We start from the raw sequence: 46,593 nt of genomic DNA on the forward strand, positions 1-46,593 counted from the left end.
CCTCAATTATTTGTTCCGCATTCGAATTATCCAGGTTAACAATGGGCATATAAATCACTTTGTCTAAGTATTTTCCAAACTGCTTCTTGACCGTAGCTACATCCTTGTTACCTTTCATTATAATATGATCCGTAGTTTGTGTTTTTTCTAGAAGTTCATATATTTTATCAAACATTTCATATGCTTTATCTAGATTTAACATTACTTTTCCTTTAGAGAATAATAATGCTTCCTCCAATGTTGGAATAGTATGTTTTGTACGTATACCTGCGCCATTTTTTAGTTTTAGGTTACGTAAGGAGTCTAATGTCCAATCTGTTACTTTTCCTTTGCCGGTTGTTGTTCTTTCTAAAGTCTTATCATGCATAAGTATGATTTGTCCATCTTTTGTTTTAGCCACATCAATCTCTACAATATTTGCGCCTGCTTGGATGGCTAATTCAATGGCTTTAATAGAGTTTTCAGGCGCCTGTCTCCAATCTCCTCTATGTGCTACAATAAGTACATTTCTATCATCCCTATTTAATAACGCTTCGCGAATAGGAGTTATTTGTGCGTATAAAGTTTCGCTCGCAAATAGTAGCAATAGACTGAATAACAGCTTTATCATAATGGTAGATTTAAGTTTGAATCTTGGTTAAAGTACAATAATAGGAAAAAATTGAATTGTTTATTATTTTGAATTGAAAAATATTTTATATACTGAGTGTGATATCTGAATATTATTATTTAATCAGTGAAAGGGATAAGATAAATAATGATAAACCTCATCCCTTTGCATTAATATCCATTAATGTTATTTTAATCTTCTCGAGAGCCATCATCTGCCATACGAACAATTTTTGGATGAAAAGTCGCGACAACATCTACTAAATTCTCTTGTGCCGCCATTACGGTATGGATGTCTTTGTATGCCATTGGTGATTCATCCATACCAGCTCCCAACAAGGTAATGCCATTTTCTGCTAGGAGATTTTTCAAATCTCCTTTGTGTAAGGTTTTGATAGCTTGGGTACGGCTCATTAGTCGTCCTGCGCCATGTGAAGCCGAATTGATAGCTTGTGCATAGCCTTTACCACTCACGAGGAAACCTGGAGTCGCCATGGAACCTGGGATTATCCCCATGACATCCTTAGAAGCAGGGGTGGCACCTTTGCGATGTACGATGACTTCTTTACCGTTCCATGTTTCTTTCCACGCAAAATTGTGGTGGTTTTCTACTTTAGCTAACAATTCAGCACCTAATGCAGTTTTAATTTTGGTATGAATAACCTCGTGGCAAGCAGAAGCATAATCACCTGCAAGGTTCATCGCTATCCAATATTCTTGCCCTTCTTGAGTGTCCAAATCCAAGTAAGCAAGGTTTTGCGCTTGGTAAGGTAACTTACAGATTTCTTTGGCTAACTTGGTGTAATGCCCAGCAATAGTCGCACCTAATCCACGAGAGCCTGAGTGTGTCAATAAGGCTAGATATTTTCCAGCTTCAATATCTAGTGCTTCATCCTTTTCAGTGAATTCTATAATACCAAATTCGACAAAGTGATTACCTCCACCTGAAGATCCCAATTGTGCCCAAGCTTTGTCTTTCAGTTCGCGGAGAAATGCGTTTTCTTCAAAAGCTTTACCGTCCAGTATTTCGTGTTTAGCACGTTCATGTTTCAAGAATCCATGCCCTGCACCAAACTTGGTTTCGCTTAATAACACAGTCTTGAGTTTGTCATGTTGTAATGCTAAGTAGGAGTCGGGTAAATCGAAAATTGACAAAGCCATGCGGCAACCAATATCTACACCTACACCATAAGGAATTACGGCATTATTGGTAGCTAAGACACCACCAATCGGAAGTCCGTATCCTTGATGTGCATCGGGCATCAAAGCACCAGCCACAGTTACGGGTAGCTTCATTGCAATATTCATTTGCTCTTTGGCACCCAGCTCAATATTTTCTTCACCAAATACAGCATATCCTTCAGGATTCTCGTTTAATGCTATCAAATCCTCTTGAATAGTTTCAATGTGTAACAATGTTTCGGCTAATGGTTTAAAAATCTCGTGAGCTATGAAATCTTCAGGTTTTTCCAATACCTCCTTGAAGTAGTTAAGCATCTGTTCTTTGGAAAAGCCTAGGCGTTTCTTGTTGATTTTAAGGGCTACTCCCATTGCATGATTTTCTTTATATCCAAGGGCAATCAAGTCCTTGCCATTTATGCGTTTATTTTCCATTTTGAATCTCTTTTTAAGCAAGAGACAACCCCTCTTTATCGTTGCCTCTTGCGCCTCTTTAATTTATTTAACAAACAATTGTTTCAATTGGTCTACGATTTGGCTATTTCCAGAAACGGAGATGCTATTAATCTTTTCTGCGATTTTCTCCACATATTCCATTTCTTTTAATTTAAGCAACATCGTATTCTCTTCCATCAATTTTGCTGTATTTAACAAGCTACGTGTCGAAGCTGTTTCTTCGCGGCGCATGATGATATTGGCTTGTGCCTTTTTCTCAGCGACCAACACTTGATTCATGATGTCTCGAATATCACCTGGTAAGATGACATCTTTGATACCCGCATTGAATACTTTGATACCTAAGTTGTCAATTTGTTCCATCGAATTTGATAAAACGTGAGTGCTGATTTCAGCTTTATTCTCCATCAACTCATCCAATGTCATCGTACCAATATAAGTACGTAACGCCAATTGCATCAACATATAAAGTTGTTTTTCAAAGTCCTTATTGTATAATATTGCTTTGATGATATCGACAATTTGGTATTGGATGGAAAAATTAATCCGGATTTGTGCTTTGTCTTTTGTTAAAATTTCTTGCCCTACAATTTCCATTGTTGTTTGACGCATATCCGCTTTGGCAATAGCAATTGTCGTTGCATTCTTCCACCATTGGTAGTTTCCTGGTTCTAATATCTGTGTAAATACTCCGTCGATAAACAACAAACCTTTTTCCGAAATATCAATTTTATATTGTCGAACATAGAACGCAAGTGCTTGTTTCTCCAATAATTGTTTATTGATAGTTGCTGGTATTTCAATTGTCGAGATATCGTATTTGTCAAAACGGTACTCCTCTAAGTTTTTCCAAAAGATATGTCGTCCTGCTGCTAATACTTGCTTGAAGTTATTGTTTACAAAAACCAAGCATATTTCATTATCCATCACATCCACAATATGTACACATTCCGTAAAGCCATCTATTTGTAATAGTATATTGTTGTCAAAGCGCGACTGAAATGTATTGGATAAATTATAGACTTCGCATTGCTCACGGAAGCCTATCCAGTATTTTCCTGTTGTCAATACGCGCTTAGGGGCATTGTTTTTAATCAATAAACCGATTTCATTTTTATTAATAGTTACCATTTTCATAATCTATATTTTTTATGTTATCATACTCTGTTAAATAAAGCCCTCTGGTTCTTGTTCATTGCTCTATATCGGAATACAAAAGGAACGTTCCGTTATATTTCCTCAGCGTAGTGCCCAGGATTGAATCGCGATGATTAGGATTCTTTCGAGCTCACTGGCAGATGAAATAAGCGGTTCGGCTTGTTTTGTATTGCAAAGACTTGGTTCAATTGTTTGATGACAGCGGTAATATTACCTCAATCTTCAAACGGAACAAGAAGCAAAAGGCTTCGAAAATAGACTTTTTAATGAAGTCATACATTTGAAACTTTCGTTTCTCCAACCAAAGACACATTCCCTAGATGTGCGCGGGACTCGAACCCGCCTATTGTGCTATGCTCTACCATCTGAGCTATCTTAACAAGTAAGAGCAGGATTCGAACCTGCGACCGTAGCAGTGTACTTCTAAGTCAATAACTCATCAGCATATTGCAATCTATTGAAGGCAACACTACCCTGTTATACAGAAACAGGCGACAAGGATGTTATATGCAACTTAAAAGTTTCTTTATGCTTCTGTCGAAGCAAATATTTTCAAAAAGCTTTCGCTTATTTTTCTCAAAGAACAATTGTCATTGCTGACAATACAAAGATGCATAGGGGTGTACGCAGTGCTTTTGCGTAGTAGTGTGTTGCTGTAAAATTTCTTTTAAAATATATTTAAAAGACTGATATTCAATTTGATTAATTTTTTTTTATTTTTTATTTGATGATGATATATTCTTGTTGCGCAATTGTATTGCGTAGATATGTAGTCTTTTATTTATATTTAAATCACTTAAACGAGGGTCAAATGATATGTCTGTAAATAAACTAGCGCTTATTCGGTACAAAACCATTGATTCATGTCTGTGTCAGCGACATCGCAAATGGACTTTGGAGGACTTGATTCATAAAGTTTCGGAGATGATTTACGAATTGGAGGGAATTCATACAGGAATCAGTAAAAGAACTATCCAAGGAGATATTCAGCTGATGCGTAGTAATAAGTTGGGGTATAATGCGCCAATCGTCGTGTTGAATCGAAAGTTTTATGCATATTCTGACCCTCATTATAGCATCAGTAACTCGCCAATTTCTGAGGTAGATATGGAGAATATGCGTAGTGCTGTAGATGTGTTGAAGCATCTAAATGGCTTTAATTATTTCGACGAAATGAGCGATTTGATAGCTCGGTTGGAAAGTAATCTAAACAAAGGCGAAGGCAATCAAAAATCTGTTATTCAAATGGAGGGCAATAAATTGCTCAAAGGCTTACAATGGATAACACCTATTTATAAGGCTATTCGTGAAGAAATTCCACTGCTTATTGATTATAAATCTTTCAAATCTAAAGAAGCTATTGAAACAGTCTACTATCCTTATCTACTCAAGGAATACAGAAATCGCTGGTTTGCGATTGTAAAGCCTAAAAATGGCAGTGTGATACTGACCTTGGCGTTGGATAGGATTAAGAATATTCAGGAAATGGCTAAGTCTGGCTTTGTAAGGTATGAAGGAGTGGACTTTGACCGTTATTTTGAAGATACAATAGGTGTCACAAAGTCTCATAATGACCGTGGTCAGCGTGTTCTGTTATCAGTAGATGCAAAGAATGCGCCTTATGTCGAAACAAAGCCTATACATGCTTCTCAAAAAATAATAGAAAGGCACGAGGATGGAAGTATTATTATTCGTATCGATGTGGTTTTGAATTACGAGTTAGAGCGCGAGATATTAGGTTTTGGCGAGGCTATTAAAGTTCTTAGTCCACTACGTTTGAAAGAGCGTATTATTAATCGAGTAAGAAGAAGTTTGCTACAATATGAAGGGGTGAAGAAATAGGACTATTATTTTTATTTTACATCAGACTAATAAATGGAAATTATCTTAACCTTAACTTTAACTTTGCATAAATTAGATCCAATGCCTACACTCTATATAAAAAATATGGTTTGCAACCGCTGTATCATGGTGGTTGAAAATGAGTTGGAGAAAGCTGGAATTCAAGCTTCTCAAGTCAAGCTTGGTGAAGTCATTTTAAACGAACAGCCTAGTGACGCACTAATACAACAATTTACTGCGGCCATTGAAGCATTGGGTTTTGAGCGAATTGATGATAAGAAAAGTCGTGTAATCGAACAGATAAAAAATCAAATTATTCAATTAGTACATCACGATAATAATGACGCGAAGGTAAATCTCTCAGACTATTTGAGTGAAGCATTACTTCACGATTACAGTTATTTATCGAATCTATTTTCTGAAGTTGAAGGTACAACTATAGAAAAATATTATATCGCACAAAAAATTGAAAAAGTCAAAGAATTGTTGGTTTATGATGAATTGTCACTTAGCGAAATCGCGGATAAACTCAATTATTCGAGTGTAGCTTATTTGAGTAATCAGTTCAAAAAAGTAACAGGTCTTTCACCAAGTCATTTCAAGCAAATTCGTTCGGATAAAAGAAAACCTTTGGATGAGATTTAGCTAAATCTTACAAATTCTATCCAAAAAACTACAACCATTACTATCTTTTAATTTGCCAACTTTGTATCATAGTTTACGAACTCACTTATTATGGCAAATAAAACTCTAGATATACAAAAGCAAACTATTCCCGTCTTAGGCATGTCGTGTGCGTCATGCGCAAGTAGCGCACAAAATATCGTGCAACAACAAGAAGGAGTATTAGAAGCTGAGGTTAACTACGGAACAGGTAATCTACAAGTCACTTACGAGACTAGTAAAACTTCTGCCGAAAAATTACAACAAGCGCTCCAGTCGGGAGGATATGATTTATTGTTGGAGGATGAAAGCAAGCAACAAGAAACTTTAGAAGCTATTCATGAGGCTTATTATGCGAAGCTTAAATCCAAAACAATTTGGGCTATTTTATTGGCACTTCCAGTTGTGGTGATTGGTATGTTTTTCATGAATATGCCGTATGTAAATGAAATTATGTTTGCATTTACGACACCGATTATTCTTTGGTTAGGTCAAGATTTTTTTATTGGCGCGTGGAAACAAGCAAAACACCGAAACGCCAACATGGATACTCTTGTGGCACTGAGCACGGGCATTGCATTCATTTTTAGTGTTTTCAATATGTTGTTTCAAGAATTCTGGTTACAAAAGGGCGTTCATGCACATGTTTATTTTGAGGCAGCCGCTGTCATCATTGCTTTTATATTATTAGGCAAATTGTTGGAAGAAAAAGCCAAAGGGAATACCTCATCTGCGATAAAGAAATTGATGGGTTTACAGCCCAAGCACGTCACAGTAATCGATGAAAGAGGAAATGAACAAATTATATCCATTGGACAAATCAATTTGGGTAACCGATTATTAGTAAAGCCTGGAGAGAAAATAGCTGTGGATGGCATTGTAGTGGAAGGTAATTCTTATGTTGATGAAAGTATGTTGACCGGTGAGCCAATTCCTATTGCTAAGTCAAAAGGAGAAAAGGTTTATGCGGGAACTATCAACCAAAAAGGAAGTTTTCAATTTGAAGCAACCAAAGTTGGAAAGGATACGTTTCTTGCGCAAATCATCAAAATGGTGCAAGATGCACAAGGAAGCAAAGCCCCCGTTCAGAAGTTGGTGGATAAAATTGCAAGTATTTTTGTTCCGATTGTGATAGGTATAGCGGTTTTGACTTTTGTTATTTGGTTGTTATTTGGTGGAGAAAATGCGTGGGTGCAAGCATTGATGGCTGCTGTTACGGTTTTGGTTATAGCGTGTCCATGTGCTTTGGGCTTGGCGACACCTACAGCAATTATGGTTGGTGTAGGCAAAGGTGCTGAACAAGGGATCTTGATAAAAGATGCAGAAAGTTTGGAATTAGCACAAAAAATTGATGCGATTATTTTAGATAAAACAGGTACAATCACGATTGGACGACCAGAGGTGGTTGATAGTTATTGGTTAAAGGAAGATGAAACGTCTAAAGAAATTTTAAAAAGTATCGAGAAGCATTCAGAACATCCATTGGCTGATGCGATAGTAAAATATTTAGATGCTGTGGAAGTTGTTGCGATGGGTTCTTTTGAAAGTATCACGGGCAAAGGTGCGAAAGCTAACCATCAAGGACAAACGTATTTTGTGGGGAATAATAAACTTCTGGTAGAAAATAATATTTTTATTTCAGATGATTTAATGAATGCTGCAATGCATTGGCTTACTCAAAGTAACACTGTTATTTGGTTTGCAAATGAGCGAGAAGCATTAGCTGTTTTGTCCATTTCAGACCAAATCAAACCTACTTCCGTTCAAGCTATTCGAGAGCTACAAGCTTTGGGTGTAGAATTATATATGCTGACGGGCGACAACGAGGCTACCGCAAAGGCAATAGCAGACCAAATAGGAATTAAACATTATAAAGCGGAAGTATTACCACAAGTAAAGTCAGATTTTGTCAAAGAACTTCAACAGCATGGAAAAGTAGTAGCGATGGTTGGAGATGGTATCAATGACAGTACAGCATTAGCAACCGCCGATGTGAGCATTGCGATGGGCAAAGGTTCGGATATTGCGATGGATGTGGCAAAAATGACAATTATTTCTTCGGATTTGACCAAAATTCCTCAAGCGATTCGATTGTCAAAACAGACTGTTGCGACCATTAAGCAAAATCTATTTTGGGCATTTGTATACAATGTAATTGGCATCCCAATTGCAGCGGGTATATTGTATCCTATCAACGGATTTTTATTGAATCCCATGATTGCTGGAGCAGCGATGGCGTTGAGTAGTGTATCGGTAGTCACAAACAGTCTTCGATTAAAGTGGAAGAAATAAGTAATTAATATTATATAAATTTTTAAAAGTATAATAATGAAAAATAAAGAATTCAAATTCAAAACGAATATCAATTGCGGCGGCTGTATAGCCAAAGTCAAACCGGCATTAGACGGCGAGGTTGGAATCAAAAATTGGCATGTCGACACCGATAATACAGATAAAATCTTAACTGTAGAATTAGATAGCATAGAAGAAGATATAGTCGTTGAAATTATAAAGGCGAAGGGATTTAGTATTGAGAATTTATAAAAGAACCACATATCATATAAAGGGCTTAGCAGATGCTAAGCCCTTTATATGATATGTTTTCTAATCTTTATTGTATTCATTATTAAATTTTAAAATACATTAAAAATTAGTTATTTAGTATTTTGTAATTCTAATATTATATAACTATTACCTAAAAAATATGCTTCGAAGTATCTATAAGTTTTTTAATCTACATGATGGTGAGGAAACAAAGGACAAAGTTTTAGAAAACGTTGTATCCAATATATCCTTTCGAGGAGCCAATTTATGGATTCTAGCGTGTGCTATCGTGGTGGCTTCTGTAGGTTTGAATGTGAATTCTACAGCTGTAATTATTGGTGCCATGTTGATAAGTCCATTGATGGGACCTATTGTAGGGGCGGGGTTTGCATTGGGGATATATGATTTTGAATTGTTGAAGAAGTCTGCTAAAAATTTATTGATAGCAACTTTGGTCAGTTTATTGGTTTCTTTTCTGTATTTTTTGTTAAGTCCTTTTAAAGAAGCGCAATCCGAATTATTAGCGCGTACTTCTCCTAATATTTATGATGTCCTAATTGCATTCTTTGGAGGTTTAGTGGGAGTGATTGCTATTACACGTGTTGAAAAAGGGAATCCAATTCCTGGTGTAGCTATCGCAACTGCTTTGATGCCCCCTTTATGTACAGCTGGATATGGATTAGCAATAGGTAATATCTCGTATTTTTTTGGCGCATTATATCTTTATACGATTAACTGTTTTTTCATTTGTATATCTACATTTTTGATAGTTAAATTTCTACGTTATCCTAAGATTAAATTTGTGGACCCCCTACGTGAGTCTAGAATAACAAAAACTATTACTTTTCTTATTTTGGTGATGTTGGTGCCAAGTTCTTATTTAGCATATGCATTGTTGCAGGAGAGAAAATTTACGCAAAATGTTAATTCATTTATTGAAAATGAATTGACAAGAAAAGGTTATACATTGATATATGAAAAAACACAGTTCAATAGTAGACCTCGAAAAATTGAATTGGCATTTTTGGACAAAAGATTTTCTAATGAAGAGTTGAAAGACCTCAACGACAAAATGGATGTGTACAAATTGAATAATACAGATTTGATTATAAGACAAGATAGTACAGATTTGAAGGCTGATATTTTGGCAGAACTTAGTAAAAATAGCGCACATATTGACGAGAGGGATGTAACTATTCAAAATCTAAGAAAAGAATTATCTACGTATAAAGTTGATAATGAGGGATTGCTGAAAGAGATAGATTTGTTGTTCCCTGAATTAAAACCTTATTCGCTGGGTAAACAAAGTGTTTATGTCGATAAAGATAGTGCTAGGTTTGATTATTATTTGATTCATTCTGCAACGTTAGAAGCAAAACGTAAAGAAGCTTTAGAAAGTTGGTTGAAACAAAAGCTAAATACTGAATCTATTAATTTCCTAAAGAGTGAATAAGAATAGGGGCTTAATAATATTATTTAGCCCCTATTTTTAATTATTTTTTTATTCTTAAAACAATATATCCTAATATACCAGCGGCTAATGAGGTAAGTAGAATACTTAATTTCGCTTCTGACACATATAGCGGATTAGCAAACGATAAAATAGCAATAAATATAGACATCGTGAAGCCAATTCCAGCGAGTAGCGCTACGCCTAATATATGTAACCAATTTGCGCCTTCAGGAAGAGAACTTATTTTTAAGCTTTTACATATAAAGGAAGTTAAAAGAATACCTATTGGTTTTCCTAGAAGTAGACCTAAAGTAATTCCCAATCCAAGACTAGAGGTAAGACCTGCGATCATTTCACTTTCCAATGTGATATTGGTATTTGCAAATGCAAATAATGGAATGATAAAGAAGTTAACTGGCTTTACTAATGCATGTTCTAATCTTTCTAAAGGAGACTCGATATCTGTATCGTTAGTAGGAATAGTCATCGCTACTAAAACACCTGCGATAGTCGCATGAATCCCTGAATGATGGACGAAATACCATATAAATACTCCTGGAATTAAATACAAGTAAGGGTTTTGAACATTCATTCTGTTCATGATAATCAGAATAGTCAATGCTGCTACTGCATACCCTAAATAGGTAACATCGATTCCTGAGGAATAAAATAGCGCAATAACTAATATGGCGATTAAATCATCAACAATAGCTAATGCTGCTAAAAATATTTTTAAGCTAGCAGGGATTCTGTTACCTAATAGATTGATTACAGCTAAAGCAAAAGCAATGTCTGTTGCCATAGGAATACCCCAACCAGAACTTGTTTCTTGACCAGCATTTAAGCTTAAATAAATAATTGCGGGTACTACCGCACCACCTACAGCACATAAAATTGGTAACGAAGCTTTCTTTGGTGAAGATAATTCACCTTCGACAATTTCTCTTTTGATTTCTAATCCTACTAAAAGAAAGAAAATAGCCATTAGACCATCATTAATCCATAGCAGAATGGAGTAGTTGAGGTGAATGCTTTCATTTTCAAATCCAATTTTGAAGTCTAAAAGATTTTGTAATGCAAGAGCGGCAGGGGTATTCGCAATAATCATTGAGATGATTACACAAATAAATAATAAAATTCCTCCGGCGTTACTCGATTTAAAGAAATTTTTGAAAACATTTAAATTAATTAAATTAGACATGATTATTTGTTTTTTTATCCCAAAAATCCATATTTGGGATGTTATAAATTGAATTATCGTATGTTGGATCTTTTTTGTTTTTAGTTTGATTTGTATAGTCCTTGTAGAGCAACAATACCTTTTTGTGCAATAATATAATAGCTATTAAATTTAGCCATGCCATAAGACCTACTCCAATATCACCGAGCTCCCATGCACTTTTAGCTGTAGTGACACAACCTACAAAAACAGAACCTAGTATCAATATGCGAAGCCCATATAACAATACTTTCGCGGTTTTTTTGTTTTGGATAAAACTCACATTTGTCTCCGCAATATAATAATAGGCCATAATCGTAGTGAAAGCAAATAATGTCAATGATATAGCTACAAACGCACTACCAATTGTCGGAAAATGAGAAGCGATGGCAAATTGGGTATATGCTGGTCCCATTTCCACATCTTTAAGATTATTAACGATAAATCCGCCCTCAGGATGTACAACATTATATTGGCTTGTGAATAATATCATTAAAGCTGTGGCTGTACATACGAAAAGTGTATCCACGTATACAGAAAAACCTTGTACTAATCCTTGTTTGATAGGGTGAGACACTTCTGCGGCCGCTGCAGCGTGTGGCGCAGTACCTTGTCCAGCTTCATTGCTATATATGCCGCGTTTTACTCCCCAAGCGATTGCTGTACCTGCTACTGCGCCAAAGGATGACTCTAGATTAAGAGCGGATTTGACAATAAGTGATATTACTGCAGGTACTTGCTGTATATTTATTCCAATTATGATTAATGCCATTAAAATGTATAAGCCAGCCATAATTGGCACGATGTATTCAGCAACTTTACCGATTCTTTTTACTCCGCCTAAGATTATTAAAGCTAAGAAGATAACTAATCCTATTCCCACAGTATAAGGCGGAATGTTGAAAGCCTCTTCAACCGAAGTTGCGATACTGTTTGATTGAACACTTGGTAATAAGAAACCTGTAGATGTAATTGTGACTATTGCGAAAATCCATGCGAAGACTTTATTATTGAGTCCTTTTTGAATATAAAATGCTGGTCCACCCCGATATTGCCCATCCTTTTCCTCCTTATACATTTGACCTAGTGTTGCTTCAACAATTGCGGAGGCTGAACCTAATAACGCTATTACCCACATCCAAAACACTGCCCCAGGACCACCCATCGCTATTGCTGTTGCAACACCAGCTATGTTTCCGGTACCTACTCTTCCCGAGACAGCTAATGAAAAAGCCTGAAAAGATGAAATTCCACTTTCGGATTTCTTACCAGCAAATAATAGCTTAATCATCTCTTTTATTCGAGTGAATTGAGGGAATCTAAATCTGATAGTAAAGTATATACCTGTCAATAGACAAAGGTAAATTAGCGCATCAGACCAAATTATATTATAAATAAACTCTATTGAAGACTGCATCCATTATTTGTTAAAGATATATTCTACTAAAATATGGCTTTATGTAATAAAGGCTATGAATTATTGCATAGATTTTGTCTATACTATATCTGAAATCAAATAGGCTAGTACTCCTCGCGAACAATATTGTAATATTATGTAGTTTAAGACTTGTCTCTTAAATTTACTCTTTAAAAATCGTTATTTAACGTGAGTTCGGTTTAAGCAGCAAGGAATAATTGATTTTGTTGCTGTTCAAACTGAATGTTTTTACCCATAGTTACTTTGTTTGTTTTGCAACCTCAAAGTTAGCTAAAGGGTTGGTGCTTGCACCAGCCTTTTTTAATCTTTACCGGACACTAGTGAATAGCATTATAAAAAATAAATGATTTCATAAGAGGAGTTCAAAACAACAATTTCATAATCACTATCTTTTAAATAATTTTTTTTGCTATCATCATCTTCCAAGTTAAGTTCAATAACTGCTGTTGGAATGCTATTCTTAGTATATTAGCCTTTACTGTAAACTAGCATTAATGCTGGATAAGATGGTATTTTATCTTTTGGAATACGGAACTCCTTTCGCTCTAATTCTTCCTACAGATTAAAATGATATAATCTCTTTTAAAAGCAAATCGGTGGCTGCTAACTGAAAGGCAAAAGCATTTTGTTTTTTATCTATTTCAGCAATGATGTCTTTTGACAATTTATAAGGAATTTCCTGAGCATTTGCATGACTCAAAATTATCAAAATGAAGTGTAACACTATCTGTCAGGTCATATCAATTTTAGTTTTCAATAGCTCCCCAACCGCTCATCATAATGGCTAAGGCTTTAAAACCCCAATTCATATCATCGGCAGAATAGATGGGCGTAGCTGTTTTACTTGTTAGTTCTTGATGATTTATAACTTGTTCTCTGATTGCTTTTGGTTTCATTATTAACGTTGGTTCTTCATTATTTAGGTAATAAATATCCAAACGCAAAATTCCGGCATTTTCTTCTAAGTAGAACGGATGTGTAAAATTGATGGTATTGCTAAATAACGGCGAAGTGTACACTGTGATTTTTTGTAATTGCATAGGCACATTTTCATCTACTGTTTTTGGCGTATAAAGAATCACATCACATACATAACCTAAAATATTTTGTTTTTTAGATTGAACCTGACGATTAAACTCGCTAAAATCAATCGTATTTGTGGCATTTGCCCCTGCATTCTCTGAAGGCTTGAACTCGGAATATATTTTTCTGTCTTGTTCGGCAATTTTATCCAATTGGGTAACTGTTTCTAAATAGATACTGCCTTTGTCTTCAGCTGTATTATGATAATTATGCATATTCCAACCAAAACCACGAACGTTTCCCAAAACTATCTTGTCTTTTATAAAATAAGTACATTCTGAAATATTCATTGACATCGCCCAAGCGACTAACGGATTTTGATTACTTGTATTTTTAATTACCTCAAAAATGGTTTTGGCATCGGTATCATTTGCGACTAAAGCCTCGTATTGTTGCTTAATATCGTCTCTTGAAAAATCTATTTTATCAATGATTTTTCCTAAATCAACATCATTGCTGAAAATTCCCATTTCAACAATACCTTCAGTAAAAGGTTTGTTGATGACGGTATTATTGTCTTCTGTTGGTTTGCTTTCATCAGACAAGTTACAACTAAACAGAAAGAATACAGATAATAAGCTAGTTGTAATATTTTTTTTCATAGATACAGTATTTAATACAGGCTGTTTCTTTTTTTTGAGAAACAGCCTGTGTTTATAGATTAATTAAGTGAATAATTGGTTAATTGGTATTCTTCAATCTCTTTATTTTCACCATAATTATAGATCGTTTTTCTATAAACAGGACCTATACCTTTGGCAAGCCAATCTTCATATTTTATGGTAAAACTACTTCCATTAATACTATTTTTAATGTTTTTTATAAGTTCTATTTTCAAAATATTTTGATAGCTTTTTCCATTTAAAGTTAGACTTGCAACTTTTTCTATTATTTTACCTTTGTTTGTATGTTTAATAGTTCCACTAGCATTACCTGATATGGTTAGAGTTACGTGATCAGTCCATTCTTCACCAACACTTAAATTTGTGTTGATACTCATTATCGTTCCAGCCGAGATATTTACTCCCATTTGAGAACTAGCTCCGTGAAGTTCGTAGAATACACCATTGTCTTCTCTTACGCCATCTGTAGTCTCAGTGTTTTCTGGTGCATTTAAAAATTCTACTTGAAAATAGGTCTTTCCTTCGTAGTTTATGGTTTTATATAAGTGATGAACAAATGAATCTTTTGGATCATTTATATTTTTAAAATTCCATTTATTTCCTATAGCGTAAGGCCAATAAGAAGTGCTTGTTGGGTGTCCATTTTCCTCGTCATTTAAATTTATATCATCTGATGTACTGCACGAAGCGAAAATGGTAAAAAAAGTAATTAGGTAACAGGAGATTGTTTTTTTCATAATAAATTGATTTATAAGCTTTTGTATTTTTAGTTTGTTCGAACCAGTTCCACACGTCTGTTTCTAGCTTTATTTTCTTCGGAATCGTTTGCTACCAAAGGTTTTTCAGCACCGAAACCTTTTGCGGTTACTCGAGATTTGTCAATTCCGTTGGCGATAAGATCATTCATTACAGCATTTGCACGTTCATTCGATAATTTTTTATTGTATGACGCATCGCCTGTATTGTCGGTATGCCCTTCAATAGCAATTTTCAGAATTTTATCGTTTTGCAATGCTTCTGCAATTTGCGTTACCACTTCTTTTCCTTCGGTAGTGATATTTGCTTTATCTACATCAAAATTGATATATAAAATCGACTTACCTTTTTCGGTCAAGTCTTTCGCAATATCGTCAGCCGTTACTTTGGTAATGGTTTGTTGAAAAGCTTCTTCTTGTAATACATTTAATGTTCCTCCCGCATTATTGGAAGTGAATTGAATATAAATGTTTCCTTTTTCTTCGGAACGAATAACATAAAACTTCATATTTTGATTCCAATACCCCATATCTCCCGAACCACCTTTATTAGGGTCTTGTTTGTTATAACGTTCGTATTCTTCTTTGGTGATTTCTCCATCAAAAACCTTAACCGCTCCGACGGAAAGCAAATAATCCTCCATGCTTTTCTCAAAGTAGCGTTGCGAATATTCTTCGCCTCGAACTGCGGTAACATTTGCTTTATACAATTTACCTTCAAAAGGTGTCATTACACCATTTATAGGAAAGAAACAAACATCAAAGTTTTTTTGTATGGCACCTTTTCGAGCTTCTAATCCTTTAGGTAAATTAATAAAAGGAAAATCGCCAATATCGGCAGTAGAGAAAGCGATATCTTCTATATTGAATTCAGCCGAAGAATTAGCTTCTTCTGTATTGCCTTCGTTAGCTTCGACAGAAGTTTCTTCGGCATTAGATTCGTTATTTTCTTGGTGTTTGTTTGCTTGATTACAAGAGATAATCAATGCTGATAATCCAAGAATAAGGACTATTTTTTTCATTTTTATATACTCAGTTTTATTATACAAAAATCGTTTGTTTTTTAACGGTGAGGATAACTCCTAATATCAAAAAAGTCAAGAATATTGGATAAAGAGTAAAAAAAACAGCGTGAATCGAGATCAATGACAGACCTAATGCTAAAAATAGATGAAGGCAGGCTATTACAATCATTCCTACTGTTCCGATGGGAAAAAATGGGTGAAATTTTCTCATTTTACTATTATTTTGTTTTGATAGGCTAAAGGTATTAATTTAAATCAGAACCTGATTTTATTGTTTTACGCCATCAAAATTAAACTGAACTTCAGTTGCTGATTGTTTATTTGTTGTAACAGAAATATTTTTATTGGAGCCATAATAATGAAAAAAACCTTCTAAACTACCTGATAAAGTGGCGATATCTTGTGTGTTTTCGCCAAAAAAGGCACCTGTTTCTACAGTGAAAGTTTTAGGAGTTACATACGAATATTCTTCGCCTGATTTTGCGGCAACTTTTAATTTATTACTTCCTTCTTTTGTAACGATAACAATAGCATCGTACCATTCATACACATCATCAGGATTAGAAGGCGATGTATATAATTTTCCTTTGTACGTTCCAATAGCAGCATCAATAGTACCTTGTGCTGGTTGTTCACTCCCATTGTCATCATCTTTACTACAGCTTGTGGTTAATGTTCCCAATGTTAATACCGATGCAAGTGCTAAAAGTGCAATTTTTGCGTTTACTTTTTTCATGACTATTTCAATTTTATGATGAAACGCAAATTTCTATAAAAAACGAAGTGCGAACAATCATCGGAAACCTTGATATTGTTTCTAATGGTTTACCATGATTTTTTATGGAAACAGAAAATGACAGCTCTTTTATTTGGATATTTGCGGTTTAATTATTTAGCGATGTATACAAATTTTCTGATTATAATAGTTACGCTGTTTTTAGGCAATATGTTACAAGCCCAACAACTTGTTCCTTTAGACGAAGTAGCTTATGTAAAACAAATCAATCGCACCATTGAAAATACGAAAAGCGATAGTGTTCGCTTTTATAATACGCTTTTACTATCTGAATATTGGGCACAAACAGATAGTTTAAAAAGTAAACAAGCACTTGATAAAGTACTATCATCTTCTCCAAAAAACACATTAGCTAAAGGAATTTTAGAATACTATCAAGGTGTTTTCTATGCTAACCAAGGTAGTAAATCACAAGCAAAAACATATTACGAGCAAGCTATAAAAGCTCTTGAAAACGATTCTGACAACATCGCTTTTTTAATTAAATCATGGTATAATTATGCTTATATACAAGTAGAAGACAAAGGGTATGATTATATGGTTAAAACGCTTACAGAATATTGTATTCCGCTGAGCGAAAAAAGCAATAATACCGAATTATTAGCGTTCAATTATACGCAATTAGGACTTACCTTTATGTCGGTTGGGCAATTTGACACGGCTGAAGAGTATCATAAAAAAGCCTTAGAACAACTTAATAAAATAAAAAACAAAAATAGTGTACACCTGATTACTTACTTTAATTTGGTGAGCAATTATTGCTACAAACCCGATAGTAAAACAGCTAAGATATATTTAGATCAAGCGAAAGAACTTCTTAATCCTTTTCCTGAATCACAATATTATCCTAACTATTATTATCAGGAAGCGATGTATTATACTACTATTCAGGATTTTGATAACGCATTAGCCAGCCTAAGTAATGGAGCCAAATTAGCCAAAGAGAGTTATCAAATCAAATTATTGCACCTGTTGTATTTTAGAATGTACAATGTGTATTTGATGCAAAAAGATTATCGTAAAGCAAAAGCACAGTTAGAGCATATTTTAGCTGAAAAAGTATTGGCTAAAGAAGCTGTAAATCGCAGAATAACTTATACTCAATTGGCAGCGGTTAACGATGTTTTGGGCGAATATAAAGAAGCCTATCAATGGATGAAAAAAGCAAGTTTATTAGGTGATAGCTTGCAACAAAACAAGTTGTTAGAAAACATGAACGAACTGGAAATTTTGCATCAAACAGCTGATAAACAACAAAAAATAAACGATTTAGAAAAAGAGAAAAAAGCAAATGAATTATTGAGTAAAAACAAGAATCTACGAATTACTATTTTGGTTATTGCTCTTATACTAAGTCTGGTTATTGCTTTTTTAATTTTTATCAATTACAAGAAACAACAAAAGTTAAACAAACAAATCAGTCTGAGTCATGAGCAGGATTTACTTCATATAGAAAATCAACGTAGATACGAAGCAACACAAGCAATATTACAAGGTGAGGAGCAGGAACGACAACGAATTGCACAGGATTTACACGATAGCATGGGCGGTATGTTAGCAAATATACGAATGTCTATTTCATCAAATGATTCGTTTAATAAAGAAAACGTAATTGAAAAATTAGATAAATCTATTGTTGAAATGCGTCGTATTTCCAGGAATCTGATGCCCGAAACACTGAAAAACCTTGGTTTGGAAATCGCTCTTAAAGAATTGTGCGAAGCGATGACACAAAAACACTTTGCCATTCAGTTCGAAGCCTTTAATTTGTCAGAAAACACTCCGTTTAAAACACAAATGGCGTTGTATCGTATCGCACAGGAAAGCATTAGCAACATTACAAAATACGCTCAGGCAACTAATGTCATTGTACAAATCAGCCAAAATAACAATGTCCTTAATTTAACCATTGAAGATGACGGAATAGGCTTTGATAAATCTGAAATCGTATATGGATTAGGTTTAAAAAATATACAAAATAGAGTTCAATTGATTAACGGAACGGTTGAAATTGCTTCGAATAAAGGAGAAGGAACTACCATAAATGTAGAATGTTATGTATGATAAAAATAAGATAAAGCTTGCCATAGTTGATGACCATCCAATGATTTTAGAAGGATTGAAATCACTATTAGAAAAAGATACTAAATTTCTCGTTTTTTCTTTTACCAAAGGAACTGCTGTCATAGATTTTATTCAGGAAAACAAAATAGATGTCGTTTTGCTGGATATTGTTTTGAGCGATGGAAACGGATTGGATTTTTGCAAAATAATCAAACAAAAAGCCCCCCAATCTATCGTCATTGCATTAAGCAATCAAGCTGAACGAAGTATTATTTTTCGTTTTTTAGAAAATGGAGGAAATGGCTATATCTTAAAAAATGCCGATTCCCTAGAAATAATAGAAGGCATAGAAAAGGCATTGATTGGTGATTTGGCTTTAAGTAAAGAAGTGCAGGAAATTATGCTACGGACTTCCGTTACAGATTTTGAGCTTCCCAGATTAACCAAAAGAGAAAAACAAATTCTTCAGGCAATTGCCAAAGGTAATACATCTGCTGAAATAGCCGAACAATTATTTATTTCTTTGATAACGGTAGAAACCCATCGTAGAAATTTATTGCAAAAGTTCAAAGCTAAAAATATGATGGAATTGGTTAAAATAGCCACCGAAAATCAGTTGATTTAAATTGACAATCTAGTTCATATGACATTACAATCTCCTACCTTTCTTTTTCTTCATACGTTTAGCAAACTGTTCCTCCTCGTACTCTTCTCCCTCCGTATTAGGTAATAGACTGAACAATCCCAAATCTGAATTAGCTGAATCCTCCTGAGAGATAAACTCAAAGAGGTCTTTTGTTGGTAGATTATCCAATTCATTTTTTTGGTAATAGGATTGTCCAGTATTTTCAATTCGGGTTTATTTCCATTGTTTTACCAATCGTTAAACACATTTGCCGACAGGTTTCTGTCTAATTGCGAAGCGTTCCAAACGCTTCGGCTTTCGTGGTTAATAAATGTCATGTCGTAAACACGTCTGCATTCGTTTCTGCGGACAACCGTATTGATACCTTGCTCTGCAAGTTGCTTTTTAAATTCCGTTTGGTTTTTTGCGGTGTGTATAGCCAATTCAATAGTATTCTTTAGACCTCGCAGGGTTAGTTTTCATTTTCTCTTTTGACTGTTCAAAATGTTTATGAAGCTGCGCAACACCTACATCTTTTCCGAATAGAGATGCTTTAAATGGATTACTTGCCTTGTTTCCTTTCTAGTCCAATGCTACATACACCACTCCGTTCACCGTCTGACCGTTCTGTTCTGCCTTAACTTCTTCCAATGTGATGTTGTAAAGTGATAGTAAAGCATTGTAACTACCCATAGTCTTATGGTTGGGGTGGGGCGTTGGCTGTCCGCCTTATCTTTGCTATCTTTTGTTCTTTTTTTAATCAATTCCAATCAAAGAAAGGATACAAAAAACACGTAAAGGTTAAGGACAGGGTGTTGTTGGTATGCTTTCCTTTATCCGTACAAAACTCTTTAAACGTATGAGAGATTTGCTAGTAAAAATTTAAAGTGTTTTAAGGATTAAATTCCATTCCTATTTGTGCCAACATAAGCAAAATACTGCCACGTGTCTATTTCGGAGATGCTGGTTCTTCGTCATATGTAAGAAACACATGAAGTTAATCCTTTTCAATGGCTGAAATATACGTTACAAAATATCATGTCAATAAACCATAAGAGTATCAAGGAGCTATATCCCCAGAACTATAAACAAATCTTTGGGCAATCAAACATGTAGTTCGTAGGACGGATACATTTATAGAACCCATAAAGATTTCTAATTGTAGCTTTACGGTAGACTTCCCAGGTCGGTAAACAACTTCTTGTTAAATATTTTAGGAGCTTTGGCAGCTTATGCTTTTTTTTCTAAAAAGCCTTCTTTAAACATTCAGTTTGAACAGCAACAAAATCAATTATTCCTTGCTGCTTAAACCGAACTCACGTTATTTAATCTTTGTATATATTTTGGTAACTATTTAATGAACCAAATACAATTTAATATTACTATAATCTAATATTTAGTAACCTAAATTTAACATACAAAGTATTTTAAGTTTTATATCTTTGAGCAATATTGGTTTTTGACTATATATTAGCTTTAATTATGCATTCTCTACCTAAAGAAATTATTTGTGCTGTAATACAAGGTGATAGAAAAGCTTTTCAAGTTTTATACAACAACTATGCTCAATTTGTATATCAAGTTTCGTATAAAATTTTGAGAGAAACCTCTCTTGCCGAAGATGTTGTACAAGAATGCTTCGTGAATTTATGGATTAATAGACAAAATATAGATGCGCAAAAGGAAGTTACTTCCTTTATTTATGTAATATCCAAAAGATTATCACTTAATAAATTACGTGAGGTAAAATATAAATCAATTTATCTAGAACAGGTTACGGTACACCATATAAATGATGTACAAGAAAAAATTGAATATTCAGAATTTGAAAAATCAATTATCTCCAAAGTTGCATTATTACCTAAACAACAACGAATAGCATTTGAATTAAGTAGATTCGATGGATATACACATCAGCAAATCGCAGAAAAAATGGGAATCTCCCCAAATACGGTTAAAAATCATATTTCTCAAGCGTTGATATACTTAAGGAAATGTTTGACCTCAACTAAGTATGAAATACCTTTTTTAATAATTTATTTTCTATCAGACTAGTCGTACTGTTCTCAATATGTGTACTGCATAAAAAGACTGTATTTTGGACTACCAAAGACTTAATTTATTATATCAGAAATATTGTACTAATTCTTTAAATCCAGAAGAATTTGAGGAATTCATTCAATTAATTGAAGATGTTGATGAAGAATATCTTCTTTCATTATCAGCAGAAAATATCGAGAATGATTCCGATAGAGATTTTGCTCATGATAATGTTTTTAATCGTATTGCTAATCAAATTGACGATTTAGAAAAGCAGAAAAAAGATTTATTTAATAGAAAAACTAGAACTTTATATTATAAAGCTGCAGCCAGCATTGCAGTACTCTTTGTTTTCTCTTATTTTCTTTATACATATCATGATAAGTATAAAGATAATCATGAAACAGAAGAAGTTTATAAACTTATATCTAATAATAATTCCCCGACCATAACAAATGATAATAGTAATATTGAATTTGCAGATGGTAAAACTTTAGATTTGGATTTTTTGCCAAATGATAGTATTTATTACAAAGGAATATCTATAGTTCGTGCGGGTGAAAACGATCTTATTATAAATAAAGAAGCAGGATTAGTAGACTTTGATATGCATACTTTCCACATGTTTGCTGCTAAGAAAGGTTCCACTTTAAAATTAACATTACCCGACAACTCTATTGTACAACTTAATTCCGGCTCTAGTATAAAAATATCTTCAAGTTATGGTATTAATAATCGTAATGTAATGCTTAAAGGGGAGGGATATTTTGAAGTAGCGCATAATAAGCAAATACCTTTTGTCGTGGAAGTAAAAGATGCTAAAATAAATGTTTTAGGAACAAATTTTAATTTATCTGGATATGACCAAGATAATCACGTTAAAGCAACCTTAATTAGTGGATCAATTGCCGTAAATACAATAAGTGATAAAACGGTTATAAAACCAGGTCAGCAGGCTATTGTAAATAATCAATCTACAATCCACATAAACAATAATGTGAATTTAGCACAAATATTAGCTTGGCGTGAAGGAGTATTTAGGTTCCAAGATGAATCAATTGAATTTATCATGAGTGAATTGTCAAAATGGTATAATATCAATGATGTCCAAATCTCAAATAGTATTAAAGATAAATTCACAGGTAGTATAAAAAGAACAAAACAACTTAAAGATGTTCTAAATGCTTTAGAAGAGGTTTCTGATTTGCAATTTGTAATAGAAGAGGGGAGGGTTATGGTGACTAAATAGAGAAAAGATATTTAAAGGGCAGTAGTGCAATACCGCCCTAGGAAATATAATACATAGCCTATAAAATCGTGTGTAAATTATAAACCATATATAACCAAATGTATAAAAATAATACTTCAATCGTGTGTATCCACCCACGATTGTTTAAATGTCTACTAATTATGAAATTCATTTCATTTTTTATATTCGGACTATTTATACAAACTCAAGCTAATGTGTTTGCGCAAAAAATAAATATTTCGGTATCAAAAGCAGAACTAACAGATGTACTAAATATCGTTCAAAAACAAACTGATTTGGACTTTCTATTTAGCAGTTCTGAGTTAAAAAGTGTAGGAAAGATTGATCTGCATATGAAAAATGTGGATCTTAAAGAGGTGTTAGATCAATGTTTAAGTCCTCGTGGTCTAGTATATGCCGTCCAAAATAAAACAGTTCTCATTAGAAAAGCTCCTGAGTTGAGTAATGCATTATTGATAAAAGAAACTCAACAGATGTTGCTTGAAGGAAAAGTTTTGGATAGTGATATGAATCCTGTTGTCGGGGCTTCAGTTAAAGTTGTAAATAGCAATGCTGCTACAGCAACAAGAGAGGATGGATCTTTTTCGCTGAGCGTAATTCAAAGAGAAGGTCAGGTGATAATTACGGCAATGGGATATGAAGATAAAACTGTCTCCTATGTTACAGGCCAACAGATTGAAGTTGTATTAAACCCGACATCAAGTGATCTTGAAGAAGTTGTAATTGTTGGTTATGGTGTTCAAAAAAAGGCAAACTTGACTGGTGCTGTTTCTCAAATCAATGCATCGGATATAGCACTTAGGCCAGATGCTAATATATCTACTGCCCTGCAAGGACTAATGCCTGGTCTTAATATTCAAATCAATAATGGTGATCCTTCAGAGACTCCTGATATAAATGTGCGTGGTTTCAATTCCATTAATGGGGGCGGTCCTCTTGTATTAATTGACGGTATTGAAGGTAATATCACGAGAGTTAATCCAAATGATATAGAATCTGTGACAGTTTTAAAAGATGCAGCTTCTGCAGCTATTTATGGAGCTCGTGGTGCTTTCGGTGTAATATTAATTACTACTAAAACGGGTAAATCAGGTACTACATCCATTAACTATTCTAATAACTTTGCTTGGACAAATCCAGCGGCCAGGACTGATTTTATAACGGATCCTTATGTGTATGCAAAGACTGTAGACGCTGCTCTTTATGGGTATAATGGTACTAGCTATAGCCAGTACAATACTATGGATTGGGAAACAATTAAAATGGTGGCTGACGGTCAAATCTCACCATTTCATGAATTGCAAACAGATGGCACACATAAGTTTTTCTATAAGACAAATTGGTGGGATGAATTATTCCGTAAAAATCAATTATCTAATTTTCACAATGTCTCGGTTTCAGGGGGCACTGAAAAATTAAGCGCTTATTTCTCAGGAAGAGTTTATGACAGACAAAGTATTAATAATATCAATAAAGATGCGGGCATTGAGCGTCAAAACTTTAAATCAAATATTGTATTTCGTCCATACGATTGGTTAGAATTGTCTGCAAATACGCAATTTACAAACGAGAGAGACAAAGATTACGGGGGCTTTTCGAACGGTTTCGGGGGCTTATGGAGTACAACTACATGGTACAATTTAATGGCTTTCTATCCCGTGAGCATTGACGGTATTCCTGTAGATATTGGTACAGGTAATGGAGGCCAAGGAGGTAATGCTGGTTTATATGCGGGAAACACTTCACGTGTATTTACTACAGAAGAATTTACAAATACTTTTCGTGCGGTAGCTAAGCCTGTTAAAGGATTAGTGTTAAATTTTGATTATAGTAATCGTATTGATAATACGGGAAGAACATTACGTTTAAATCCATTTGAATATCTGAAAGGTAATAAATTGAATTACACTGTTGAAGGGTTAAATAGATTAACAGAGTATCGCTGGAAAGATAAATATAATGCCTTAAATGCTTTTGCTACATATAATCTTAGCTTAGATTCACAACATAATTTTAAGTTACTTGCAGGTTTTAACCAAGAACAATTTAACAGAGATCGTGTGGAGGTTACAGCCGATGATTTGTTACTAGAGAACCTTTCTAATCTTGCTTTAGCAACAACAATGAATAATATTTCTGGCTCAGCAATGGACTGGGCTGTGAGAGGTTTTTTTGGACGTTTCAATTATGATTATAATAATAAGTATTTGCTTGAATTGAACGGTCGCTATGACGGTTCTTCGCGATTTCCTAAAGATAGCCGCTGGGGATTTTTCCCTTCGTTGTCTATAGGGTGGCAAATAGATAGGGAAAATTTCTGGGAAAATGTAAGACCTTATGTTTCTTCATTTAAACTGAGAACATCATATGGGAAATTAGGTAATCAAACCGTAGACGTTAATACTTTTAAAGAGCTAATGAATGTGTCACGATCTAATGATTGGTTAAACCAAGGAAACCCTTTAACAATTGCTCAGATGCCAAGCCCACTTCCTAGTGTAGTTACTTGGGAAACCACACGTAGCTTAAATTTTGGTGCTGATATCGGCTTACTAAATAATAAGTTATTCTTGAACTTAGACATTTATCGCAAAAATGTTGAAGGGATGTATCTTCCAGGGGAGCCATTGCCTGCGGTGTTTGGGGCAAATGAGCCTAAAGAGAATTATGCTGGCCTGCGAAATGAAGGTTATGAGTTGAATATTTCCTACCAAAATAGTTTTGATGTGCTAAGCTCACCATTAAAATTCCGCGTATCAGCTAATGTTTCCAATTTCAAAGGTATTATTACAAAGTATAACAACCCTAATGGTTTGTTAAGTACATATTATGAAGGACAAAGATTAGGTGAAATTTGGGGATACCGTATTGCAGGTCAATTCCAGTCAGATGAGGAGGCAGCAGCTTACCAAAGTACATTTACAAACCCATCCACTTCTTTAGGTAGAGTATATGGTGATGTTTTTAACGTAGTTCAAAATAGTGAGTGGAATTACCTGCGCGGGGGAGATGTAATATATTTAGATTTGAATGGTGACGGGAAAATTGATAATGGCGAGAATACTTTAGATAATCATGGCGATTTGGAACGTATTGGGAATGCCACTCCGCGTTTCCCATTTGGTGTTAATTTAAGTGCGAGTTGGAAAAGTTTAGATTTCTCAATAGCCTTATCAGGTGTGGCTAGACAAGACTGGTATCCAACAGGTGAGTTGTACTGGGGAACTTATCAAAGACCTTATTTATCCTTCTTAAGAAAAGATTTAATTGATAATGCATGGACTCCCGATAATAAGGGTAATACATATCCACAAATATACAGAGGCTATTCATCTTTACAAAGTAATAGATCATTGTATCAAATCAATGATTATTACTTAACTAATGTGGGTTTTATTCGTGCTAAAAATCTTACAGTTGGATATTCTTTACCCCAAGAAATGACACGTAAAGTCAAAATAGAAAAACTAAGATTATTTTTTAGTGGTGAAAATCTTTTCACCTGGAGTTTTGGAGGTTTAACAAGGTATATAGATCCTGAACAAGCAGGTTCAGCAATTAACCTATCATCACCTGCAACCGCAGATGATAGAGGCGATCAGCGTGTTTACCCTATGGGTAAGTCATATTCTTTTGGTTTAATATTGGATTTATAATAATATGTTTAAAATGAAAATTTCGATTCTATATATAAACGTAGGGATTCTCACGGCTTTATCATTTTTGAGCTCTTGTAATGATGATTTCCTAGACAGATCATCCAAAGATAAAGTGGAGGCGCCCTTTTTCTTTAACACCGCTAAAGATCTTGAAGTAGCCACAAATGCGCTCTATACGATGTTACCTGATTTTAACATATATACCGAGGATGCTGCTTCAGATAATTTGGTGCCATTGAATCCAAGTACTAAAATTCGTGGAAATAGAATAGTGCCAGTTGGTAGCGGGTCAGGAGGATGGTCATGGGGTAATTTAAGAAGAATAAACTATTTTTTAAGTAATTATCACAAAGCGAATGATGATGCTGCAAAAGCAAAATTTAGTGGTATAGCCCGTTTTTTTAGAGCATATTTTTACTATGATAAAGTAAAAACTTTTGGTGATGTTCCTTGGTACAATACTGTTCTTGACGCTAAGGATCCTGATCTTTATAAAGCTCGTGATTCTCGCATACTAGTAATGGATTCGGTCATGGCAGATTTAGATTATGCTATACAAAATATTCCGGCTGAAAAACAAGTAAATCTAATTACTCGCTATACAGCCATGTTATTAAAAGCTCGAGTTGCATTATTTGAGGGTACTTTTAGAAAATATCATGGTATAGCTGGATATCAAGAGTATCTTTCTTTGGCAGAGCAGGCCGCGCTACAGTTAATTAATTCAGGTGCTTATACATTATTTACTGAAGGAGGAAGTGAGTCTGCTTACCGTAATCTATTTGGTAGATACAATCAAAATGATATTGAAACTATTTTAGCAGTTGATTATGAAACAGGGAAGCGTGTACATTCCTTAGGTAGTTATTTTACATCAGCGACACAAGGGTCTTACGGTATCACCAAAGACTTTATAAATAGCTTTTTGATGAGTGATGGATCACGATTTACAGATAGACAAGGTTATCAAACCTATAATTTCTTTCAGGAAATGCAAAATAGAGACCCGAGGTTAACGCAGATCACGGCCGGTCCAGATTTTAAAGTAACTGGTAAAACCACTAGAGAACCCGTGAATTTATCTATTACAACTACGGGCTATAGAATCATAAAAGCTTTACCTGACAATTCGCAATGGTCTACTTCAGGGTCTTACTTTGATATTATATTATTTAGATATGCTGAAGCACTATTGATTTACGCTGAATCAAAAGCCGAATTGGGTACTATAACGCAAGCCGACTTAGATTTATCAATTAATAAATTGAGAGCACGTGCAGGTATGCCGAATATAAATTTAATACAGGCTAATGCAAATCCTGATACGTATTTGGCAAACATGTATACTAATGTAGATAATGGAGCTAATAAAGGAGTGATTCTAGAAATTCGTCGTGAACGACGCGTTGAGCTCTTTAATGAAGGATTTCGTTGGGACGATTTGATGCGATGGAAGGCAGGAAAAAAGATTGAACAGCCGATGGTGGGTATTTATTTTGCTGGAGTTGGAAGCCATGACTTCAATGGTGATGGTATTGTCGATGTATTCTTACATACAGGATCTACAACAGGTGCCCCTTCATCAGTTACATCATTTGTAAATATTTTACAACGGACATTGCGAAATCCACTCACTGGAGCGCAGAATTCAAATTCGGGGAATATTGATCCTTTTCCAACTGGAGGAAAATTTGACGAAGATAGGGACTATTTAGCTCCTTTACCTTCGGAGGATTTATTACTTAATAAGAACTTAGTTCAAAATGCAAATTGGTAATATGCAGAGATTTCGGTTTTTTATTGCATTTATAGCTTTGTTTACAATGTCCGTGTCAATGCTTTACGCAAAGTATTCACCTTCTCGAATGGCCTTAGGGTATTCTGTTAATATGCAGTTAATTACTAAGGAGAAGATGCAATATGCAAAGTCTTTAGGGATTGATTACATTGAATTATCTAATGTCGGCTCTATGCTTAATAAGGATTTGAGTTTGAAATATGATCAAGACTATTGGATAAATCAAATAGATAGCATAAAAACTATATTAGATGCTACGAACATCAAAGTTTGGTCAATTCATATGCCTTTCTCTCAAAAGATTGATTTATCTCTAAGATCAGAGTTCGAAAGAAAGCAGGTAGTTGAGACACATATACAAATGATTCAGTTACTTTCTGCTTTGCGACCTGAAATTATTCTATTTCATCCTTCCTATTATCTAGGAATGGATGAAAGGGAATTAAGAATCGCACAGTTGGTGAAATCGGTGTTTGAATTAAACAATGAAACCCGACGTCATAATATGCAAATGGTAGTTGAAAATATGCTTGGCCCACAACTAACAATTGGTGATAAGGAAAGACCGTTATTGCGCACCATTAAAGAATGTGAATTAGTGTTCTCTCTTTTACCTGATGATGTAGGTCTTGCAGTAGATATGTGTCATATCATGAATTCCGAATTATTAATCGAAAAGTTTGGTTCTCGTGTTAAAACTTTACATGTTTCCGACGGCGATGGACTATCAGAAGCGCATTATCTTCCTTGTAATACATTGGGAAAAAATAATTGGAATTTGATATTTGCCGCGTTAGAGAAAATTAATTATTCTGGAGTATTTATGTATGAATGTAAATACACTGACGAAAAGGAACTTAAAAACTGTTATGATTTATTAGAAGTTGATTATAACAATTATAAACTTAACAACAAACGTATTTAATTATGAAGAATATTAATTGTTTAATCTTAATAATTGCCTTTGTTTCACTCTTCACAGCTTGTAAAAAAGATAAAAATATTTTTGAAAGCAAGCTTTTGATTGGAAATACCTACTTAGAAGTAAGTAATAAATCTCAGCGTTACACTTTTGACGTTTTGTCTAATAAAGAGATTGAGATTAGTACCGATGCCTCTTGGATTACACTAGATAGTACTAATTTCGGCAAAGGAAAAAATAAAGTTGGTTTTACAGCATCTCTTAATGAAGATGATGAGCGCTCGGCAGTGATCTTAGTGAGGATGGATGCTGAAAATGAGCGTGAGGTGTTAGTTGTTCAGGAAACGGGGAAAGCTCCTGTTTTCTATGTTAAGCCTGATGGAACGGGTGATGGTAAATCTTGGGTTAATGCTATGGATCTGAATACTGCTTTGGAACAGTCCACAACTAATAGCATCATACATTTAACAGAAGGTATTTATAAACCAACTAAAACAATTAGGAATGGTGATGCAACAAATGAATCAGATAAAACAATCGAAATTGCAAAAAACATAACGTTAATAGGGGGGTATGAGGCTAATCCTACTTCAAGCTCTTCAGCAAATCCGGCTGTTTATAAAACTATTTTTGATGGACAGCTTTCTTCATCTGTCAATAGTTATCACACGGTAACCATTACTGCACCATTCGACGCCGAGTCTAAAGTTTCCATAAGTGGCATTGTTATAAAAGGAGGAAATGCTACCAATAGAGGAAGTAATGTAACAATAGCCGATGTTCGATATAACCGTGGCTGGGGAGGTGGTATGTTAATAGCAAATGCACGCGTAGAATTAAGTAACGTAGAAGTTATAGAAAATAAAACATCTAATTCTGGAGGAACTGTAGGATATGGTGCTGGAATTTATGCTTTTAATAATGCCGAAATTACATTGAAAAATGTTAAAATTAATAACAACCGTGGAGGAAATAATGGCGGTGGTTTATGGTTGGCAGATGGTAGATTAATAGCTTATGATTCTCAGTTTAATAATAATTCTGCTTCTGGTACTGCAGCGGGATTACATGGCTATCCGAATGCTACTTTAACATTGTACAACTGTGAGATTAAAAATAATTCAAACACTTCATACGGTGCTGGACTTTATGTTCGTGAGAATTCGACAGCCTATGTCATAAACTCTCTCATCTCAGGTAATAAGTCAACATCTGCTAATGGTGGAGGAGGAGTAATGCTGTATGGCGGAACTACTGTTCACCTTATTAGTTCAACTGTAGTGGATAACACATCTGCAGGTCCTGGTGGAGGTGTTTATAAACGTAATCTAGTCAATGATTTGAATATATATAACTCAATCATAGCTAGTAACACACAAACTGCAACTTCTAAAGATGTAGATATGTTTGCTGAAGCTTCTGCTACGAATCCACACATTAAAAACTCAGTAATTATGACTTCAGTTTATTCTGCTGAGGGAACTGTAGTATCGGGTTCTACATTTTCTCCAAACACCATGCTTAATAATGATTTCATGCCTATTGGACAGAATAATCCAGCATTACAATATGGCGTTGATAAAGATGGTCTAAGCGCTTACGGTAGTACATTCAATCCCATATTTTCAGAGCACATTACAAAAGATATGTATGGTGCAGAAAGAACATTAAAAATAATGGGGTATAAAGTTAAGTAATGATGAAAATAGTAATATTTGTCTGTCTTTTAATAATATCCTCTTTGAATATTAGTATAGCTTCTAACCCCAAGACAATAATGTTGGTTCTTGGTTCGAGTAATCCAGAAATTCTTGCTTCAAGAATACAAATAGCAAATAGACTGTATAATGTACAGCAAATAGATAAAATAATTGTTTCTGGTGGATGTGGTGCACATAAGTCTTCGATATGTGAAGCCAGTATCATGTTTGATGGTTTAGTGATGTTGGGAGTGGAATCTTCTAAAATTTATAAAGAAGAGAACGCAAAAACAACAGTCCAGAATTATGTTTTCAGTCGTACTCTCAAGGATGAATACGGAAAAAATATTATTCAACAAGGAGACACTGTATTTGTTGTTTCGAATCACTGGCACGCCGTGTCTGTTGCTGCGCGTTTGAAAAAATATGATTCTGTACATGCTAAGTTTTTTATTGAGGGAGATATATCCCCCAAAGAAAATGATAAGCTTGATTATGTGTCTATTTTTAATGGGGAACTAGATAATGATAAATTCATTAAAAATGCTCTTTGGTTGACACCTCAGGTATCATGGCAAATTAATGACAATTCATATTATCTAATGGATTCTTTAGTCTATGAAACCAATGATGGGAAAGTTGTAAATACGAGTAATCGTACTCAAGTTTTTAATGATCCTAGATTTCAAGATCAAAAGGGTGCTTGGTCTTTTATAGAAAACGGTAATACTTGGTTTATTAAAGCGTTAAATAAGATTTATGTTGTCGATAAAAGTAATATGAAAATCAAAAATATATTTTCATGGGATAATTTTGTTTATAATATGCCTGATAGTTGGAAGATTAATAGTTTCAATGCAGGATTAATTGTAGACGATAAATTAATACTTTTTTCAAACGATGCGGTATTAGTTGCTACCAAAAAAGATGATAAATTCGTTTTCCAAAAGGAGGGAGAGGCAGCAAAAATCTTCTCGAATTGGCCTTTTTCATGGGGAAAGTCTAATGTCGCTGGAGTGCATGGCCAAATTAATAACCAAGAAATACTCCTTTATAGAAATAGAGAGTATTTAAAGATAGACAAGCAATTGAATGTTATTCAAAAACCACTGAATTTAAATGTTAAATGGGTTAGTAACCCCTAATTATTTACTATGAAAAACAGAATTTTATATAGTATACTTATTTTATTCCTTTTTGTCAATTGTTCTAAAAAAGAGGAAGGTACCCAGCTCCCATACGACTATACCAATGTTGAGAAATTAGATGTAAAAGAAATAGTTGCCGCTGCTAAGTGGGACGTAAGATCTGTTGCTGAAGGTATAGTCTGGAAAAGTTATCAGTTTAATAATTTGTTTGAAACAAAACAATTTGTGACAATTCTAGAAATCGACTTATCAAAAGGATTTAATATAGAATTACCATTTGTATCTTCGGGATTTTTAAAAACTAGTGAGGCTGCAACCGAGCATAATGCATTGATAGCATTTAACGGAAGCTATTTTAATACTACCTCTGGAGGCTCTACAGTATTCTTAAAGAAAGATGGAAAAGTTATTAAAGAAACAAATAATGGTTTCAACAGTTATAGGGAGAATGGAGCCTTAACGCTTAATTCGTCTGGAGTACCTAATATTATGGTAAAGCCATCATCAGGATGGAACACTATAAGTGAACCCACAGCACTTGCAGGCGGCCCACTATTAATGATTGGAGGTAAAGAACTATCACAATTGGAAGTGGACTTTAATACGACTAGACATCCAAGAACTGCAGTAGGACTGACAGCAGATAATAAACTGTTAGTAACAGTAGTTGATGGTCGTGCGTCATCCTCACGAGGTATGTCAATTCCAGAACTTTCGAGTTTCATGGCAGCTTTGGAATGTGTTTCTGCACTAAATTATGATGGAGGTGGTTCTTCTACTGCCTGGGTGAAAAATTATGGTGTAGTTAATCATCCTTCTGACAATGGCAAATTTGATAATGAAGGAGAACGCGGCGTAGCTACAGTATTTGTAATAAAGAAATAATAGTGCGAATATAAAAAAAACACCCCCATAAATTTTTTAACTTTTTGGGGGTGTTTTTTTATAGTATTAAATGTAAGATATGATATAAGATTTAAGCTTACATTGTGGTTTAGGTTTCGAACCGTTAGTTATTAGCTAACACAAAGAGATTATTTTTTAGCCATCTCTTTGTGTTTATTAATATAATATAAAAAATATAACACCTAGCAGTGAAACAATCTAATGTTTATTATCTAGATTTTGCGTAGTCAGATAATTAGAAATGTGTTTTAATTATCTAATTCAATATTATAACTAGTTGTGCGAGTAAATTCTTAATTTTATTATCGATTCTTATCGAAGAAAATACTAAGATCTTAAAGAGTTGATGAAAAATTATCCTATCTCCAGAGATTGGATATTGATAAAGGAATAGAAGAAATTCACTACTCATCCCATCTAAATTCCATAATTTATTTTTCCTCTTTGATGCCAAAAAAGGTTCTAACACATGCATAAAATGAGGATATATATATTCTTATATATTTTTATATATTTGTCGAAATTGTAATAAATCCTAGAAAAATGAATAAGCTCACATCACTTTCTGATCAGCAGCTAATAGAAATATGGCCAAAAGAAAATGATATGGTATTTGCTGAAATTTATAACAGATACTGGGATAAACTCCTCGCGGTTGCTTATAACCGACTAGGAGATTTATTTGATGCTGAAGAGTGTGTCCAAGATGTATTTTGTAAATTTTGGGGCCTTCGTAATAAATTTGAGCTCACAAGCGGAAACCTTAACAATTATTTATCTCGATCCATCCGAAATCAAGTCTTCACTGTATTATACGCAAGAAATCGTCAAAAGCAAAATGATGATAAACTTCCTGTAGTAGAAGATATTAATATTTACACTCCGGAAAAACATTTAATTATTCAAGAGCTTAATAGACAGTTCGACCTGGCAATAAACGCTTTGCCTACTCAATGCAGAATAGTATTCTTACTAAAAAGAGAGGAAGGCCTATCCATAAACGAAATTGCAGAAAAACTAGATATATCTGCTAATACCGTTAAATCCCACCTTAAAAAAGCAAACCGCGATATTCGAAACAATACAGAACTGTTAACAATTATAGTTATATATTTTACTTTGCTTCAAAATAAATAATTTTTTCATTTGCACTCACCCCAACTTTAAGATTTTCAGTCTTTATAAATAGAGGGCAAGAAGATGCATATGGATAACAAACAAAAAATTGAAGAGTTAGTAAATAAGTTCAATTCTGGAGAGATTAGCTCCAAGGAATATCAGGAATTATTATCCTGGTATAATTCTTTCGATGATACTTCAGTATTAATTTCCGTAATGGAGGAAAACTCCACAGAGGCACTTAAATCGAAAATATTTAATCGCATTAAAGATAAGACATACCCTAAAATTAAGTCAAAACAAACAATTTTCGAAAAAAGAAAATCTACACTAGTAAGATTAAGATGGGTAGCTTGTACCGCAATAGCTGCAACCGTTCTATTAAATATCGGATTTTGGTTATTCACCAAACAGGCAAAACAAAATTTATATTTAGCTACACCGCAGCAAATAGAACAACTAATACCAGCAGGAGGCAACAAAGCAAAATTAATATTATCAAATGGAAAAGAGATTGACCTTGACCAAAATGAAGGAGAGATCATTATTGGTGATAATATAACCTATTCTTCAGGCGAGCTGATAACTACAGAGCAAAACAACCAAATAATTACCCTAGAGGTTCCTAAAGGAGGAAAGTATCAAGTAACACTTCCCGATGGAAGTCAAGTGTGGCTAAATTCCGGTTCAAAATTAACCTATCCCAGCTCCTTTGCTCCGGGCCAGTCACGCATAGTAAAGCTACAAGGAGAAGCATATTTTAAAGTTAATAAATTGCTTACTCAAGCGGGCGAACGCATTCCTTTTATTGTTCGAAGCGATAGACAAAATATTAAGGTACTTGGAACAGAATTTAATATCTCTGATTATCAGGAATTCACTTATTCTCATACAACTCTTGTAGAGGGTAAGGTATCGGTAGGAGCTTCCATGCTCTTACCTTCAGAGCAATATATAATTCAGGGAGGTAAATCAGCTATAAGACATGTGAATCCTTCCAGCTACTATGCATGGAAAGAAGGGAAATTTGATTTTGACGATAAACCATTGTCGACTATTCTAGACGAAATAAGTTTATGGTACGATATAAAAGTCGTTTACGAAAATAAAATACCTCAAGTAGAACTTTCCGGTCAAGCCTATCGCCAGAATAACTTTAATCTTATTTTAAGGCTATTAGAGGTCGCAAAGGTAGAATATAAACTAGATCTAACTAAACGAGAATTAATTATAAAATAAATATATGAAAACTAAAAATACTCCCCCTTAGATTCTGTGATGAATACTAATCCTAAAAGAATTAAACCTAATCCATGTATCAATTTAATAAAATGATAAGAAATAATCTCTGCTTAATGATATCGCTTTACATATTATTTTCAAGCGATATTCTACTAGCACAAAAAATTACTTTTAAAGGGGAAAATATTCCACTTCAATCAGCTTTGGATGCTATTAGAAGCCAAACAGATTTTACTGTTTTTGGACAAAAAAAACATCTTGAACAAGCCCGACGCATTAGCATAAACGCCAATACAATGGAGCTGAAAGATTTCTTAAGGGAAATATGTAAATACGAACCGTTCAACTTTACTATAGAAGACAAAGTTATTGCCTTATCTAAAATAGAACGATCTTCAGTACCATATGCCAACAAAAGCTCCAGTCTTGATCAGCATACTCTCCTTGGTCAGGTCCTAAGAAAAGACAACAAGAAACCTTTAACAAATGCTACTGTAAAAATTAAAGGAACATCACAATCTGCAACTACCAATTCCGATGGTTATTTTGCTATTACATTTAAAAATGAAAATTCACCAGTGACACTGCTCATAAGCTATTTGGGTATGAAAGAGCTGGAACTAAAAGGACTATTTAACCAGACTGATCCTATCATCGCTTTACTTGAGGAAAATCAAGAGACTATAGAAGATGTAGTGGTTACTGGAATATTCACTCGTAGCAAAGAAAGTTTTTCTGGAGCATCAGCAAGCTATTCCGCCGAGCAACTTAAAATGGTAAGTGGAACAAATGTTCTTCAAAGTTTAAACATATTAGATCCATCTTTTAAAATAGTTCAAAACAGCCAGTTTGGTTCTGATCCTAACCAGGCATTAAATATTGAAATTCGCGGAAAGACAAGTGTCGCGGGCTTAGAAGATGCCTATGGATCTAATCCCAACCAACCATTATTTATTATGGACGGCTTTGAGACCACTATGGAACGAATTAGGGATATAAGCATGGATAGAGTAGGATCTATCACTATTTTAAAAGATGCTACAGCGACTTCTATGTACGGATCAAAAGGTGCCAATGGGGTAGTTGTTTTAGAAACAATAAAACCCAAACCCGGAAAGCTGGGCATTAGTTATAACCTTAGATCCAATATTCAGGTGGCTGACCTTACCGATTATAATTTGATGAATGCCCAGGAGAAATTGCAATTTGAACTTCTCTCGGGATATTACGGAGGTCTTGATGAAAATGGTCATATAAATAACAACTCCCAAAATAATGAAGACCTATATTTCCAGAGGCTCAAAGAAGTAGCACGTGGTGTAGACAGCTATTGGATGAACGAGCCGCTGCGAACAGGCGTAAGCCAATCCCATGATCTAGGAATTTTTGGTGGTTCTGAATCTTTCCAATATAATGTGGGGCTAACAAAGACTATTAACCAAGGGGTCATGGATAAATCAGGTAATATCATTACTGATGGCAACGTAAGCATTACTTATAGAAATGGAAACTTTTCATTCAATAATATGCTTAATGTTAGAGCTATAAACTCCACAAATGCACCTGTTGCATTTTCAAAGTTTGTTCAATCAAATCCATATTTCAGAAAATACAATGAACATGGACAGGTAGATAAGCTATTTGCTACAGCAGAAGAAAACACCGGACTTTACAACCCTTTATATGATTACCATAACAATAACATCGATGAAAATGATAACCAAGAAATAATAAACAATTTCAATATGGACTGGGCCATTATGCCAGGATTAAATTTTCGAATAAATTTAGGAATTACACAAACTCGTAATCAATACTTCCGCTTTCGCTCCCCTTTAAATACAGAATTTATTTCCCAAAGCATGGAACATCGAGGGGCCTTTAGAGAAAAAAATGAAAAATTATCAAAATTTAATTCCTTGGCAACGCTAACCTATGGTAAAAATTGGAATAAGCAATTTTTAAACTTAGTAGCGGGAGCCTCATTAAATAATTCTCGGACTAACTACGCTCAATTTGATGTTGAAGGTTTTTTAGACGATAAAATTATAAACCCATCTTTAGCGTTTAACTATGCAAGTGGTGCTCTACCAAGCTATTTAGATTTAAAGCGAAGAGAGGCCGGTTTCTTATTAAACACAAATTATGGTTACAATAACCGTTATATATTTGATGGAAATATTCGCTTGGATGGTTCCTCTATTTATGGGACAAACAAAAATACAACAGCGATTTGGAGTGTGGGAGGATATTGGAATATCTCTAGAGAAGGGTTCATGAATAAAACTAAGAGCTGGCTAGAAAGTCTTCGAGTAAGAGCATCTTACGGAAATTTAGGAAACCAGAATTTCAACGATTATATATCCCTTCAGATTTATCAGTATAGTAAAGCAGCAAGTAATCCATTTGGGCCAGGAGTTATAATAGACAATTTTGGTAATCAGAACTTACGTTGGCAAAAAACATTAAATCAGAATTATGGACTTGATTTAGTAAGTCAGGGCGATAGACTTAGATTTACCCTTAATCATTATATTAAAAATACAGATCCATTATTAGTATATATCACCACCCCAGCCTCATCAGGCCGAACGCAGTTTATTCAGAACCTAGGTATCCTTGAAACCAGCGGATGGGAGGCAGATATTAATATGTCGGTAATCCAAAATTCAAATTTGTCTTGGAGAATTGCTGCAATTATCGCCAACAACCGATCGGAATATAAAAATATTGGTAATTCATTAAAAGAGTATAACCAAACTAACAGATCAAAAAACCTTCAACGCTTTTATGATGGAGCGAGCCCAGACGATCTTTGGGCGGTACGTTCATTAGGTATTGATCCTGCATCAGGACGAGAAATGTTTCAGAAAATAAATGATCAGGAAACTTTCGTTCATGATTACGCAGATGAGGTCAACTTAGGAAGTGCTAGAGCCAAATATGATGGTAACCTATCTACTTCATTATATTATAAGGGTTTTCAGTTTTTTGCATCTTTTAGATACCAGCTTGGTGGAAAAGCATTTATGACGACCTTATTTGATAAGGTAGAAAACATCTCTTCAACAGCAGTAATAAATAATCAGGATAAGAGGGCCCTGTACGATAGATGGCAAAATCCTGGAGATATAGCGTACTTTAAAAGTATTGCTCAAACCAACGCTACACCTATGTCATCTCGTTTTATTCAAGATAATGACGTTTTCACCCTGCAGTCTGTAAGTTTAATTTATGAAACCAAAGATTTAAAATTCTTGCAAAGAATTAAGGGTAAATCATTACGTTTTGGTATCAACTCCAACGATCTTCTTTATTTATCAACGATTAAAAATGAAAGAGGTATAGATTACCCTTTTGCCCGTGATATTACATTTAATCTAGGTCTAAGCTTCTAAAGAAATACGAATTATGAATTTTAAACATCAAATATTTATTGGTTTCCTCTTGCTTTTTTGCTCTTGTCAAAAATGGCTGAATGTTACCCCTTCGGATCAATTCTCCGCAGAGGATTTATACAGCAGCCAGGAGGGATACATAAAAGCACTAAATGGCATCTATCTTGAAATGACAGATAAAGCCTCATATGGTGAATACTTAAGTTGTGGTCCAATTGATGTTCTTGCTCATTATTATCATATTAATCCAAGAACACATAATCATAAATATAATACCATCACAGAATTCAAATATGAAGAGGCTGCTAACAAAGAAATATTTTCAAATATTTGGTTAAAAAGCTACTCGCTTATTGCTAATTGTAATGTGCTGTTAGAAAAAATGCCACAAGAATCCAACGGTATATTAAAAGAGCCTTTTTATAGCACAATCAAGGGTGAAGCTTTAGCTCTTCGAGCATATTTTCATTTCGATATGCTTCGTTTATTTGGTCCTATGTACAATAAAGATATTAGTGACAAAGCTATTCTTCCCTATGCACTAAATTCTGTAGATCAAGTTCAACCCTTAGTTAGCTATCAACAGTATCTTGACTACCTTCTCAAGGATTTGAACAGCGCCATTGAATTATTGGAAAATGATCCTATTCGCATCCAAGGTGTAAGAAATCAAGAGAGTCCAAACGGAGATAACTTCTTGTATTTCAGACAATATAGAATGAATTATTTTGCTATGAAAAGTATTCTGGCAAGAGTATATCTCTATAAAAAAGATAATCAAAAAGCATATGAGATTGCCAAAGATATCATTCAAGAGGCGAAATTTAATACTGATATTTTTCCTTTTGTTACTAAGGCTGCAGCGACAAGCACTACTTCAGCTGATAGAGTGTTTTCCACAGAGGTCATATTTTCACTATATCACACTAAAAAAATAGTCCTTTTTAATGATTTATTTAGTTCTATCCTGCCGAGCACACAAAAATTATCCTTTAACCTAGATAATACCTCGTTCGCTCGCGTCACGGAATTATATGATGATGAGAATGATTATAGAAGGGCTATATGGCAGTTAAGGACAGATAATAGCCAAACATCACTTACAAATGTGAAATATGAATTTAATTCTACTGCACCAAGTAGCTTCATGTTACCCTTAATAAGAATATCGGAGCTGTATTTAATTCTAGCCGAAACATCTCTTTCTTTAAGCGAAGCAACAGATTATCTGAATATTGTACGATCGAGTAGAAATGCCGTTAATTTATATCCAACAAATATCGAAGGGTTAAATAGCGCTATAAATAAAGAATATAGAAAAGAATTTATTGGCGAAGGGCAGATGTTTTTCTTTCTTAAACGCACAGAATCAACCACCTTGCCTCAAACAGATCAATTAACAGGAACTGCAAATATGTTTTTAAACGACTATTTAGTTCCTCTTCCAGATAATGAAATTAGTATACGTAATCAATAAAAATTGCTCCAATGAAAACTAAAATCATATTAATCGTACTTTGTATTCAGACAGTTCTCAATAGTTGCCAAAAAGAGTACTTCAACTATTCAGGTCCGCAAGGGGTATACTTTGGAGTAAGATATGGGGGAGAACTACAAGATAAAGATGGCCCTTTTCAACCGGAATCGTATGTTGAATTTATAAAACTTGGTACCGATAGTTATACTTGTAACCTACCCATTATGCTAGTAGGGGAGGTGAAAGACTATGACCGAAAATTTAAAATACTCATCGATCAAGACTCTACGACACTAGAGCAGGGACTACATTATAAACCTATTGAAGATCTCTATATACTTAAAGCTGGAGAGCACAGTTCCATTGTTGCAATAGATTTTTTCGCCCAAACAGATTTAAACGACCAGCAAAAGAGATTGACTCTTAAAATTATTGCCACCGAAGATCTTGTGCCAGCATTTAGAAACTGGGAACCTCCAGTGGATATTACAGGATCCAACCCAGCCAAGAAGTTTGACGCCAGTAAACATACCATTTATGTTAACAATATGATGGTAAAGCCTAGTCAATGGTTAGGATCTGTATTAGCTAATGGAGAAGAATTTAATTCATTAGGTGCATTCTCCAGAAAAAAAATGGAATTTATAACCGAACAATTGGGCATTACTTATAGCGAGTTTTCTAACGATAAAACCATGTCTTTTTTAAGAATGGGGTTAATTGGAAGTCAGATGTCTAGAATTTTAATTGCACGTTTTGAGGCAGGAAATCCTGTGTTAGAAGATGATGGGAGGTTAATGTACTTTCAAGGTGTGCCATGGAAAAGCTATATAGGAGTAGCATATAAACCTTAATTTTTAATTTACTTAACTAGATATAGTAATGATAGTAATATATAATAAAATCTTCACCTTATTGGGCCTTACATTATTTCTTGGGTTAATAATCAGCTGCTCCAAAGATTTAGGAAATTATAAATACAAAGAGATTAATGAGTTAGAAATAATAAACTTAAAAGATCAATATGCAGCGATTGCAGACTTTGATACGCTGCGAATCAGCCCGGAGTTCACCTCTAATATGAATATTCATCATGCAGAAAGATATGAATATCGCTGGGTAATAAAAACAGGAGCATTTGGAGCCGATACTATCGGAAATGATCTGCAGCTTAATTATCAGGTTAAACAGAGCATCGGTAACTATACCATGCAACTACGCATAAAAGATAAACAAACCGGTGTAGTATTTATAAAAACTTCTACCCTGCGTGTTTCCACCCCTTACACTCGAGGAATTCTTCTTACAGGGGAAACTCCAGAAGGAAATACCGAAGCTGAAATGCTATCCATGATTGGTGATACGCTCCATATTAAAGAATTAATAAAAAATAGTGGAATTATAGATCCTGTAAATGGTCCTATTAAATTTTTATATTCTGGAGGATATGACGAGACACATAAGCTTGTATGGTTTTTAAGTAAGGAACAATCATATTATCTGGATCGAAAAACAATGAAATACTCATCAGGTAGTGTACTTTCTAATTTTCTTTTACCTACAGATCCTATAGATGTGAGCAAAGAGTTTGCGGTAGATATAGCTCCGCAAATAAAAAATATTGATGGAGGGGTTGGAAATGACTTCAGTAAAGTTATTCTTACTACTTCTGGAAACATATATTCTGCTTATACCATATTGGGAGCAGGTTATTTTTTAAATCCCATTAATAAAATAGCCTCTAAACCAGATGAGTTAATACCAGCTGGACCTTTTTTAATGTATCCAATAAATAATATGTCTTCCGTGTTGTGGATAGATACAAGGGATAATAAGTTTATGTATCTACCAGCCTTATTAGGAATGGATTACTCCGTATATCCTACAGATAGGGATGGTGACGTATTTTCATGGGATCTTGGGAAGAATAACAAGAAGGTTATATACGCAGAGAACACGGTAAACAGCGACGGTGGATTCACTAGTGGTAATTCCTTTGCTGTAATACGAACAAGTGATAACACACATAACATATATAAATTTAATGTTTCAGGAAGCAGTCCTACTAAACTTGCCAATTATACAGTTAAGTCTATTGCTCAACACTTTGATAAAGCTGACCAGTACGCCTTTGCTTCTAATAGAACAGTAGTTTTCTATACTTTCCAAAATAGATTATATGCCTACGATTATAATCCTGGTAATGAAAGATTATATGAAATCCCCCAATTTCAAGGTAAAAAAGTAACTATGATTAAATTTGATACCCAGCAACAGCCTACAATAAATTCATTATACGTAGCAAGTTATGATCAAGCCTCAGGAGGTACACTTCAGCGCTTTAATATTGAAAACAATCCAAATACAATTAATTTGATCCCTGTACCTAATGCCCAGTGGAGCGGTTTACTTAAAATCCAAAACATGAATTGGAAACCTGAATAATAGGTCAAATTAAATAATCATGGAAAATACTTTTTCCATGATTATCCTGCACTCTCTAATAAATTATTATCATATTTTAATACTATCTATTCATGAAAAAGACTTTAAATATTCTCCTGTTTTGTATATTATTTTTTCCATACGCTGCTCTAGCTCAGCAAACTAAAATTAAACTACAAATAAAAGTAGATAATCCATCAACTGAAAAGTTAAAAATATATTTGTTAGAATTTGGAGATAAAGATCAATTAAAAATAATCGATTCTGCATCTGCAAATTCGAAAGGTATATATAAATTCAAAGTTCCTTTTCAGCAGCCAAAAAAACTTAGGGTCATTATGAAAGCCTCTTATTCCGCAGACCAAATTACAAATGCAAAGGAGGATTATATGGATTTCTATCTTGAGGAAAAAAATATAAATATTAGAACACAAAGCAACCTTGCTCAAGCGAATATTATCGCAGGAGATATAAATAAAACTTACAGAGTATACGATAAACAAGTAATAGGTATTTTAGATAAAACAAAAGAACCTTTAAAGTTAAAATACGAAACACTTGCTAAGGAAAACAAATTGGTTGGAAGCTACCTGGACTCCTTACTTGCTGATATGGAAGCTTATACTAGTTTAGAAGATTCTTTAACTCTAAATTTTGTACAATCGCATCCTAATTCCGTTGTTAGTTTAGATATCATCAGCTCTAATCTAGCGCATTCAAATAAAAATTATATCAATAAAAAAATGTTATCCTCTTTAGATGAAAATCTAAAAAGCTCACCAAAAGGTCAAAGAGTTAAAGCTAAGTTATATAACGAAGAACTTCATAATATTGGATCCATAGCTCCAGATTTTCAGCAAAATGATATAAATGGAAATCCTGTGAGGCTTTCAGATTTTAAAGGTAAATATGTTTTAATTGACTTTTGGGCTTCTTGGTGCGGACCATGTCGTAAAGAAAATCCTAATGTTCTGGAAGCTTACAATTTATATAAAAATCAAAACTTTACAGTGCTAGGGGTTTCATTAGATAATCCAGGTAAAAAAAGTGATTGGCTAAAAGCTATTGAAACAGATCGTCTTCCGTGGACAAATGTCTCAGATTTAAAAGGGTGGGAAAATGATGTAGCTAAATTATATGGAGTAAGAGCTATTCCTCATAATGTATTGGTGGATCCTCATGGTAAAATTATAGCTATAAATCTAAAAGGGAAAAATTTAAATGATTTTTTAAAAAATCTATTTTAAATCATTTATATGATTATTAACGATTTTATCATACTACCCAACTACTGGACAACTGCATAAATGTTTAAATTAGCAGTTGAGAATGAAAAAAGAACGCAGGAAATTCAGTGCAAGCTTTAAGGCTAAGGTAGCCATAGAAGCCATCAAATAGCAGCATACTATCCATGAGCTGGCGGTTAAATATGAGTTACATCCCACCCAGATCAACACCTGGAAACGGGAATTTCTGGATAATGCAGAATCTGTTTTTACCACGGAGAAGTCTTCTTCAAAAGACGATTCCAAGGAAAAGGAACTTTACTCCAAGATTGGGGAGTTACAGATACAGGTGGATTTCTTAAAAAAAGTATTGAGGAAATGAGCTTAGAAGAGAAACGCGGGCTTGTTTGCCCATCTTATAAGAAAATGAGCGTTTACACAGACAGTGCAAGGTTATGGAGTTACCCCGTAGCAGTTATTGTTTTAAACCCAAGGGGGAATCCCTATTCAACCTACAGGTTATGAATGCGATAGATCGTAAACTCCCGATGAAAAGTTCTATCAAGAAATTAAAAATGTATCGTAATTATATCTTAGTTTAGTAAAAAGTTGTCCAACAAATAGGGAGTATCATAAGAAGTTTTAGACGTTATGTGAAGCTTGAAAGTAAGTATTTAGTAGATGAAATGAGTAAATGGAATAAGGGGGCTTAACCCTTATTCTATTTAAATAAATCAATTATAGTTTTTAGAGGTAGGAACATACGCTTTGATGATTTTAAAGGTATAAATCCAAGTTTAGCATAGAATTTTTCTGCTGATTCATTTATAGGGTCTACTATGACAGCATGATTACCAACTAATGAACTTATTTCTACGATACGTTTTAGCGCATCAATAAGTAATGTTTGCCCTAGTTTGTTTCCTTGGTAATCTTTATGAACAGCTAAGCGACCTATGATAACAACAGGTATTTCGGTATACTTTAAAGACTTTGCTAAATCTTCTGGAATGTCTGAAAGGTCTATACTATTAGAAGATAGCGTATAATATCCGATTACACCATTGTTTTGGTTAGCAATAACATAACAAACTGCCAATCGCTTTTTGATGTCTTGATTTGCATATTGTTTTAGATAATTATCTAATTCATCAATACCACAATAGAAGTTTTTACGATTATGGTTTTTTTCTAAAACTTTCGAAATCATTAGGGGTAAATGAGTTTAATAGATCGTTGTAATTATCTAATGCTGATTTTAAGGCTTTATTAGGAGCAGGAGGATTAAGTAAAGTTTCTACAAACAGTACATTATCATCCATTGACTTAAGAAATCGAGTTTCCTCTTCAATAATTCTTTTAGCTTCATTTTTTGCTAACGAAACAATAAACTCAGAAATAGTTTTAAATCCACTTATTTCTGCAGCATATTTAATTAGGTCTTTGTTTTCCTTACTTATACGGATGTCAATGCGATCATTTACTAATTTTGCCATGATAATAATTAAAATTAACATTTCAAATGTACGGAAAATTTCCGTACATTTGAAATGTTAATTTTAATTATTTCAATTATAAAAAGTAATACAAATTATAGTGTGTCAAGGTATTATAATAATTTTAATATACTTTCTTTCGCCTGTAGAGCAATTAGTAAATCAAATAGGAAATGATGAGTCAAATGAAAGAGACTATGAAATCATAGCTTATATAGTTTACGAAAGCTTTTCATTTGATGAATTATTAGAGCTAGATGCATTATCTGTTCATGATTCAAGATTAAAATACATATTAGAAGAATATCCCCCTAATTGGAATTATGCTTCGTTTGATTATTCCGAACAAAGTGGCTCTTCTTCAATTTTGGTGAAAGTATGTTAATTAATTACACTTTATGAACTAAACCTTTTATCTTTTCAAACACAATTCCAAGCTTTTCGAGCTAGTTATAGACTTGTGCCTTTTGATAGGCTAAGCCATCTTCTTTATCAATCCATTGAGCCAAAAGAGGGCCTGTCCACTTTACAGGTTGATATCCATGATCCGAGGGTTTTTCGTTTATGACCAATTTTTTGATTCTTTTTTTGGGCCCATTGACCTCCGAAAAAATTGGAAAATCAAACCGAATAAACTGGCCCATTGACCTCCGTTATAGACAATTATTGACAAACGATTTATAATATTTTGATCTCCTTCGTTAGTGTTTATATTATTTATTAGTCCTAAAAATGTTGATTTTTCGTCTTTGTCTATGTTTTTTCGTTTTTATCAATTTTGTGCTGTATTTTCTTTGTAGGATGCTGTAAATTTAAATGATTTTGATATCTATATTCCAGTCAAAATTAATAGTTGGTGTGATATTAATTTTAATGGCAACCTTAGGAATACTACCGTAGATGTCAGAACATCATCTGAAATACATAAATCAAAATTCTCACAACACATAAACGTTATGAACCGATTCTCTTTACACAATAAACTAATTATTGAGGTATCTGCAATATATGAACGAAACCGTTTCTTTGATTATTATGATGCCAAAGATATTGGCAAAATGGACATCGCTATCCGTAAGAGCTTCTTAATGAATATTCCGGACCATACTACACCACCATTCCACAGCAAAGTACACCAGTCATTCCGCTCCAAAGTACACCACTAATTAATAGCGTTGTACAGGTTTGATTCATCAGTTAGAATAATCTTATGTA

General features: G+C 34.1%; 39 protein-coding genes and 2 pseudogenes (1 of these 41 running past the window's edge). 26 read left to right on the plus strand and 15 right to left on the minus strand.

All coding sequences use genetic code 11. The features are described 5' to 3' along the window. The 3 genes from GOQ17_RS03680 to GOQ17_RS03690 all read right to left on the minus strand — a co-directional run. Positions 1–610, minus strand: the 5' portion of a protein-coding gene (locus GOQ17_RS03680; RefSeq protein WP_159634946.1) for a glycerophosphodiester phosphodiesterase family protein. 281 nt of this gene lie to the left of the window's left edge; the window shows 610 of its 891 coding nt (coding positions 1–610); the start codon lies at positions 608–610; the stop codon falls past the left edge of the window. Positions 611–801: 191 nt separating this feature from the next. Beyond that, complete coding sequence (locus GOQ17_RS03685) at positions 802–2,223, minus strand: RtcB family protein (protein WP_159634949.1); 1,422 nt, start codon at positions 2,221–2,223, stop codon at positions 802–804. Between the two features lie 63 nt (positions 2,224–2,286). Further along, the gene (locus tag GOQ17_RS03690) at positions 2,287–3,381 is read right to left on the minus strand and encodes a slipin family protein (protein WP_159634952.1); all 1,095 of its coding nucleotides are present in this window, start codon (positions 3,379–3,381) and stop codon (positions 2,287–2,289) included. An 837-nt stretch (positions 3,382–4,218) separates the two neighbouring features. On the opposite strand from GOQ17_RS03690, the gene GOQ17_RS03695 reads away from it, so the two are divergent. The 5 genes from GOQ17_RS03695 to GOQ17_RS03715 all read left to right on the plus strand — a co-directional run bounded on the left by GOQ17_RS03695 (position 4,219) and on the right by GOQ17_RS03715 (position 9,904). After that, positions 4,219–5,244, plus strand: coding sequence for a helix-turn-helix transcriptional regulator (locus GOQ17_RS03695; RefSeq protein ID WP_159634955.1), 1,026 nt, complete (start codon positions 4,219–4,221; stop codon positions 5,242–5,244). 81 nt (positions 5,245–5,325) lie between these two features. Next, entirely contained in the window at positions 5,326–5,889 is a 564-nt protein-coding gene (locus GOQ17_RS03700) for an AraC family transcriptional regulator (RefSeq protein WP_159634958.1), read from the plus strand. 90 nt (positions 5,890–5,979) lie between these two features. Further along, positions 5,980–8,199: a heavy metal translocating P-type ATPase gene (locus tag GOQ17_RS03705; RefSeq protein ID WP_159634961.1), complete on the plus strand. Its 2,220-nt coding sequence runs from the start codon at positions 5,980–5,982 to the stop codon at positions 8,197–8,199. Between the two features lie 36 nt (positions 8,200–8,235). Next, a complete protein-coding gene (locus GOQ17_RS03710; RefSeq protein WP_159634964.1) occupies positions 8,236–8,451 on the plus strand; it encodes a heavy-metal-associated domain-containing protein in 216 nt (71 codons plus the stop codon). 160 nt (positions 8,452–8,611) lie between these two features. Then, the gene (locus tag GOQ17_RS03715; protein ID WP_159634967.1) at positions 8,612–9,904 is read left to right on the plus strand and encodes a DUF389 domain-containing protein; all 1,293 of its coding nucleotides are present in this window, start codon (positions 8,612–8,614) and stop codon (positions 9,902–9,904) included. Between the two features lie 40 nt (positions 9,905–9,944). Here the strand turns inward: GOQ17_RS03715 and nhaA are convergent, their stop codons facing one another. The 7 genes from nhaA to GOQ17_RS03750 all read right to left on the minus strand — a co-directional run bounded on the left by nhaA (position 9,945) and on the right by GOQ17_RS03750 (position 16,783). Next, positions 9,945–11,105, minus strand: a complete 1,161-nt coding sequence (nhaA, locus tag GOQ17_RS03720; RefSeq protein WP_159634970.1) for a Na+/H+ antiporter NhaA — start codon at positions 11,103–11,105, stop codon at positions 9,945–9,947. Further along, positions 11,098–12,540: an alanine/glycine:cation symporter family protein gene (locus GOQ17_RS03725; RefSeq protein ID WP_159634973.1), complete on the minus strand. Its 1,443-nt coding sequence runs from the start codon at positions 12,538–12,540 to the stop codon at positions 11,098–11,100. Before GOQ17_RS03725 ends, nhaA begins: the two co-directional genes overlap by 8 nt. Positions 12,541–13,123: 583 nt before the next feature. After that, positions 13,124–13,261 carry a hypothetical protein gene (locus GOQ17_RS03730; RefSeq protein WP_159634975.1) on the minus strand — a complete coding sequence of 46 codons (138 nt, stop codon included), beginning with the start codon at positions 13,259–13,261 and terminating at the stop codon, positions 13,124–13,126. A gap of 46 nt (positions 13,262–13,307) precedes the next feature. After that, the gene (locus GOQ17_RS03735) at positions 13,308–14,246 is read right to left on the minus strand and encodes a hypothetical protein (RefSeq protein WP_159634978.1); all 939 of its coding nucleotides are present in this window, start codon (positions 14,244–14,246) and stop codon (positions 13,308–13,310) included. Between the two features lie 59 nt (positions 14,247–14,305). Further along, positions 14,306–15,004 carry a hypothetical protein gene (locus GOQ17_RS03740; protein ID WP_159634981.1) on the minus strand — a complete coding sequence of 233 codons (699 nt, stop codon included), beginning with the start codon at positions 15,002–15,004 and terminating at the stop codon, positions 14,306–14,308. 29 nt (positions 15,005–15,033) lie between these two features. Further along, positions 15,034–16,044 (minus strand): OmpA family protein, encoded by a 1,011-nt coding sequence (locus GOQ17_RS03745; protein ID WP_159634984.1) that lies wholly within the window; start codon positions 16,042–16,044, stop codon positions 15,034–15,036. Between the two features lie 271 nt (positions 16,045–16,315). Then, the gene (locus GOQ17_RS03750; RefSeq protein ID WP_159634987.1) at positions 16,316–16,783 is read right to left on the minus strand and encodes a hypothetical protein; all 468 of its coding nucleotides are present in this window, start codon (positions 16,781–16,783) and stop codon (positions 16,316–16,318) included. Positions 16,784–16,900: 117 nt separating this feature from the next. Between GOQ17_RS03750 and GOQ17_RS03755 the strand changes: the two genes are divergently transcribed. After that, the gene (locus GOQ17_RS03755) at positions 16,901–18,907 is read left to right on the plus strand and encodes a tetratricopeptide repeat-containing sensor histidine kinase (RefSeq protein WP_201288501.1); all 2,007 of its coding nucleotides are present in this window, start codon (positions 16,901–16,903) and stop codon (positions 18,905–18,907) included. After that, positions 18,900–19,532 (plus strand): response regulator, encoded by a 633-nt coding sequence (locus GOQ17_RS03760; RefSeq protein WP_159634990.1) that lies wholly within the window; start codon positions 18,900–18,902, stop codon positions 19,530–19,532. The genes GOQ17_RS03755 and GOQ17_RS03760 overlap by 8 nt, the downstream gene beginning before the upstream one ends. Before the next feature lie 24 nt (positions 19,533–19,556). Here the strand turns inward: GOQ17_RS03760 and GOQ17_RS16330 are convergent, their stop codons facing one another. Together GOQ17_RS16330 and GOQ17_RS16335 are read right to left on the minus strand one after the other, a co-directional pair. Next, the gene (locus GOQ17_RS16330) at positions 19,557–19,721 is read right to left on the minus strand and encodes a hypothetical protein (RefSeq protein WP_236537038.1); all 165 of its coding nucleotides are present in this window, start codon (positions 19,719–19,721) and stop codon (positions 19,557–19,559) included. Positions 19,722–19,780: 59 nt separating this feature from the next. After that, entirely contained in the window at positions 19,781–19,975 is a 195-nt protein-coding gene (locus tag GOQ17_RS16335) for a hypothetical protein (RefSeq protein WP_236537039.1), read from the minus strand. 524 nt (positions 19,976–20,499) lie between these two features. Between GOQ17_RS16335 and GOQ17_RS16550 the strand changes: the two are divergent. The 17 genes and pseudogenes from GOQ17_RS16550 to GOQ17_RS03845 form a co-directional block, all read left to right on the plus strand. Next, positions 20,500–20,648 (plus strand): annotated as a pseudogene (locus GOQ17_RS16550) (transposase domain-containing protein); the annotation flags it as partial. 67 nt (positions 20,649–20,715) lie between these two features. Next, a pseudogene (locus GOQ17_RS16645) lies at positions 20,716–20,841 on the plus strand (IS982 family transposase); the annotation flags it as partial. 173 nt (positions 20,842–21,014) lie between these two features. Next, complete coding sequence (locus tag GOQ17_RS03775; protein WP_159634993.1) at positions 21,015–21,587, plus strand: RNA polymerase sigma factor; 573 nt, start codon at positions 21,015–21,017, stop codon at positions 21,585–21,587. 43 nt (positions 21,588–21,630) lie between these two features. Continuing rightward, entirely contained in the window at positions 21,631–22,821 is a 1,191-nt protein-coding gene (locus GOQ17_RS03780) for a FecR family protein (RefSeq protein WP_159634996.1), read from the plus strand. Between the two features lie 161 nt (positions 22,822–22,982). Further along, positions 22,983–26,498 (plus strand): SusC/RagA family TonB-linked outer membrane protein, encoded by a 3,516-nt coding sequence (locus GOQ17_RS03785; RefSeq protein ID WP_159634999.1) that lies wholly within the window; start codon positions 22,983–22,985, stop codon positions 26,496–26,498. 13 nt (positions 26,499–26,511) lie between these two features. Beyond that, a complete protein-coding gene (locus GOQ17_RS03790) occupies positions 26,512–28,278 on the plus strand; it encodes a RagB/SusD family nutrient uptake outer membrane protein (protein WP_236537040.1) in 1,767 nt (588 codons plus the stop codon). A gap of 1 nt (position 28,279) precedes the next feature. Further along, positions 28,280–29,224, plus strand: a complete 945-nt coding sequence (locus tag GOQ17_RS03795; RefSeq protein ID WP_236537041.1) for a sugar phosphate isomerase/epimerase family protein — start codon at positions 28,280–28,282, stop codon at positions 29,222–29,224. Between the two features lie 2 nt (positions 29,225–29,226). Continuing rightward, entirely contained in the window at positions 29,227–30,918 is a 1,692-nt protein-coding gene (locus tag GOQ17_RS03800) for a BACON domain-containing protein (RefSeq protein ID WP_159635008.1), read from the plus strand. Beyond that, the gene (locus tag GOQ17_RS03805; protein ID WP_236537042.1) at positions 30,918–32,066 is read left to right on the plus strand and encodes a YdcF family protein; all 1,149 of its coding nucleotides are present in this window, start codon (positions 30,918–30,920) and stop codon (positions 32,064–32,066) included. The genes GOQ17_RS03800 and GOQ17_RS03805 overlap by 1 nt, the downstream gene beginning before the upstream one ends. Positions 32,067–32,075: 9 nt before the next feature. After that, positions 32,076–32,954, plus strand: coding sequence for a phosphodiester glycosidase family protein (locus tag GOQ17_RS03810; RefSeq protein WP_159635014.1), 879 nt, complete (start codon positions 32,076–32,078; stop codon positions 32,952–32,954). A gap of 564 nt (positions 32,955–33,518) precedes the next feature. Continuing rightward, positions 33,519–34,112, plus strand: a complete 594-nt coding sequence (locus GOQ17_RS03815) for an RNA polymerase sigma factor (protein ID WP_159635017.1) — start codon at positions 33,519–33,521, stop codon at positions 34,110–34,112. A 69-nt stretch (positions 34,113–34,181) separates the two neighbouring features. Next, entirely contained in the window at positions 34,182–35,333 is a 1,152-nt protein-coding gene (locus GOQ17_RS03820; protein ID WP_159635020.1) for a FecR family protein, read from the plus strand. 92 nt (positions 35,334–35,425) lie between these two features. Then, positions 35,426–38,734 carry a SusC/RagA family TonB-linked outer membrane protein gene (locus GOQ17_RS03825; protein ID WP_159635023.1) on the plus strand — a complete coding sequence of 1,103 codons (3,309 nt, stop codon included), beginning with the start codon at positions 35,426–35,428 and terminating at the stop codon, positions 38,732–38,734. A 13-nt stretch (positions 38,735–38,747) separates the two neighbouring features. After that, positions 38,748–40,211, plus strand: a complete 1,464-nt coding sequence (locus tag GOQ17_RS03830; protein WP_159635026.1) for a RagB/SusD family nutrient uptake outer membrane protein — start codon at positions 38,748–38,750, stop codon at positions 40,209–40,211. Between the two features lie 11 nt (positions 40,212–40,222). Continuing rightward, complete coding sequence (locus GOQ17_RS03835; protein WP_262885565.1) at positions 40,223–41,065, plus strand: DUF4843 domain-containing protein; 843 nt, start codon at positions 40,223–40,225, stop codon at positions 41,063–41,065. Between the two features lie 61 nt (positions 41,066–41,126). Beyond that, positions 41,127–42,656, plus strand: coding sequence for a PKD-like family lipoprotein (locus tag GOQ17_RS03840; protein ID WP_159635032.1), 1,530 nt, complete (start codon positions 41,127–41,129; stop codon positions 42,654–42,656). A gap of 92 nt (positions 42,657–42,748) precedes the next feature. After that, positions 42,749–43,903, plus strand: coding sequence for a peroxiredoxin family protein (locus GOQ17_RS03845; protein ID WP_236537043.1), 1,155 nt, complete (start codon positions 42,749–42,751; stop codon positions 43,901–43,903). A 700-nt stretch (positions 43,904–44,603) separates the two neighbouring features. On the opposite strand, the gene GOQ17_RS03850 is transcribed toward GOQ17_RS03845, so the two are convergent. Both GOQ17_RS03850 and GOQ17_RS03855 read right to left on the minus strand, forming a co-directional pair. Beyond that, the gene (locus GOQ17_RS03850; RefSeq protein WP_159635035.1) at positions 44,604–45,092 is read right to left on the minus strand and encodes a GNAT family N-acetyltransferase; all 489 of its coding nucleotides are present in this window, start codon (positions 45,090–45,092) and stop codon (positions 44,604–44,606) included. Then, positions 45,061–45,378, minus strand: a complete 318-nt coding sequence (locus GOQ17_RS03855) for a type II toxin-antitoxin system TacA family antitoxin (RefSeq protein WP_159635038.1) — start codon at positions 45,376–45,378, stop codon at positions 45,061–45,063. The genes GOQ17_RS03850 and GOQ17_RS03855 overlap by 32 nt, the downstream gene beginning before the upstream one ends. Before the next feature lie 100 nt (positions 45,379–45,478). Between GOQ17_RS03855 and GOQ17_RS03860 the strand changes: the two genes are divergently transcribed. Further along, positions 45,479–45,763, plus strand: a complete 285-nt coding sequence (locus tag GOQ17_RS03860) for a hypothetical protein (RefSeq protein ID WP_159635041.1) — start codon at positions 45,479–45,481, stop codon at positions 45,761–45,763. Between the two features lie 61 nt (positions 45,764–45,824). Here the strand turns inward: GOQ17_RS03860 and GOQ17_RS03865 are convergent, their stop codons facing one another. Next, on the minus strand, positions 45,825–46,022 hold the full coding sequence (locus tag GOQ17_RS03865; protein WP_159635044.1) for a hypothetical protein: 198 nt from the start codon (positions 46,020–46,022) through the stop codon (positions 45,825–45,827). Between the two features lie 189 nt (positions 46,023–46,211). On the opposite strand from GOQ17_RS03865, the gene GOQ17_RS03870 reads away from it, so the two are divergent. Beyond that, a complete protein-coding gene (locus GOQ17_RS03870; protein ID WP_262885567.1) occupies positions 46,212–46,544 on the plus strand; it encodes an outer membrane beta-barrel protein in 333 nt (110 codons plus the stop codon). The last annotated feature ends 49 nt before the right edge of the window (positions 46,545–46,593 follow it).

This window comes from Sphingobacterium composti, assembly GCF_009829075.1.
Lineage (GTDB): Bacteria > Bacteroidota > Bacteroidia > Sphingobacteriales > Sphingobacteriaceae > Sphingobacterium > Sphingobacterium composti.

Excerpts from the sequence above, each read along its gene's own strand:
- GOQ17_RS03700 (WP_159634958.1), top strand. The coding sequence starts at position 5,326 with ATGCCTACACTCTATATAAAAAATATGGTTTGCAACCGCTGTATCATG.
- nhaA (WP_159634970.1), bottom strand. The coding sequence starts at position 11,105 with ATGTCTAATTTAATTAATTTAAATGTTTTCAAAAATTTCTTTAAATCG.
- GOQ17_RS03830 (WP_159635026.1), top strand. The coding sequence starts at position 38,748 with ATGAATTTTAAACATCAAATATTTATTGGTTTCCTCTTGCTTTTTTGC.
- GOQ17_RS03690 (WP_159634952.1), bottom strand. The coding sequence starts at position 3,381 with ATGAAAATGGTAACTATTAATAAAAATGAAATCGGTTTATTGATTAAA.
- GOQ17_RS03775 (WP_159634993.1), top strand. The coding sequence starts at position 21,015 with ATGCATTCTCTACCTAAAGAAATTATTTGTGCTGTAATACAAGGTGAT.
- GOQ17_RS03850 (WP_159635035.1), bottom strand. The coding sequence starts at position 45,092 with ATGATTTCGAAAGTTTTAGAAAAAAACCATAATCGTAAAAACTTCTAT.
- GOQ17_RS03845 (WP_236537043.1), top strand. The coding sequence starts at position 42,749 with ATGAAAAAGACTTTAAATATTCTCCTGTTTTGTATATTATTTTTTCCA.
- GOQ17_RS03695 (WP_159634955.1), top strand. The coding sequence starts at position 4,219 with ATGTCTGTAAATAAACTAGCGCTTATTCGGTACAAAACCATTGATTCA.
- GOQ17_RS03810 (WP_159635014.1), top strand. The coding sequence starts at position 32,076 with ATGAAAAACAGAATTTTATATAGTATACTTATTTTATTCCTTTTTGTC.
- GOQ17_RS03740 (WP_159634981.1), bottom strand. The coding sequence starts at position 15,004 with ATGAAAAAAACAATCTCCTGTTACCTAATTACTTTTTTTACCATTTTC.
- GOQ17_RS03825 (WP_159635023.1), top strand. The coding sequence starts at position 35,426 with ATGATAAGAAATAATCTCTGCTTAATGATATCGCTTTACATATTATTT.
- GOQ17_RS03755 (WP_201288501.1), top strand. The coding sequence starts at position 16,901 with ATGACAGCTCTTTTATTTGGATATTTGCGGTTTAATTATTTAGCGATG.
- GOQ17_RS03745 (WP_159634984.1), bottom strand. The coding sequence starts at position 16,044 with ATGAAAAAAATAGTCCTTATTCTTGGATTATCAGCATTGATTATCTCT.
- GOQ17_RS03735 (WP_159634978.1), bottom strand. The coding sequence starts at position 14,246 with ATGAAAAAAAATATTACAACTAGCTTATTATCTGTATTCTTTCTGTTT.
- GOQ17_RS03705 (WP_159634961.1), top strand. The coding sequence starts at position 5,980 with ATGGCAAATAAAACTCTAGATATACAAAAGCAAACTATTCCCGTCTTA.
- GOQ17_RS03855 (WP_159635038.1), bottom strand. The coding sequence starts at position 45,378 with ATGGCAAAATTAGTAAATGATCGCATTGACATCCGTATAAGTAAGGAA.
- GOQ17_RS03750 (WP_159634987.1), bottom strand. The coding sequence starts at position 16,783 with ATGAAAAAAGTAAACGCAAAAATTGCACTTTTAGCACTTGCATCGGTA.
- GOQ17_RS03715 (WP_159634967.1), top strand. The coding sequence starts at position 8,612 with ATGCTTCGAAGTATCTATAAGTTTTTTAATCTACATGATGGTGAGGAA.
- GOQ17_RS03725 (WP_159634973.1), bottom strand. The coding sequence starts at position 12,540 with ATGCAGTCTTCAATAGAGTTTATTTATAATATAATTTGGTCTGATGCG.
- GOQ17_RS03800 (WP_159635008.1), top strand. The coding sequence starts at position 29,227 with ATGAAGAATATTAATTGTTTAATCTTAATAATTGCCTTTGTTTCACTC.
- GOQ17_RS03795 (WP_236537041.1), top strand. The coding sequence starts at position 28,280 with ATGCAGAGATTTCGGTTTTTTATTGCATTTATAGCTTTGTTTACAATG.
- GOQ17_RS03685 (WP_159634949.1), bottom strand. The coding sequence starts at position 2,223 with ATGGAAAATAAACGCATAAATGGCAAGGACTTGATTGCCCTTGGATAT.
- GOQ17_RS03815 (WP_159635017.1), top strand. The coding sequence starts at position 33,519 with ATGAATAAGCTCACATCACTTTCTGATCAGCAGCTAATAGAAATATGG.
- GOQ17_RS03760 (WP_159634990.1), top strand. The coding sequence starts at position 18,900 with ATGTATGATAAAAATAAGATAAAGCTTGCCATAGTTGATGACCATCCA.
- GOQ17_RS03710 (WP_159634964.1), top strand. The coding sequence starts at position 8,236 with ATGAAAAATAAAGAATTCAAATTCAAAACGAATATCAATTGCGGCGGC.
- GOQ17_RS03865 (WP_159635044.1), bottom strand. The coding sequence starts at position 46,022 with ATGGGCCAGTTTATTCGGTTTGATTTTCCAATTTTTTCGGAGGTCAAT.
- GOQ17_RS03805 (WP_236537042.1), top strand. The coding sequence starts at position 30,918 with ATGATGAAAATAGTAATATTTGTCTGTCTTTTAATAATATCCTCTTTG.
- GOQ17_RS03820 (WP_159635020.1), top strand. The coding sequence starts at position 34,182 with ATGGATAACAAACAAAAAATTGAAGAGTTAGTAAATAAGTTCAATTCT.
- GOQ17_RS03785 (WP_159634999.1), top strand. The coding sequence starts at position 22,983 with ATGAAATTCATTTCATTTTTTATATTCGGACTATTTATACAAACTCAA.
- GOQ17_RS03835 (WP_262885565.1), top strand. The coding sequence starts at position 40,223 with ATGAAAACTAAAATCATATTAATCGTACTTTGTATTCAGACAGTTCTC.
- GOQ17_RS03790 (WP_236537040.1), top strand. The coding sequence starts at position 26,512 with ATGAAAATTTCGATTCTATATATAAACGTAGGGATTCTCACGGCTTTA.